This window comes from Clostridium estertheticum (assembly GCF_011065935.2).
Classification (GTDB): domain Bacteria; phylum Bacillota; class Clostridia; order Clostridiales; family Clostridiaceae; genus Clostridium_AD; species Clostridium_AD estertheticum_A.
Window position 1 is genome coordinate 3,316,924 of record NZ_JAAMNH020000001.1, and the last position, 57,671, is coordinate 3,374,594.

Genomic DNA, 57,671 nt, shown 5'->3' on the forward strand with positions numbered 1-57,671 from the left:
CTTACCATCTTCACTTTTAAAATACTGAAAAAGATCCTTTAGACTATCTTTTTTTTCTTTCGAATAATACATTTGTATTGGAAATCTTAGATAATATAATTTGTTTTTTATGTTTGAGTTGGTAATTTCAACACCACTTAATTTTAAAAACACATTTTCTTTATTATACCACTGTCCTGGCATAATGCCTATAGCATCTTTATTCTGAGCAACAAAATTTTTCATTTCTTCTACACTGCCTACATACTGCATAGTACTGCTCAGTTGTTCTTTTATAGGATTATCCATTATTTTTATATTAAATTCATATTGAACTGAATTCATAATGCTTTTAAAAGCTACAGGTACTATTGTTTTTGATTCGCCCTTTAGCTTTTCCCAGTTGACTATATTTCCAGTGTATATTTTTTTTAAGTCGGAAATCCCCAAACTATTCACCTTATTACTAGTGTTAACAATAATGCCGATACCATCATAAGCTAACATTTCGCCTTCAATTTTCTTATTATCTGTCTGAACATATCCAATTAATATATCCACTTCAGAATTGATTAGTTTATTAAAAGCACCTTCTCTGTCAATGGATTCTATAGTAACTACAGGGTCATTATTTAAATTATAATCCCGTACTAAGTCATTTACCATGGGAAAGACTGTATCCTCACAAATTATTTTAATGCTTTTAGGTTGCTGGTCTTTGATTTTTGTATCTTTTTTACATCCTGTACTTAGCATTAAAATTGTAATGCTGAAGATTATCAAAAGTGGCTTTAAATTTTTTTTTTTCATAATCACTACTCCACTACAATATTTTAAATAAATATCTAACCATATTCATAACTAACCATAGTATTTGGTTAGCCAAATTTTAATATTTATTGTACTTGTAGTTTCTGTATTTCATGTGAAAACTATTCGTTTAAATTAACTTTTTCTCCAGTAACTAAATAAATTGTCCATTCACATATGTTTGTCGTATGATCAGCAATTCTTTCTAGCCACTTACAAATAAATAAAAATTGGGTAGCTTGATTTACTGTCTCTTGATTTTTAAACATTAATTGTAGAAGTTCTGTAAATATCTCCTTATATATATCGTCTACTTGGTCGTCTCGTTTGCATACTTCATATGCCTTTTCAACATCTCCTGCCACGTAAGCGTCCAAAGAATCCTTTATCATAAGTATTACTATCTCAGCCATTCTAGGTATATCTATTAGTTGCTTTATATATTTTTCATCTTTTAACCTTACTGTAATTTTAGCAACATCCACAGCATAATCTGCCATTCTCTCAAGGTCTGTTACTATTTTTGTTGTGGTAAAAATATTTCTTAAATCTATTGCTAAAGGCTGCTGCATGGCGATTAATCTTATTGCTTTATCTTCTATTTCTCGTTCCAGTGCATCAACTATGTCATCATTTTCCATTATTTTTTCAGCCTTTTCTGCGTTCTGTGAAACTAAGGCCTCAATGCAGTCATGAATTTGTTTTTCCACCATACTTCCCATTCTAATTAAATCATTATGAAGTTCTTCAAGACTCGCTTCAAATACTTTTCTAGCCATATTATCACCTTCCTATTTATATTTTAACCAAATCTTCCTGTAATATAATCCTCTGTTCTTTTATCTTGAGGTTTATAAAATATATTTTCCGTTTTTCCATTCTCAACAATTTCTCCATTGAGGAAAAATGCTGTATAATCAGAAATTCTACCTGCTTGTTGCATATTATGCGTAACAATTATAACTGTGTACTTTTTTTTAAGCACATCCATTAACTCTTCAATCTTTAATGTGGAAATAGGGTCTAAGGCAGAAGTTGGCTCATCCATTAGTAAAACCTCAGGTTGCACTGCTAAAGTTCTAGCTATGCATAGACGCTGTTGCTGTCCACCAGATAATCCTAGTGCACTCTTTTTAAGCCTGTCTTTTACTTCATCCCAAAGTGCAGCTCCTTTTAAACTATCCTCTACAATTTCATCAAGTTCTTTTTTATTAGTTAGGCCGTGAATTTTAGGGCCATAAGCTATATTGTCATATATTGACATAGGAAAAGGATTAGGTTTTTGAAATACCATTCCTACTTTTTTCCTTAAATCTATAACATCATAATCTGGACTGTATATGTTTTTATTTTCGTATAACACTTCTCCATCTATTTTAACAGAATCTATTAAATCATTCATTCTGTTGATAGTACGTAAAAATGTTGATTTACCACAACCTGATGGTCCTATAAGTGCAGTAACTGAATTTTTCTCTATATTAATACTTACATTTTTTAGTGCTTGAACATTTCCATAATATAGATTCAAATTCTTTGCTATAACTATTCCCATGTTGCTTACCTCCCTATTTACTTCCTGTATGTGATTCATATAATTTTTTGCCGATTATTCTTGCAGATACATTAAATATAAGCACTGCTATTATTAAAACTGCTGAAGCACCGTTTGCTATCTTAGCAGCATCAGGCACCATTCCTTCAGAATTAAGCTTCCATATGTATACAGACAAAGTTTCAGCGGGCCTTAATAAACTATAAGCTGAAGCTTTACTGGTTAAGCTTAAATTAGTAAAATTCAAAGTTGGTGCACTCATACCTGCAGTATAAAGTAATGCTGCTGCTTCTCCAAATATTCTCCCTGCTGCTAGTATAATACCTGTTAAAATTTGAGGCATTGCAGAGGGTAATACAACATTTTTAATAGTTTGCCACCTAGTTGCACCTAGGCCCAAACTGGCTTCTTTAACACCAAACGAGGCTGCTTTAATTGCATTTTCACAAACTCTAGTCATACCTGGTAAATTTATTATAGTTATTGCTAGTGCTCCAGCAATAAGAGAATATCCCCATTTTGTCATGTTAACAAAAACTAATAGTCCAAATAAGCCGACTACTATTGAAGGTAATGATGCCATAGTTTCTATACTTAATCTAATAATGTTTAATAGCTTGCCCTCTTTTGCGTATTCAGCTAAATATATTCCAGCACCTACCCCAAGTGGTACTGTAATCATAAGAGTTACTACGAGCAGATGAATTGAGTTATATAATTGACGCCCAATACCTCCACCAGCTTCGCCAATTTTTGGTTCACCAAATAAAAACTTTAAATTCAAGGATTGTCTTCCATTGTATATTATATATCCTATAAGGCTTATTAGCAAAAGAATTACTAAAGCAGAAATTATATATAACACTATAGTTGCAATTTTATCTTTAACCTTAGAATTCATTATATCTCACCTCGTTTTCCAAGTTTTCTAATTATAAGTATAAATACAAATGATATTATTAGTAATAATAGTGCCATTGACCATAATGCATCATTCCATGCTGTACCATAGATTGTATTTGCCATATCCATAGTTAGTATGCTTGTTAGTGTAGCTGTTGTTCCAAGTAACCCCTTAGGGAAAGTAATTGAGTTTCCAATAACCATTTGAACTGCTAGTGCTTCTCCAAATGCTCTTGAAACTCCAAGCACTATCCCTGTTAATATCCCACTTTTAGCTGCAGGAATAATTACTCTAATTATAGTCTGCCATCTAGTTGCCCCAAGACCATAGGATGCTTCTATATAATCTTTAGGTATGGTTTTTATTGCATCTGAAGAAATACTTGTTATTGTTGGTAAAATCATTACGCTAATAACTAATACTCCTGCAAGTAAACTAAACCCAATTCCTCCAAAGAAAATCTTAATAATAGGTACTAATACACTTACTCCTATCCAGCCATAAACAACAGAAGGTATTCCCACAAATAGCTCAACGGCAGGCTGAATAACTTTTGTGCCGAGTTTTGGTGAAATTACATTCATAAATATGGCTAGCGCTACCCCTATTGGTGCACTTACAAGCACTGCAAGGAAAGATACCACTGTTGAACCAATAATAAATATCAAAGTTCCAAATTGAGGAGTTAAAGATTCTCCACTCCCCTCTGGATTCCATTTTCCTGAGAATATAAAATTAAATATTGAATATCCATGCTTTATAAAGGTATTTAAGCCTTTAGTAGTTAGGAATAATATGATTGAAAAAGTAAGAATGACTATAATCGCACCACAAAATATTGCAAAACCACGTCCTAAATATTCATTTTTAAGATTTATAAACATTTTTTTCATATCAGCTTTAAGGTTTAAAAACATTGGTTTCCTATCATTTTTTTTCATATATATTTTACCTCGAAAAATTATTTTAACCATATTTCAGAAGGAAAGTCCGCCATCTTCCATAAATGAGAACTTACTACCCTATTAAAAAAACTTCGGTGTGGGGTATAAATCTCCTTCTAAGATCGTTAATAGGACAAGCACCGTAGGTTATGATTTAATGCAAATAAAGACTGGTTTTAACCAGCCTTTTGAGAACATTAATCTCTTTTAGCCTTCATATCTGCCATCGGAATATATCCTAATTTTTTTATTCCAGCTTTCATTTCATCACTTAGCATATAATCTAAATATGCTTTTGTTAATCCTGTAGGTTCACCTTTAGTGTACATATGCTCATATGCCCAAATTTTATATTTATCTGTGCTTATGTTTTCTGCATTTGCTTCAATACCATCAATTTTCAATACGTTTAAGCCTTGTTTATTAGCTGCATCAGAGAAGTATGATAATGCTAAGTAGCTTATTGCTCCATCTGTTTTTGTAATCATTCCTTTAACAGCTCCACTTGAATCTGAAGTTAAGCCTGCCACTTCTTCCTTACCATCCAATCCAAATTGTTTAAATGTCGCTCTAGTTCCTGAAGATGCTGGTCTATTTATAACTGTAACTGCTATGTCAGCTCCGCCAACTTCTTTCCAGTTTTTTATCTTTCCTGTAAATATATCTACTAACTGTTGCTTTGTTAGTGATTCTACTTTAACTTTTGGATTTGTTACCGCTGCAATTCCTATAACACATACCTTATGATCTTTTAATGCAGTTGCGTCAATTCCTGCTTTGTCTTTTGCATAAATATCTGAATTACCTATTTCTACACTACTTTCTAACACTAATTTAAGTCCTGTTCCACTTCCGCCACCTTGAACATTTACATTTGCTCCTGGGTTTTTATCTAGGAAACTTTTAGCTCCGAGTTCAGCTAAAGGCTGAAGTGCAGTTGATCCTGCTGCAGTTATTGAACCTTTTAATTCAGCTGTTTTAGTTTCAGGTGTAGTTGCCGTTTTGCCTGAACAACCCGTGAAAATTCCCGCTGTCATTGCAACTACTATTGCAGCCACCATAAATTTAAAGTTTTTTCTTTTCATTTATAATTCCCCCGTTCATTAATTTTAATTTCTTAATTAACTGTTCCTTACACTTACAATATTATACCCTGAAAGTTAACTTTGTATTATGTAAAAGTTAATTTAAGTTTAACTAATGTTAATTAAACTTTACAATGGAGGATTTTCTTATTGATATTATTCAGAATAGGGTATTTCAACTATGAATTTACTACCTTTGCCCAGTTCACTTTCTACATATATTTTTCCATTTAATTGAAGTACAATATGTTTAACAATAGCAAGACCCAGTCCTGTGCCTCCGTTTGATCTGGAACGAGCCTTATCTACTCTGTAGAATCTCTCAAAAATACGTGGAATTTGTTTTTTAGCTATTCCGACCCCAGTATCTACTACATATAGAATAAATCCATCCTCTTTGTTCTCAGTTCCAATGCAAACACTATCACCTGTTTCTGAGTAGTTTATTGCATTGCCCACTAAGTTAATTAACATTTGTTTGAATCTATCAGCATCGCCTTTCAAAATTTTAATGTCTTGTTCTTGTATTGTTAACTTTATTCCTTTTACATCTGCCATGTTTTTCATCAAATTGTAGACGTCTTTTACAATTTTATTAACATTAATTTTTTCCTTTTTAATTCCCTTTTGTTGTTCTATGTGTGAAAGTGTCAAAATATCTGTAATTAATCTAGTCAATCTTTCAGCTTCTTCATTTATTATATTTAAAAATTTCTCCTTAGTTTCAGCATCATCTACATATTTTAATGTTTCTGCAAATCCTTTAATAGATGTTAGTGGAGTTTTAAGCTCATGTGAAACATTAGCAACAAATTGTGTTCTCATTTTCTCTAATTTTTTCACTTCAGTAATGTCTTGAACTACAGCCACTGTACCAATATGTTCATTTCTGTTAATTATATCTGCAGTTTTTATTCTGAGTTCTCTTTCTTGTGGCCAGACTATCTTTATTTCTTTATAATCATAATCACTTTGATGGAAAATATCCTCAAGCTCAAAATCTCTAATATTATCTAGAAGGTTTTGCCCTATAATATCTTTAGTGATTCCAAATATTTTTTTAGCATAGGGATTAATCATTATCACTTTGTTTTTCCTATCAACAGCAATGACCCCACTGTCCATACTCTGCAAAATAGCCTCTAGTCTGTTTTGCTTGTCTGTAACTTCATTTAAAGTAAACTCTAGTTTATCTGCCATCTCATTAAAATTCTTAGCTAGTTGCCCTATTTCACCATCTGCTAATATCCTAGCCCGTCTACTAAATTCACCCTTACTAATTCTTGAAGTAATAAAAATCAAGTCTGTAATTGGTTTTACTATAATATAGGATAGCTTTAGAGAAAACCAAATTGACATTAGAGCTGAAAAAAATATGGCTAGAAGATAAAACTTAAAATATTTACTACCAAGCCCATTTACAATTTTAAGTGGCATAGAACTTCTAATAATAAGACCATCATCAAAAACGGTGGCAAAATACATCATATTTTTTTCCGTAGACGTACTATATCTAACTGAAAATCCACTGCCACTTTTTCTTGCTTCTATTATTTCTTGCCTATCATTGTGATTAGGCATAGTTTCTCCATTTACAGCTGAATCATAAATAACTTTCCCCTTCTTATCCACATAGGTTATTCTCAGCTCGGAACCCGCTAAGTTTTTCACGAAAAATTTTTCAGGGTCTTTTAAATTTTTACTTTGTAACAAGCTAATTATCATATTATTATTTATTTGAAGTTTATCTTTTAGACTTTGTTGATATTCATAATTAAAAATAGATACAAATAAAACAGTTACTACTGCAAATATAAAAATTACTGTACTGAGCAAATATATAAGTAATTTTTTTTTCATAATCAATCACCAAAATTAAATCTATATCCTATGCCTCTAATAGTTTGGATATAAGCTGGATTTTTATCATCTACTTCAATTTTTTGTCTTAAATGTCTTATATGAACGTCGACAGTTCTTGTTTCTCCTAAGTATTCATAACCCCATATTTTGTCTAATAGAAAGTCTCTAGTCATAACTCTACCTTTATTTTTTATTAGAATTTCCAATAACTCAAATTCTTTTAAGGTTAAATCAACTTTATTTTCACTTTTAATTACCTCATGTTTACCAAAGTCAATAGCCAAATTGCCGATATTGAAAGTCTTTTCAACTAGCTGCATATTGGTTCTTCTAAGTATAGCTTTAATTCTTGCAACTAGCTCCCTTACTGAAAATGGCTTGGTAATATAGTCATCTGCACCTAGCTCAAGTCCTATTATTTTGTCTATTTCTTCACCTTTGGCTGTTATCATAATTATTGGCATATTTGCCATAGATGAGTCTTTCCTAATTTCCTTGCACACATCCAAGCCATCCATTCCAGGCAACATCAAATCTAGTAACATCAATTGTGGCAATTGTTCTTTAACAAGTTTTATAGCCTCTATACCATCGCCAGCGCATATAACCTTATACCCACTTTTCTCAAGATTAAATTTAATTAACTCCTGTATATGTTCTTCATCGTCTACCACTAATATTTTTTCTCCAGCCATGTTAATCCCTCCAAATTTTTCTTAATTAATCTATAGTGTTAAATATACAAAAGAAAACATTCTCCCTTGCTTATTTTCACTATTTCTATAGGAATATAATTCAAATTGCTTATTACAGACAGTACAAGTATTTGTAGTAGTAATATTTTCTTCTTTAATACCTTTTTCAACAAGCTGTGACAAAATACACTTTTCTAAATCCAATTTATTGTTATTGCTAATTTTAATATTACTATATATATTCTCACTAGTAAACTCTTCTATAAGCTCCTTGCTAACTTCATAGCAGCAACCACCAATATGTGGGCCAATGTAAACCCTAATATCCACAACATTTGAGCCATAATTTTCTTCTAGTCTTTCGATAGTTTTACTTACGATTAATGCTTTTGTACCTTTCCAACCGCTATGTATAGCGGCAATTGCACCTTTTTTAGTGTCTACTAAAATTACTGGAACACAATCTGCTGTAAAGACACCTATAGCTGTTTCGATTCTATCTGTTATTATTGCATCACCATCATTAATTGTTCCATCAAAATTGAAAATTATGTCACTGTGAATTTGATTTAAAAAGCCTATATCTTGTAAATTGTAATGTTCCTTAATTATTTCTAGATTTAGTAAGCCTTCCTTGGTATTTTTATTAAAGTCTAGTCTATCTTTTGCTGTAGAAAACAAAATCACTGCATTCTCATACTGAAATTTTATAAATTCATAATTATTAATAGTTTCAATTTTCATTATCTCACCTCATTATATGATGGCCATATTAAAATTTTGTAATTTGTCAAAGTACAAAAAAATGCCTAAGGTGCTTATTATTCCTTAGACATTAACTTTCTTATTTCTTCCATAAATGTATTTATATCTTTGAATTGCCTATAAACTGAAGCAAATCTCACATAAGAAACCTCATCTATATTTTTTAGTATACTCATAATGATTTCTCCTATATAGTCAGATTTCACTTCTGTAAGCATTTCATTATTCAACTGTTTCTCTACCTCATCACAAATGACTTCAATTTGCATTCTTGATACTGGTCTCTTTTGACAAGCCTTCATAAGGCCATTTATTATTTTTGATCTATCAAAATACTCTCTATTAAAATCCTTTTTTATAACTAAAATAGGTATATCCTCTACTTTTTCATAAGTAGTATATCGCTTAAAACAACTAAGACATTCTCTTCTTCTTCTAGTTGCAATATTATCCTCAGTTGATCTAGAATCTACTACCTTACTTTCTTCACAGCTGCAATATGGACACTTCAATGTTTTCACGCCCTTTTCCTTTATAGTTAGCAAATATACTAACATTATACACTTTTTCTTATAAATTAAAATACTTTAAGCACATAAAAATAAATAACAAGTATAATGACTTGTTATTTGTTTTTATGTGCCACACTATTCATTTTCTATATTTAAGTCACTACCATCTACAAGAATAACATCCACACCAATTTTTTTCACTTTTTCCCAAGGTATCTCAATACTATTATTTTTATTGAACCAAGACGATTTTTGAGTCGGAAGCAAGATTGAAATAATTCTATATTCTTCACAATCAACTTTTAAATCTTTGATGTATCCCAGTTTTGAGCCTGAATTTATATCTATAATTTCCATCTGTCTTAAGTTATTTATTGCAAACATTAAGCTATCCACTTTATTACCCCCCATAAGTTTTTGTAAAACCGCCTTTTAAAGATAGATAGTACTTATACTATACTATTTTTAAAATACATAACACTATATATTATTTATATTCATCAGTTACTAAAAATATTATTTATAATTGGAACAATTTTAATTTTTTACAATAACGCATCTAGCAATAAAAAATTTCAAGCATAATTTAGAATGGATTGCAAAAAGGTCCCACAAGGGGACCTTATACATACTTTCTCATGTGTTTTAATGCAGTTTTTTCTAGTCTAGAAACCTGCAGCTTAGGTATACCTATTTCATTAGCTACTTCCATTTGAGTTCTTCCATGGGCAAATCTTAAGTTTAAGATTAATTTTTCTCTACCATTTAAGTTTTTCATTGCCTCTTTAATTCTTATATCTTCAAGCCAATTATCATCTAAGCTTTTACTGTCACCTATTTTATCCATTACATAAATAGCATCTTCACCATTATGATAAAGTGGTTCAAATAAAAATACAGGATCTTGTAATGTATCGAGTGCAAATACAACGTCTTCCTTTGGTAGTTCTAATTCCGTTGCTATTTGGGATATGGTGGGTTCTTTATTATCCTCTTTCACCAATCTATCTCTAGCTTGCAATGCGCTATACGCAATATCCTGGAGTGCCATACTAAACCTAACAGGACTATTATCACTTAGGTACCTTCTTATTTCCTCAATAATTATAGGAACTGCATATGTTGAAAACTTAACATTCAAACTTAAATCAAAATTATCTATAGAATTCATTAAACTATTACTGGCTATTTGAAATAAATCATTCGAGTTTACTCCACTATTATTGAAGTGTTCTATTATACTTAAAATAAGTCTATTATTTCCTTTAATAAATGTTTCTCTACACTCAACATCACCATGTTGCACCCTAAATAGCAGCTCTTTCATTTCTTTTTCTTTTAATACTTGTAATTTCGAAGAATTTACTCCACATATTTCTACTTTATTGTTCATCATAAGGACATCATTCCCTTCAGAGTAATTGTCTTAAATTATGTCCTTATGATTTAATTTTTATACCTAAAGACAACCCTACACCATTTTATTTATTTCTTTTTTTAATCTTTTTATAATTCTTTTTTCAAGTCTTGATATATATGATTGTGATATTCCAAGGATATCAGCCACTTCCTTTTGTGTTTTTTCTGTAGCTCCATTTAATCCAAATCTTAGTTGTACAATTTCTTTTTCCCTTGAATTTAAACGTTGCATAGCAAGCCAAAGCAATTGTTTATCTACATCATCTTCAATAATATTGTAAACTACATCATTATCTGTACCAAGTATGTCAGAAAGTAATAATTCATTACCGTCCCAATCAACATTTAGGGGCTCATAAAAAGATATTTCCGTTTTAATTTTACTATTCCGCCTAAGATACATTAAAATTTCATTTTCAATACATCTTGATGCATATGTAGCTAGCTTGATTTTTTTTTCAGGATCAAAAGTATTAACTGCTTTGATAAGCCCTATGGTTCCTACGGAAATTAAGTCCTCAACATTTACACCTGTATTTTCAAACTTCCTAGCTATATATACTACTAGTCTTAAATTTCTTTCAATTAAGGTGGCTCTCACCTTTTTATCTCCTGTATCTAATCTGACTACTAATTCATCCTCTTCATCCTTAGTTAAAGGAGGCGGTAGTGCGTCATTCCCCCCTATATAAAACAAATTTTTTGAAAATACTTTGAATTTAACAATCAACTTGTTTAACACTACTTTAAAATTAAACATAATATCCTCCTTGTCTCTATTTTTTATACATAATATTTATTGTTTTTTAAACCTATTAACTTAGGATTCCTCTAGACATGAGTCCGTTATAGTCATTATCTTTACTTAATTTATACTCACAAAAGGCTATAATTACATCTCTTGTTTCAACGTTTTTTTTATCAATATGAATATTAATATATTCTGGTTTAAACCCTACAAGTCGCCCATTGGTTCCATTTAGCACAGTATAGGGAATGTAATAAGTATTGTTTTTTTCAAGCATTACCTCACTTAAAATATCCCGTTCAACAATTAATACTGGCAAATTAGTAGCAGGCTCACGAAGCTCATTTCCGGTATCTAAAAATGCCGTAATCGTTTTTTTATAACTTTTATTTATTATATCAATAGTGTATATAAGGGTTAATATCTTTTTTCTATCTCCTATAAAAATTATAATCCTATATATCAATATATAAATTACCATTACTGAAAGAAGTAGTTTTTCATAAGGAAAATTTATTATAATTACATCAAATGACATATTTTTACTATTGCTTATTTGAATAAATAAACACATCCCAGCTAAAAGAATTGAATATAGTATAAAGATTAGACAAGCTTTAATAATGAATATAATATTCTTTTCTCTAAAAACAATTAAAATCATTACAATGACTATTAATATTTTAAAAGGGATATATGATAAGTATTTAAGCCCTGGGTACACTACTGTTAAAACGTATAAGCTACCCACAAAACTTGATAAGCAAATCCACATAAGCTTTACTCTTTTTCTTAATGTTTGAACAGTAACATGCAATATGAATAGATTAACTATAAAATTTACTAATATAAGAACATCTACATATACTATCACTCGTCCTTCCTCCTTTAAAAACATTATATAACTTATACAATCAAAATTTTGTCATTTTTTACCACAATATTAATTTTTATTCTTTTATAAATCGTCACTAATTCCCATATTTTGTTTTAAACGCAAATAAAGTGCCTTTCGGCACTTTATTATTTGTTAGTTAGATTCGGATAAATTACAAGTCAGTATCCTAGTCTATTTTATTCTATTCTAACCTTACCTATTTAATTGAATGTATCTTATTTACTCTGTCTCCTTAAAAAAGCTGGAATTTCTAAATCAGAAGTCTCATAATCTTTAGTATAAGCAGCTTCTTCAATAGGTTTAACAAACTCTTTTTCTTTAGACTTTGGCACAGTTTTAACTTTTAACATTTTTTCATTTTCAAAACCAGTTGCAATAACTGTTATTCTTATTTCATCTTTTAGATTCTCATCTATAACTGCACCAAATATAATATTAGCATCTGGATCTGCAGCGCCTTGAACAATTTCCGCAGCTTCATTTATTTCAAGCAAGCCTAAGTCCGTTCCACCAGTAATATTTAAAAGTACACCAGTAGCACCAACTATAGAAGTTTCGAGTAATGGGCTTGAAATTGCTTGCTTTGCTGCTTCTTGAGATCTGTTATCACCTGAAGCTCTACCAACGCCCATATGTGCAAGACCTTTTGCAAGCATAATTGTTCTCACATCTGCAAAATCTAGATTTACAAGACCAGGTATAGTAATTAAATCAGATATACCTTGTATACCTTGTCTTAAAACATCATCTGCCATTTTGAAAGAGTCCATCAATGTAGTTTTTTTATCTACCATAGTTAATAATCTTTCATTTGGAATTGTTACCAACGTATCTACAGTTTCTTTAAGAGTTTTTATTCCTATTTCAGCATTAATCATTCTTTTTCTTCCCTCAAAAGGAAATGGTTTTGTTACAACTCCTACAGTTAGTATACCCATAGATTTAGCAATTTCTGCAACCACAGGTGCAGCACCAGTACCTGTACCACCACCCATACCAGCAGTAATAAATACCATATCTGCTCCTTTTATAGCTTGGGATATTTCATCTCTGCTTTCTTCTGCCGCTTTCATTCCAATCTCTGGATTGGCTCCTGCTCCTAGCCCCTTAGTTAATTTATCACCAATTTGAATTTTTTGTACCGCATGAGAAAGAATTAAAGCTTGCTTATCTGTGTTTATAGCTATAAACTCTACGTTTTTAAGTCCTTCCATAATCATTCTGTTTATAGCGTTATTTCCTCCGCCACCACACCCAATTACTTTAATTTGAGCAAATTCTTGAACATCAACATCGAAATCTAGCACAACACTACCTCCTTATTAGAAAAAGTCTGCAAAAAACCCTTTGATTTTTGCTGCAAATTCGTTTTTTCCATTTTTATTTTGTTTTTTTGACCATTTACCTTCATCTATCTCTTCAGAAAAGCTATTATTAGATTTAAGATTATTACTAGCTTGTACAACTATTCCAACTGCAGTAACGTATATGGGGCTAGCTGCGCCCACATAATCTGGAGAACCTATTCTTACTGATTTATTGAATATCTGTTTACTGAGCTCTGTGGTGCCTCTAAATAATGAGATACCTCCACCAACAATAACTATACCAGAAATATCCTTATAAAATTCACTATTTAGTAAGTTTCTTTTAATTAAGTTTAATAATTCTTCTACTCTAGCCTCTATTATATCAACTAACAAATTATTATCAATATCCGTGTAATTATCATAAGAATCTTTAACTCTAATTTTTTCTACATCAATTTCTTTACCCTTAACTAAACTTCCATATTTAAGCTTTAATCTTTCGCCTTCGCTAAAGGGAACCTTAAGACAAACTGATATATCATTAGTTATATTATTTCCACCTAATTGAAGAATAGAAGTATATTTTAATTTTGAACCCTTGTATATTGAGATATCTATGGTCTGTGCTCCAACATCTACAATTGCTATGCCCATATCTTTCTCTTCTCTTCGTAGAACAGCCTCTGAAATAGCCGATGGTTGAAGTACTATACCACTAACTTTAATTCCAGCACGTTTCACGCTTTTTAATAAATTATTAACTACGGTGGATTGTGCCATGACTACTTGTGCTTCAACTTCTAGCCTAGCTCCACTCATGCCTCTCGGGTCTTTGATATTGTCATAGCCATCTACAATATATTGTTCAGGTTCAACACCTACTATTTCTTTATCGGCTGGAACTGAGATAAGTTTAGCTGCTTCAATTACTCTGTCCACATCAGATTGTTTAATTTCTCTGTCTTCAGAAGATATTGCAATCATTCCAGTATTTCTTACTAGTTCACAAATTCCTCCAGGTAGTGATATATATGCCTCGCTTATCTGTATATCTGTCATACGCTCTAATTGTGTGATACATTGCTTTATAGCTTCAGCTGTACTATCAATATCTTTTACAACTGATTTATTTAAACCACTACATACCACTGATGTAATGCCTATAATCTGAAGTTTTCCACTGCTACCAACCTTACCAACTGCTCCACATATTTTCGATGAGCCTAAATCAATTCCTACTATATGTTCATTCATTAAGTTTATCCCCCCTCGTAAGAGAAACCTCAAGTGTATATATTCAACAAAAAAAGAAATTTTCCTCTTATTTAATTGGTTTTTTTATAATATTTATTATAAATTTAAATACAATTAAAGTTGCTTACATTTTATTCTATATTTGTAGCTGTATATAAACTTAATTAAAAATTTTCAAACTACATAATAATAATGACAACAATGTTTAAAAAGTTAACTTTTCTTCTAGTTTAGTATAATAGCAATATATAAAAAAAGCAATATTATATCACTTAGTTAACTTTATGTTAACCTTATCCAACAAATGTAAGATTAAAAACTTGCTTTAAAGTAAAAATAAAGCTAAAAGCTAATATTCATTATGCTTTTAGCTTAATTATTCACTAAAGTGCTAGCATTCTTAACATCATTTCATTGTCAACTGAGTATGTCATTGCCTCATCCTTTGATATAATTCCTTTTTTAAATAAATCTGCTATGGACATATCCATAGTTTTCATGCCATATTTCCCACCAGTTTGAACACAAGACTGTAATTGATGCGTTTTGCCTTCCCTTATAAGGTTTTGTATCGCAGGCGTTGATATCATTATCTCAAGGGCCGCAACTCGTCCTCTTTCATTAACTTTAGGTATTAATTGTTGAGAAACTATTCCTTGCATTACTGCGGCTAATTGGACTTTAATTTGTTGCTGCTGATGTGGAGGAAATACATCCACTATTCTATCTACAGTTTTTGCCGCACCTATAGTATGTAGCGTAGAGAAAACCAAATGTCCAGTTTCAGCCGCGGTAATAGCAATAGAAATTGTTTCAAGATCTCTCATTTCACCTACTAATATAACATCTGGATCTTCTCTAAGGATAGCTCTTAAAGCATTTTTATAATTTTTACTGTCTTTCCCAATTTCTCTTTGATTAATGATGGATTTATTATGTTTATGCAAATATTCAATAGGATCCTCTAGGGTTATAATATTACATGCTCTAGTAGAATTAATTTCATTAACCATAGCAGCTAGTGTAGTACTTTTACCACTGCCTGTAGGCCCAGTTACTAAAACTAATCCTCTTTGCTTCGTGGTAAGTGCGCGAACAACTTCTGGAAAATCAAGTTGTTTAAGCGTAGGTATTTTTAGGGCAACTACTCTAATAGCTATAGTGTCGCTTCCCCTTTGTTTATATACATTAACTCTAAACCTCCCAAGGCCGCCAATAGAGTAGGAAGTATCAATTTCTCCATTTTCATAGTATTCTTCATAAGAATCTTGTAAAATTTCTCTTGAATATTTTTCAGTATCTGATGGAGTTAATTTATCTTTCCCTACTTGTATTAGATGTCCATTAACTCTAATAACTGGTACGGAACCAACTGTTAAGTGCAAATCTGATGCATTTTGTTCTGTGGTTTTCTCTAGTAATTCACTAAGTGATATCATTATTTGTCCTCCTGTTCTTTTAATGAAGCTCTCCAAATATCTATGGCGAAATGGGCTTGAAATTTTAGCATATTCTTGCCATTTATAATCTTAGCTCCATTTTCCTCACCTTGCCCTAAAAATAATGTTTTCTCAGGTATATAGTTTAAATCGTATAATATATTTTTTTCTGAAGTGTTTTCTAGTTTTAATGTCAATTCCTTTAGATGATTTATTCCACCTAAGGGTGTACAATTCACAATTATACTGTAGTTGTTACAATCTATAATTGAATTAAATTCTATGAAATTATCTATTTTAGAAAATTCTTGAATAACCTTACATTTATCTCTTCCAGCAATGTCGATATATTCTATTCCCAAATCTTTAAGTGCAAAAAAAACGCTCTTTGCCGCACCTCCATTTCCAATAATCAGTGCCCTACCATTTAGAGAGTTAATCCCCTCTACTTTTAAACTTTTAATGAAACCTAGATAATCTGTATTGTAACCAATAAGCTTATTATTTTTTAAAACAACCGTATTGACTGCTCCTATATCCTTTGCAGGACACACAACCTTGTCTAGAAAATTTATAATATGCTCTTTATAGGGTATTGTTACATTAAAGCCAATTATATTATTATCATCTAAATTTTCAATAAAATAAGCTATTTCATTGTATTGTAAATCAAATAGTTTGTAATGAAAATCAAGTCCATTTAGTCTGTAGTAATCATTGTGAACTTTCGGTGACTGAGAATATTGTATATTATTACCAAGCAATCCAGTATACTTCACTTTATCATCTCCAAGTTATAATATGGACGATTTATAATATTCGACGAAATTATATAATTCTCCTTTTTTTATTTTTTTCTATTCTCTATATCTATTTATTAGTACAATTAAGTCTAGGTTTATTAGTATTATTCAATTCTCTATACAGCTTTTTTAAAGCTCTCTTTTCAATTCTAGACACATAAGACCTAGAAATCCCTAGAATTAATGCAATTTCTCTTTGGGTTCGAGGGTTACCATCAAGTAATCCATAACGCATTTGAATTATTATCTTTTCTCTATCCATCAAAGCTAAGTTTATCTTGCTATATAGCTTTTTAATTTGTATTTTATTTTCTACTATTTCAATAATAGAATCTTCATCACTACTTAATACATCCATAAGTGATATTTCATTTCCCTCTTTATCAATTCCAATAGGGTCCTGTAAATACACCTCACCTTTTGTTTTTTTATTATTGCGAATAAGCATTAGTATCTCGTTTTCTATGCACCTTGCAGCATAGGTAGCAAGCCTTGTTCCCTTGCTTGTATCAAAGGAGTCAATGGCTTTAATTAGTCCTACAGTTCCAATGGATATTAGGTCATCTACATCCTTTCCTGGATAGGAATATTTTTTCACTATATGTGCTACTAGTCTTAGATTTCGTTCAACTAATATACTTTTAGCTAGTAAATCGCCTTGTTTTAACATTGTTAAATAGGATTTTTCTTCTTCTTCACTTAACGGTTGTGGAAAGGAACTACTACCAGTAATATAAGCTGTTAAAAATGTAACATTTCCAATCATATCTAATAAACAATTCATGAAAAACACGGAGGTTCCTCCTAATAGTGCTTATTAATATAATATGATTTATTTTATTAATATTGCCTGTACATTAAAAATTTATTTTATAAAAATTTTAGTCAATAGCTTTAAGTGCATTAACTATTTCTTTAAATATTGGAGCAGCCGTACTCCCACCTTCTTCATCCGCTACGCCTTTTATGTTCATTTCAATATTATTCACAAATACAACCATGGAATATTTTTTTTCATTCAAGGTAAAGAAGCCAACAAACCATCCATCTGATTTGGTTATATTATTTTCAGTATACGTAGTAGTTCCTGTTTTTCCACCTATATTCATACCTTTAATGTATGCCTGTTTTCCTGTACCTTTGTTTACTACATCCATCATATGAAGTTTAACTGTTTCTGCAGTTTCATTTTTTAATACACGAGAAGATTTAGAAGTAATTTTCTCTAAAGTTACCTTATTGTCATTTATGTATTCGTCAATTATTGTTGGCTCTACATATATTCCATTATTTATTATAGTATTAGGAATACTAATGGCTTGTAGTGGTGTTATTCTAGCAGTCATACCAATAGCTGAATTAGTGGTATCCTCAGGCCTAGGCTTTGATAAATCCACCTCTAATTTACCATTTTGCTCCTGCTGAAAATCTAAAACTTTACTGAATAACCCTTGCTTTCTTGCATAATCATATATATTTGGAAGACCTATTATCCTACCTAATTGACCGAATGCATCATTAGAAGAATCAGACAGTGCCTCTCCAAGAGTGTATTCATATCCAATTTCATGCTTATCATGATTTTTAAATATATTGCCTTTTACTTTAATTGTTGTATCCTTGTCTATTAAATTTAAATCTAGTCCAGCCGCCTCCACAATAACTTTAAAAATCGATCCTGCAAAATAGGCATTACCTAAATTTGCATTAGACATATTATCATCCTTTTGTGCCATTGCTCTTATTTTTCCAGTACTACTCTCCATTAGCACAACACCAATTTGTTTATATTTTTCCTCATGAAGAATCTCTTCAACACTATCCTGAAATTCTTTATCTAAGGTAAGTTTTACATTAACATTGTTTTCAGGTTCAATAATTTTGCCTTCAGATATTTCACCATCAACGCCTTTGATAAATCTAATTTTTGTAAATTCATTATTTTTAATTTTATTATATATTTGCATTTCTAAAGATTCATCACTTTTTACAGCAAGCGTACTAATCTCTTTTTTAGTTACAGGGTCTACTTGAGTTTTATTATATGATGTATTTATTAATACATTTTCTATTTTCCAGTACCTGTCATTTATTACTTCATTAGCGGCAAAAGTATAAAAACCCTTTACACCTTTGATACCCTTAAGCTTATCAAAAGTGTCTGAGTCAATTTTATATCTTATTTTCTGACCATTACCACTACCTTTTATTTTATCTAAATCATAATTGCTATTATAATTTCTTAAAGTAAAAGTTAAGGATTCCAAATCATATTTGCTAGTGTATTCGTTAAATCTTAAATAATCTACTGGATCAATAATTGCGTAATAGTTCACAACATACCCTAAAAGAGGTTTATTATTACAATCTGTTAAATTATATTTAAGACCATATTTTTCCTCTATTGTATATTGTGCATCAGCCATAGTTTTAAGGGATTCAGCTTTAAAATACATGTAATTTGTAATTTTCCAAATCAAAAAACAAAATAATAAGATAAATATACTCATTAACATCCAAGTTCTTTTTTGAAGTTCTCTCCTTTGATTCGAATCTCCGAATATACTATTTCGTCTATACATAAAAACACCTCACTTAGCCTAATTCTAGCCTTAAATGAGATGTTCTATACTTAATAATAGCTATTCTTGTGTTACCTGCTTCTGAAGTGTCTGCCTTATATTTGAAGTAATGATATCTATAGCTACTTTATTATGTCCGCCTTCAGGTATAATAATATCCGCATGCCTTTTAGTAGGTTCAGTGAATTGTTCATGCATTGGTTTAACAACATTTAAATATTGCTTTATAACAGAATCTGTTGTTCTACCTCTCTCATTAATATCCCTCACCAGTCTTCTTATAAACCTGACGTCAGCATCCGTATCTACGTATATTTTAATATCAAGCATGTCTCTAAGAACTTTTTCCGAAAGTACAAGAATTCCTTCAACTATAATAATTTCCTTTGGCTGAACAGAAACTGTTTCATGCATTCTGTTATGTATTTCAAAATTATATATAGGCTTTTCAATAGCCTGTCCTTCTAAAAGAAGATTAAGATGCTCAACTAAAAGTGAAGTATCAAAAGCATCTGGATGATCATAGTTTGTTTTTATCCTTTCTTCAAAAGAAAGATTACTTTGATCCTTATAATAAGAATCTTGTTCAAGCATTGCAATACATGTATCATCAAACTGTTTATAAATCTCTCTTGCAATGGTGCTTTTCCCGGATCCCGTTCCTCCAGTTATTCCTATTGAAATCGGACGATGCATTATTTTTCCTCCTTGCATTTTATAAGTATATCATTTTCGCGGAGTTTTTCCACAACATTTACAGTAAATAACATCTGAGCAATTGGAGCAGATGATATGTTCTCTCCTTTAGAATTTCTCATTTCATTAAGCACAATTAGTACATTATCCCCTATAGGTCTTAGTACTTCAACAGAGTCACCTTGGAATACTTTATTTCGTTGCTCTATTACTGCAATATTAGTCTCTTCATTATATTCCCGTACAATTCCTACAATATCATAATCTCTAATATAAGAAGAGGATTCATATATCTGTTTGTTTGGATCTCCAAAATAAAATCCAGTATAATATTGTCTGTGGCTCGGCTTTAGGAGATTATCCATCCATTTTTGCTGAAACTCATAATTTACTGAATCCTCTATATAAGCATCCACAGCCTCTCTATATGATTTACATACAGAAGCGACATAATATGAGCTTTTCATTCTTCCTTCTATTTTAAAGGACATTATACCTGATTCCATAAGTTCTGGTATATGTTCTATCATGCATAAGTCCTTTGAATTCATTATATAAGTACCTTTATCATCTTCAATTACAGGAAAATATTCTCCATCTCTTTTTTCTTCCATTAAGAAATATTTATATCTACATGGTTGGGCGCATTGTCCCCTATTAGCATCTCTACCCGTCATATAATTAGACATTAGACATCTTCCAGAATAGGACATACACATAGATCCATGAACGAATGCTTCAAGTTCACAAGTATCCGGTAATTTTTCTCTAATTTCTTTAATTTCTTCTAGGGATAATTCTCTTGCAAGAACAATTCTTTTTACCCCTTGTTTATGCCAAAAAATAGCTGATTTATAGTTTACATTGTTAGATTGAGTGCTTAGGTGAATTTCTAAATTTGGCACAACTTCTCTAGCCGTCATAATAATTCCTGGGTCAGATACAATTATAGCATCTGCACCTAGTTCATATACCTCTTTTAGGTACTCCTCAAGGCCATCTAAATCCTCATTGTGAGGTATTACATTTAATGTAACATATACCTTTTTTCCTCTTAAATGCGCATACTCTATACCTTCTTTTAATTGATCATTACTAAAATTATCTGCAAAAGCTCTTAAATTTAATTTACTTCCACCTAAATAAACTGCATCTGCACCAAAATTTATAGCTGCTTTTAATTTTTCTAAATTTCCTGCAGGTGCTAGTATTTCTGGTTTCATTGGCTTCATTCCTCCTTGCTACTTTCTGCACATTTTCTTACCGTAACGGAGATGCCATCTCCCATTGGTATTACAGAAGTTATAAGTTCATCATTATTAGATACTAATTCTAAATAGCTTTTCATACGTTTTATTATAGTGACTTTTCTACGTGTTGCAAGATCTTTTGATGCAACCATTCCTCTGAAAAGAACATTATCAGCAATAAGAACTCCATGCTTTTTCAGAAGCCTAAGGCAATGCGGAAGAAAATGATTATAGTGTGCTTTACCTGCATCCATAAAAATCATATCATATTCATCCACAAGATTTTCTAAAATTTCTAGACAGTCTCCTTGTAGAATAGTGATTTCATTTTGTAATCCGTATTTTTTTATATTAGCCTTTGCAAGCTCTATCATTTTTTCATCTCTTTCAATAGTGGTTATTTCACACAAACCACCAAGAGTTAAATTCATTAAAATAGCAGAATATCCTATGGCCGTACCTAGTTCCAATATCTTTTTAGGTCTATTCATAGTTACCATTAGCTCTAAAAATTTAGCAGTTTCTTTTTGAACTATAGGAACTCTATGCTCTAGAGCGAAATTTTCTAAATCTTCTAAAGTGCCAGTATTACCTGGAATCAACTCTCTTAAATATTGTTCCATATAATCATGTGTTATCCCACTCATTTAATTCCCTCCAAAAATTAATTAAGGCACATGAAAATAAATAACAAGTCAAAGCTGTTAGTCTATTTATTTTCATGTGCCTAACACAGTTAATTAAAATCCTTGTGTTACAGCTTTAACTTTTAAAAATTCATTATAGTCATTTGAAAAAAAATGTTTTCCATTATTATCTAAAACAAAGTATAAATAATTTGTTTTAGCAGGAGATAGTACTGCTTTAATAGAGGCTTTTCCAGGGCTACATATTGGTCCCACAGGAAGGCCTTCTACCTTGTATGTATTATAAGGCGATTTAACTTCTAAATCCCTATTATACAGTTTTTCTTTATGTTTACCTATTGAATATAAAACAGTTGCACAAGATTGCAGTTTCATATTTTTATCTAATCTATTATAAAAAACAGATGCTACTTTATTTCGTTCACGTGAATCACTAGTTTCTCGTTCAACAATAGATGACATTATTATTATATCATCTAATTTTTTCATATCTATAGGTTTTTCTTTATTTAGTTCATTTATAGTGCTATAAAATTTATCCACCATCAGTTTTATTATTACCTGCCCACTCATACCAGCTTTAAGCTCATATGTAGCTGGAAAAAGAAAACCTTCCAAGTTAAAATCTCGGTTTTTATTTTCATGTATATAAGTTGGTAGCTTATAATTTTTACAACTCTCCATAAATATTTCACTATCTATTATGCCTTTTTCTTGTAATGCCTTTGCAATTTCCTTTATATCAAAGCCCTCAGGTATAGTTACTTTAATAATATCTTCCTCATTTCCTAGAGTTGATAAAATGGTTATAAGCTCATCAACTGTAGCATCTTTTGGAATAAAGAACTTTCCTGAGTGTATATTGGATTTGACTCCATTTTTCTTGATATAAAACTTTATAATACTTGAGTTTTTTATAGCCCCATTTTGGTTTAAATCATCTAGTATACTATATAGAGTGTCACCATCTTTAACATTAACATGGATCTCTTCGCTAGTTACAATAGGATGTTGTATTATTTTCTTATACTGAAAAATACCAGCTAATACACAAACTATTAAAACCCCAATTAATAGCCCTATCTTTTTCATTAAACCTCCCCGTAATTCTAACTATTTATTTGATTTACTACTTGCTCTTTTTCTTTCTCCTGAGTCTAATATTCTTTTTCTCATTCTAATGTTTAGAGGAGTAATTTCAACTAACTCATCATTAGCTACAAATTCTAAGCACTGCTCTAGTGTCATAGGTCTTAGCGGAGTTAGTTTTAGTGCATCATCTGCTCCTGAAGATCTAGTGTTTGTTAACTGTTTCTTTCTACATACATTTACTTCTATATCTCCAGCTCTTGCACATTCCCCTGCAACCATTCCTGCATATACAGGAATTCCTGCTGGTATGAATAGAGTTCCTCTTTCTTGAGCATTGTATAATCCGTAAGTTACTGATTCTCCGCCTTCAAATACAATTAGTGAACCTCTACTTCTATCTGGAATTTCTCCTCTATACTTATCGTAACCATCTAGAACGTGATTCATAATACCATTACCTTTAGTATCAGTCATAAGTTCACTTCTAAAGCCAATTAATCCTCTTGATGGTACTTTAAATTCTAATCTAGTGTATCCATTTATAGCAGAAGTCATATTAACCATCTCTGCTTTTCTAGGTCCCATTTTTTCCATTACTACGCCCATAAATTCTTCTGGCACGTCAATTGTAAGGTGCTCAATTGGCTCTGTTTTATGGCCATTTTCCTCTTTATATATAACATTTGCCTTTGACACTTGGAATTCATATCCTTCACGTCTCATAGTTTCAATTAGAACTGAAAGATGAAGTTCTCCTCTTCCACTTACTTCAAAACCATCTGCGTCTTCAGTTTCTTCTACTCTTAAACTAACATTAGTTTCAAGTTCTTTCATAAGTCTATCTCTTATGTGTCTTGATGTAACATAAGTTCCTTCTTGGCCTGCAAAAGGAGAATTATTAACCATGAAATTCATAGTTAGTGTAGGCTCATCAATTTCAACGAATGGAAGTGCTTCTGGTTCATTAATATCAGCTATTGTTTCTCCAATGTTAATGTCTGGAATACCAGAAACTGCTACGATATCACCAAGCATTGCTTCTTCAGTTTCTTCTCTTTTAAGACCATTGTAAACGAACAGCGCTGAAACTTTAACATTGTTTATTGTGCCATCTTTTCTTATAAGTGCTATTTGTTGATTTCTTTTTATTGATCCTCTTTCAACTTTTCCTATTCCAATTTTTCCAACATACTCATTATAATCAATAGTTGAAATAAGCATTTGAAGTGGCATATCTAAATATCCTTCTGGTGCTTTTACATTCTTTACTATAGAATCAAATAATGGTTCCATGTTGTCACTTACATCATCAACTTCCAATTTAGCAAACCCTTCTCTAGCAGAAGCATATACCACTGCAAAGTCTAATTGTTCATCATCTGCTCCAAGTTCAACAAATAGGTCAAAGACTTCATCAAGTACATCTGTAGGACGAGCATCTTTTCTATCTATTTTGTTTATAACAACGATAGGTTTAAGATTTAATTCTAATGCTTTTTTCAAAACAAATTTAGTTTGTGGCATTGGACCTTCATATGCATCAACTACAAGAAGTACACTATCAACCATCTTAAGTACTCGTTCAACTTCTCCGCCAAAGTCAGCGTGGCCTGGAGTATCAACTATATTTATTTTAATTCCATTATGCATTACTGCTGTATTCTTAGAAAGAATTGTTATTCCTCTTTCTTTTTCTAAATCATTAGAGTCCATTACTCTCTCTTGTACTCTTTCATTTTCTCTAAAAACATGGCTTTGTTTAAGTAGACAATCCACCAGGGTAGTCTTGCCGTGATCTACGTGCGCAATTATTGCTATATTTCTAACATCATTTCTTGTAAATAAATTCATATTAATCCTCCAATTTTTTTTTCGTAAGTTTACACATTTTCTACAAACAAAAATTGGATACGTCATGAAGTATCCAATTTCCGCATTACTATACTTATTCTAATATTATCTTGCAAAAAAGTCAACTAGGTCTATTATACATTATTACCAAAAGATAAGTCTACCCCAATTGCATTATTTATTAGTAATATCATTGTATTTCTCTTATCTTTTAATGAAAGAATTTTCTGAAAAAACTAAATACTTTATATTATTTATCTAAGCATTTATCACAAACACCATAGAATTTTAAACTATGATCTTCAACTTTAAAATTGTATTTTTTTTCAACAATTGTTTCTAATTCATCAAGCAAATCTCCCTGTACCTCTAATACTTTGCCACAGCGATTGCATATTAAGTGATGGTGTTGATGGTTCTCATCTTCATGGATAAGTTCGTATCTACTGCATCCATCATCTAAATCTAGCTTTCGAATTACATTCATTTCTTCTAAAAGTTGAATTGTTCTATAAACAGTGGCAAGCCCTATTTCTGGGCAGTCAGATTTAACCAAGTCGTATAGTTCTTCCGCAGTGAGATGGCTACCTTCACTCTTAATTATTCCGTTTAAAATAGCTCTTCTCTGCGGAGTAAGCTTATATCCCTCTTGTTTTAAGGTTTCTTTTAAACTCTCAATTGTTTCTGGAGATAAATTTGACATATATGTACCCCTCTTCCACGAATATCATTTGACAAAGCACAATAAAATATATTTACTATAGTACTATTTTAATACTTTATTATAATATTGTCAATTGATAATCATTTAGTTTCAAGAAAACAGGCAAACTGACATAAAATCAATCAAAAGTGTTTAATCTTCCTCAGAAAAAATTGTTTCGTAAGCTTCAGAAATCATTTCAAACTCTTCATCATCTTCTATTGTTACTAAAATATCGTCACCCTCTGCATCCTTATCAATTCTTAATGCTATTGCATCAATATCCTCTTCGCCAGTTGGTGCAACTATAAGATATTCCCTATCTTCAATGTCTAATTTAGTTAGTACATCAAATTCTATTTCATTACCCTCTTCGTCATTTAATAATATAGTTTCAACATTGTTATCCATTTTATTTTCTCCCTTCAATTATATAATTATTATTTTAATTTCAATTACATATTATGTGATTGAAATAGATTATAGACGTGTGCCTAAACTATCTAAATATCCTTGCAAAATGAATGTAGCTGCAATTTTATCTACAATTTTTTTCCTTTTAGACCTAGTTAAATCACCCTCTAGCATTACTCTATTTGCGGCTACTGTACTTAATCTCTCATCCCACATTTTTATTGGTAAATCCAAGGTTTCGCAAAGTGCATCACAAAAGCGTTGAACTTTTTCTCCTTGTGGTCCTATAGTTCCATTCATGTTTTTAGGAAGCCCTGAAACAATAGTTTCTACATTGTATTCCTTGCATATTTTAGCAATTTCTACAATATCTAAAACTATACTTTTCCTTTTGATGGTTGTGATTCCTTGTGCTGTTAATCCTAATGGATCACATACAGCTACTCCTATTGTTCTATCTCCAATATCTAACCCTAATACTCTCATTCACATACTCCTTTAATAATAGCTTAATTAATCTATGGCATTACCATTAAAAAATAAAATGCCCCTAGGGGCATTTTATTTTTTAATGTCTAGATAAGATTTTAATACTTCTTCTAAGATTTCATCCCTCTCTAGCTTTCTTACTAACGCTCTTGCTCCATTGTAATTCGTTATATATGTGGGATCTCCTGAAATCAAATAACCTACCATTTGATTTACAGGGTTATATCCTTTTTTTATAAGTGAATTATATACGTCAGTCAAAATAGTTTTTGTTAAATCTTTTTTATCTTTTACAAAATCAAATTGGACTGTATTTTGATTAGTATCCATTGTATACACCCCTTTCCTAATTATAAACTAAACACTGCTAAATATATAATTTAAATATATTAACTCTCAATTTTCTAATATATTACAGTTTTTAGTTACAATAGTTCCATAATTACATATAACGATAATTAATTTACTAATTATATTATAAAACAACTGTTGCAAAAAGTATACTATTTTACAAAGTTTTCAATTATAGAAGGTACATTATTTATTGCTTCGTCTAATTTTTCTGGAAGCTTTCCACCTGCTTGGGCCATGTCCGGTCTACCACCACCACCACCACCAGCAATTTTAGCAACTTCTTTAATTATTTTCCCACAGTGAACTCCACTATCTATAGCAGACTTAGATGCCATTGCTACAAATTCTACTTTATCATCTACGCGACTTCCAAGCACCACCACACCATCACCAAGTTTATCTCGAAGTTTGTCAGCTAAATCTCTTAAGGCATCACCATCTATTCCTTTAACAGCGCCACAAATAACTTTAACACCCTTTACTACTTTAACATCATCTAAGATTTCTTCAATTGAAGAGGTTGCTAACTTGCCTTTTAAGGATAGTATTTCTTTTTCTTTGTCTTTTAATTCTGCCAATTGAATTTGTAATTTATTTGTTATATCTTTTTCTGAACATTTTAATGTACTAGCAATTTCTTTTATTAAATTGTTTTTTTCTTCTAAATATTTTATAGAATTACTACCAGTTATGGCTTCAATTCTTCTAACGCCTGCAGCTACCCCTACTTCAGATAAAATTTTAAATAGTCCAATTTCTCCTGAGTTTCTTACATGGGTACCACCACAGAGTTCCTTACTATATGCACCCACAGATACAACTCTAACATCTTCTTGATACTTTTCATCAAATAAGGCTATAGCTCCACTTTCCTTTGCTTTCTTTATAGTCATAACGTTAGTTTCTACCTTATATGATTGCATAATATTGTTATTTACAAGTTGTTCAACTTTAATAACCTCATCTTCTGTTAGTGCAGAAAAATGGGTAAAGTCAAATCTTAACTTATCTTCATCTACGTAAGAGCCTGATTGATGAACATGATCACCTAAAACTCTCTTTAATGCTTCTTGTAACATGTGAGTTGCAGTATGATTCCTACAAATTTCAGTTCGTCTTTCCTTGTCAACCTTGAGAGTTACGAATTCATCTGTTTGCAATTTTCCTTCTATCACCACAACAAAGTGTACGACTTTACCAGACGCATTCTTTTGACAATCGTAAACTTCAGCCTTGAAATTATCATTGAAGATTATTCCTCTGTCCCCAATTTGTCCTCCCATTTCGGCATAAAAAGGAGTTACATCTGTGACAATAATGCCTTTTGAACCCTTTGTTAGCTCTTTAACAAGTTCTTCACCGTTAATTAAAACTTTGGCCACAGCTTGCAATTGGGTTTTATCATATCCGCTAAATTTTGTTTCTATATTTTTAGGAATTAGATTTAGTTCATTTTCTCCATTACCCATATAATTTGAATGTCCTCTAGCAGATCTTGCTCTTTGCTTTTGACTTTGCATTTCACTATTAAAACCCTCTAAATCAATACCTATTCCAGCATCTTCTAGTATTTCTTCTGTAAGCTCGTATGGAAAACCAAAGGTATCGTATAATTTAAAAGCTTTGTCACCACTTAAAACTTTGTTTTTACTGCTTTCGAGCTCTTCTATATAAGCTTTTAAAATATCCATACCAGAATCTAAAGTTTCTGAAAATCTTTCCTCTTCAAGTTTTATAACCTTTTTAATATAACCTGCCTTTTCTTTTAATTCAGGATATGCTTTAAAGGAATTTTCAATAACAGTACTACAAAGTTTATTTAAAAAAGCATTTTTAATCCCAAGTAATTTACCATGTCTTGCTGCGCGCCTAAGTAATCGCCTAAGAACATAGCCTCTTCCCTCATTAGATGGAAGTACCCCATCACTTATCATGAAAGTTGTGCTTCTAACATGGTCTGTTATAATTCGGAGCGATATATCCTCTTTACTGCTTACTCCATATTTTACTTTTGACACCCTTGAAACTTCTTCTAAAATATTTTTTATAGTATCTACTTCAAAAATGCTATTAGTACCTTGCATTATGGCAGCTATTCTTTCAAGACCCATACCTGTATCTATGTTGGGATTCTTTAATTTGTTATAGTTACCCTGTTCATCCTTGTCAAATTGGGTGAATACTAAATTCCAAAATTCTATTACTCTATCGTCGTTTCCTGCCTTAACAAACTCTTCTGCAGTTTTTATTTGACCGCGTTTTACATTCCTATCAAAGTGTATTTCAGAACTTGGTCCACAAGGTCCTTGACCTATTTCCCAAAAGTTATCTTCTTTTCCTAATCTAAAAATGCGTTCAGCATCAATATCTGTATTTTTACTCCATATATCAAAAGCTTCATCATCCTCTAAATATATAGTTACATATAAATTTTCTTTTGGTATTTTTAAAACCTCTGTTGTATACTCCCAAGCCCATGGAATAATTTCACTCTTAAAATAATCCCCAAAAGAAAAATTTCCAAGCATTTCAAAAAAAGTACCATGTCTTGAGGTCTTTCCAACATTCTCAATATCACCTGTTCGAATACATTTTTGACAAGTAGTTATTCTAATACTCGGTGGTGCTTGTATTCCTGTAAAATATGGTTTAAGTGGTTGCATACCTGCATTTACAAGTAATAAACTAGCATCATTCTTAGGTACTAGAGGAAAACTCTCCAGTCTAAGATGATCTTTACCTTCAAAAAATTTGAGAAAGGATTCTCTAATTTCATTCAATCCTAATTTTTCCATAATATCTCCTCCGTTTATTTATCATATTTTTGTTGTAGAATTTAAAAGCTTATAATTTTCTATAATAAAAAAAAACTTCACTCCCCTAAAACAAGGGACGAAAGTTTTCCGCGTTACCACCCTAATTATACTGCTATATAATTAATAAAAATTAATTACGCTGCAATATCTCTCAAAAAACATGGTTCAAAGATAGCTTCAATATATCTAGCAAGAAGTTTTCACCACCCACTTCCTCTCTAAATGCACAAATATATTTACTAATTCTTATCATTACCGAGTATTAAATTATATTACTATATTATAGCATATTTTACCTTAATACATCAACATATACAATATATAAAAAAAATATATTTGTGATGCTTAAAACAAATAATAGTTTAAGTCCTCGTATATAACTTTAATCACGACTCCAAGTGGCACAGCTAGTATCATACCTATAATCCCTCCTATCTCTCCCCCTATCACTAATAATAATATCACTGTCAAGGGATGCATGCTTATACTATCTCCAATTATTTTTGGCGACAATATACTTCCTTCGATTTGTTGAAGTGCAAGTAGCCACAACGCTGTATATAAAGCTGTTTTGGGGGAAGATAGTAACCCTATTAAAATGGCAGGTATAACACCAAATATAGGTCCAAAATACGGTATTATGTTAAAAACCCCATTTATTAAAGAAAGTATCAAAGGAAAATCAACCTTCATAAACATCAAAATTAAAAAGGTAGCAATGGCTATAATCACACACAATATAAGTTGGCTCATAATATATCTGCTTAATACTTTATCAATATCCGCTATGATTTTCTTTATTACATTCCTGCTCTCTGGCGGAAAAGCTATTAATGCCTTATTTGTCATATTTTCACTGTCGCACAGAAAATAATAAATTATTAAGGGCGAAACCATGTAAGTTATTATATTCTCACCAAGGCCCATGATAGAATCAAACAAATTATCGAATATTATAAGTATTTGAGCATTTGATTTGTGGTATATATTATTCATAATACTGCTCATGACCTTATTAGTATTTAATACTTTTATTTTCATGTTTGCATTGGTCAAATAAATTCCCAACTCATTTATTGCCTTATCTATGTTTAAACCTTCTCTAAATATTGATGGTATTACTACTATAAAGGTTAATAATATTAAACCTAATAACCCCACTATTATTAAAGCAGCAGCTGCTTTTTTATTTACACCTCTTCTAATTAAAAGCATATATAGTGGCTTTAGTATATATGACAAAATGAAAGAAATAAACACTAAGTTTATTAATTGTTTAATAATAGGTATTCTTATCGCAACAAAGAATATCACTACAAAAGTAATAATACTTATAATAGTTCTAGCTAACATTTTTTTACTAATTTTTTTCATTGGCTTTTCCCTCTACAAAGAAGTTATGCGGCATACTTTTTAAAGAATGATTATAGCAATTTGGAAGGTAAAGAAGGTTTTCTTCTCCGAGTATTAATTCATTTATTAGCATTATTCTCTTCCCTCTAAGTAAATTTGTAATAAAACCTGAAGACACTGTAATTCCTTTAATTTCAAAGGTATCATATGTAAAAGTAATGTCCTCCACCATACCAAATACATTTCTACATTTGTCTATTACATCCATATTAACGAAGCTATGCAAAGGTATATAATTGTTTTTCTCAACTTTTTTCACTACCATATGTTTATTAAAATATATAATGTCTTCCTTTAATACACTTACATTTTTATGAAAAAATTTATAAGGAGATACTTCAAATCCAATTACCTTACCTTTGTTAAAGTCGATTAAAAGATCTTTGATAAATCCGATTCTTTTACCCTCCACACTTACAACATCCATAAATATAAAATCTTTGCTTTTAAACATAATATCTCCTACATTAAAACTACACAATTATTTTATAGTTATGTTTTCCAATTAGTCTAAAAATTATTACATATTAGAGACTATTTTATTTTTTTAATCATTATATATTTTTCATTCACTTTACGTAGTAATCCTTACATTTAACTTCTAATAAATTCTGAAAATTTATTACAAAACAACTGGATTAATTTCAAGAGGGATGCTAATTAACATAACTTTATTTATTTGATTTAGTATAGTTATCGTACCATTCTCTACCTGTTGTCCATTTTTCAGTTTCAGTATTTTCTTTTATTATTTCTGAACACGCAATTGCCATAACATATTCTGTCAATCCATTTTCTTTACTATTCTCAAACTTTGTTAGCATATACTTTAAAGCATTGTCACCTAAATACAATATCTCTATTTCATGTTATCCCTCCCTATATATTAGATGAATTAAAATACAAAGTTGTATACATCGTATTTCTCGGATTTACACAACCTATAAGGAAAGTCAGAAATAACTCATAAAACATTATTTATATTTAAAAACACTAATCCTGTAATCTTCTTCTGGAAACTCTCCACAAAAATCAAATCCTACTTTAAAATAAAAGTCTTTTAATTTTTCATTTCCAGCCCAACAATCCAAATATAATGTTTTTTTTGAATCTATTGAAATTTTACAAGCATAATTAATAATTTGTAGTCCTATATTTTTCCCTTGGTATTCTGGCAATATTGCTATTCGGTAAAGATACAAATTATTTGATTTAATGCTAGGGTTCCATGTGTTTACACCTACATCTTTTATAGAGAAGGTGCCAACTATTAGGTTATCTATTGTTATCATATATGTACTTCTATTTTTTATATCTATCTCTATTTCTTTAAAATCCCACGGGTATATCCATTGGTTTATATTTTTTCGATGTAGGTTTAAAGTGACTGTATTCAATAAGTCAACTATTGCAATTGTGTTACATCTCTCTGCTAATTTAATTTCATTCACCATTCTAATTATTCTCCATTTCTTTTATGGTTGATACTAAACATTTAGTAAAAAACTTAAGATATTCTATAGCCTGTTCATTTTCTTCTCTTTCTGAAAGTACACAATCCTTTAGTATAGTAACTAAAATATCTCTATTATAAGCATCAACAGCTGTAAATCTAATACAAACATCTGTTGCATACCCTGCTATATAAATGTGTTCAATTTTATTTTCATATAAATAGTTTTCAAGATTCGTATTGTAAAAACTACTAAATCTACTTTTGTCAACAACAAGCTCATCCATTAGTGGCGTTAATTCATCAATAAAATCACTTTCTAAGCAGTCCTCCTGACACCACATTTTTTCGTAATGAATTCTAACTCTTGGCCAATTACTCTTATCTTTTTTATATACTGTTCTAACGTGTATAACGGTCATATTTTTATTTCTAGCGATATCTAATGCCTTTCCTATATTAGGTATAAGTATATTCTCAAACTCTGCATTTTTTAAACTTTTAAACAGTTTTTGCATATCAATTATTAGTAATGCCGATTTCATATAATAACCTCCAAATTCACCTGTAATATTAGTATGAATGAATTTCTAAGACCTAAAATTCTAACTAACGTTTAGGTGTTTCCAACATACCTGAGCCTGAGACAGTTTTTATCTTAGTCCGGGCATTTTGGAAGCACAGTGTTATATGACGTTTTCTTTTTTTTATTGCACATTAACTATTGTTTTTTTCCTATACTCATCATTCTGGGACTCAACACTGGCTGATTTTCCATAAGTTTTGCAATTTCCATTAGTCTTTCTTTCTTTATTGGATTATCTAGACATTTACCCAAGTCTCTAATATTCCAAGCAGTTCCTAGTATTCCAACTGTTTTTTCCAGTTTAAAACCACTTTCTACTAACTCTTGTTCTATTTCTTCTGGCAAGTGAAAATACGCTTTTAAAAATGATTTTATTTTAGGGGGATTATTATCTCTTACTCCTGTTAGAATTTCATTTTTAATAACGGAAAAATAGATGTTATCAAAAATCAAACTTTCAGAAAGTCCATAATTTATGCCTGCGTATCTTGTTATTGTAAATGCAAGAAGTTTCCCTCCTTTTTTTAAGACTCTATATGCTTCTTTTAGAACATTTATTCTATCATTTTTGTCCGCTAGATGATATAAAGGTCCATGAAGCATTATTAAGTCTGCTGTATTATCTTCAAAAGGTAATTTTCTTGCATCTGCAACAATGCAACTTCTTAGTGGTTTATGATTGATAGCTTTTTTATTAGCGATTTCAATATGTTTTGGTGTAATATCAATTAAATGTACATTATAGCCCAAATCCGACAACCAAAATGAATATGGACCAGTCGCTCCTCCAACATCATAAATTTCAATATCTTTATTTTTACAGTTTTCTAAAATTAATTTTTGTGTGTATTCTTTTTCAAACCGTCCAAAATCATCTTTTAGCCTATTTTCTTCTTCAAAATCTACATAATTGTCAATGATTTCCTTCGAGATGTTATCCATTTACATACACTCCTTTTTTTCATTTATTTGATAGTAACACTAGATTCCTTACAATTACATTTTGCATCTACGAAAATGGCATATAACTTTGATATTTACGATAATAATGCAGGGAATAGTTTTATATTAATTGTTAATATATGGAATCAAATAAAAAAAACCCTCACCCCCAAGATTTTATAATCTTAGGGACGAGAGCAATATTCGTGATGCCACCCTAGTTCGTTAATATGTTACCATATTGACCTTTTCAAGTACGGTATTATTTATACTTATACTCTAGTTCTATAACGTGAACATACGTCACTACCTCCACTTTAGAAAGATTCGGCGTGAAGCTCAAAGGCTTGTTTCACTAAATAATTCTTTGCTCCATTTCAGCTACAGGAGCTCTCTTTAAAAGAATTTATTTACTTACTCTTCTTATCATCGCAATTACTTATATTGTTTTTTTAGTATTATTTTACATTATAGTACAACATAAATTTAAAATCAATACAAAAATTTAAAAACATGTAAATACATTACAGGGTTCAATTATTATAATCTCTATTTGTTTTCTAATTTTTCTTTTTTCTTAGAGGATGCTAACAAAAGTATATATCGCGTAGAATGCGTTTGAACAAGCCATAGTAATTCATAATTTATATTATTTTCAGGTGCGTGAAGAAAAACGCATGTTTGAGCAAAGCGAGTTTGCGATTTTTAGCACCTGAAAATAATATAAATTTTAGAATTACTTAGCGACGTGAACGCATTCCTAGCGATATATACTTTTCGTTATAACATCCTCTAAGAAAAAATTTTTAGTTTGTTAAAAATATTTATTTTAAATTATCTTTCCAAAGCTCAAGCTTTTGTGACTCTCTATAATTATTTATTGCATTATGTATAGTTTGTTCTGCAAGCACTGAGCAATGCACTTTTGATGTAGGTAATCCTTCCAAGGCTTCAATAACTGATTTGTTGGTTAGTTTCCATGCCTCATCTGTGGTTTTGCCCTTAATAAGCTCTGTAGCTATGCTAGAAGACGCTATGGCGGACCCACAACCAAAAGCTTTAAACTTAACACTCTTTATTATATTATTTTCAACTTTTATATAGATTTTCATTATATCCCCGCAATTAGGGTCTCCTGCCTCTCCGATTCCGTTAGCATCACCTAGTATTCCAACGTTTCTTGGGCTATAAAAATGCTCCATAACCTTATCACTATACATCATAATTATTCTCCTTTTCTCCATATAAATACAGAGGGATACCTAGTTTTTAACATAGATATCCCTCTGCTTAAATTATCCACCAAAGAAATTTTTTTTATAAAAAGCACATTCAAATAAATAACAAGTCAGTATGCTAGTATATTTGCTTGTTGTTTATTTGAATGTGCTATGCATTTATAAAACTTCCTCTATTATACCTCCACCGACTACTAGGTTTTCCAAATAGAAAACTACTGATTGGCCTTTGGTTATAGCTCTTTGCTTGTCATCAAAAACAAGCTTTATCCTATCGTTTTCTAAGGGAATTAAAGTAGCGAGTTCTGGTTTTGCAGAATATCTAATTTTAGCTGAAACTCTTAAACTTGACTTCAGTTTATCAAATAGAATGAAATTTATATCTTTTGCTATAAGCTCAGTTTTTAAAATATCCTCTTCGTCACCTAAAACCACTTGGTTAGTTAGCGGATTAATATCAGTAACAAAAACAGGTTTACCTAGCGCTATACCTAGCCCTTTTCGTTGACCTATAGTATAGTACACTATTCCTTTGTGTGTACCTAAAATTTTTCCCTTCTTATCAACAAAGTTACCTGATTTTATTTCCCTACCGCTATACTTCTTAATATAAGCTCCATGGTCATTATCAGGTATAAAACAAATTTCTTGGCTATCTTTTTTCCTGAAAACTTCTAGCCCAATTCTCTCTGCTATATTACGTATTTCTGGCTTAGTATAGTCTCCACAAGGCATCAAAGTGTGACTTAATTGATCTTGAGTTAAACTATACAGAGCATAAGTTTGGTCTTTATGATTATCATCTGCTTTTTTAAGAACATATCTATCTTCTTGCTTTTCAATTTTAGCATAGTGACCCGTAGCTATATAATCGGCGCCAAGGGCTTCTGCTTTTCTTAAAAATTCTTTAAACTTAATATCCTTATTACATACGATACAAGGATTAGGGGTTCTACCTTCCATATATTCATCAATAAAGTTATCAATAACATTAATTTTAAAAGCATCTTTGAAATTCATAACGTAAAAGGGAATATCTAGTACATCTGCAACACGTCTTGCATCATTTGCAGCAGAAATAGAACAACACCCGCCTTCATTTTCTTCATAATCAGGATTATCCTCAGAGAGTTTCATCATAATTCCTATAACTTCGTAGCCTTGTTCTTTCAAAAGATAGGCAGCTACCGAGCTATCAACTCCTCCACTCATACCAATAACTACTTTTTTTTTCATCTAATATCCCCTATTCTCCGTGCACCTCGGCGTGTATATCATCGTGTTCTGTGTAATCCCATACTTCAAGTCCAGCTTTGCTTCTATAATCGTTAATTGCTTTGTGAATAGCTTCTTCAGCTAGTACCGAGCAATGCATTTTTATTGGGGGAAGTCCATCTAAGGCTTCAGCAACAGCTTGGTTTGTTAATGTCCATGCATCATCTACTGATTTACCTTTAATTAGTTCAGTAGCCATACTTGAAGACGCTATCGCAGATCCACAACCAAAAGTTTTAAACTTTGCATCTATTACTATATTATCCTCGACTTTTAAATAGACCTTCATAATATCTCCACATTTAGCGTTACCAACTTCACCAATTCCGCTAGCATTTTCAATTTCTCCTACATTTCTTGGGTTTGTAAAATGGTCCATAACTTTTTCACTGTATATCATATTATTTTTCCCCTTTCTTTAAGAAGTCATCATATAATGGTGACATATATCTTAGTCTTTCAATAATTTTTGGCACTACTTCTAATACAAAATCTACTTCTTCTTCAGTGGTTTCATCACCTAAAGATAATCTTAGGGATCCGTGAGCTATTTCATGTTCAAGACCTATTGCTAGTAACACATGAGATGGATCTAAAGAACCAGATGTACATGCACTTCCACTAGAAGCTGCTATACCACTCGCATCTAACATAAGTAGTATAGATTCGCCTTCTATAAATCTAAAGCAAATATTTGAATTACCAGGAAGTCTGTTTTCTCCTCTTGGTCCATTTAATCTTGTATATGGTATTTCTAATAATCCATTCATAAGTTTATCTCTTAAATAAATCAGCTTTTTATTGTTTTCTTCCATGTTTTGAGTTGCTATTTCAAGAGCTTTACCAAATCCTACTATGCCAGCCACATTTTCAGTACCAGCTCTTCTATTTCTTTCTTGTCCACCACCATGTATTAAATTATCTATTTTAATACCTTTTTTTACATATAATGCTCCAACGCCTTTAGGACCATAAAATTTGTGAGCAGCGATTGATAATAAATCTATATTCATTTCTTTTACGTCTACTGGAATATGTCCTACAGCTTGAACTGCATCTGTATGGAAAAATATTTTCTTACTTCTGCATAATGCTCCTATTTCTTTTATTGGTTCTATTGTTCCAATTTCATTATTAGCAAACATTATTGATACTAAAATAGTTTTATCTGTAATAGCGTTTTCTAAATCTTTCATATTAATGAGACCAAATTCATCAACTGGTAAATATGTGATTTCATATCCATTTTTAGCTAAATATTCACAAGTATGTAATACAGCATGATGTTCAATGGTAGTTGTTATTATATGATTTCCCTTTTGCTTATAAGCAGAAGCTATTCCTTTTATTGCCCAGTTATCTGCTTCTGATCCTCCACCAGTAAAGAAAATTTCATTTTCACTAGCATTTATAGCTTTTGCAATCTTGTCTCTTGCAATGTCAATGGCTTTTTTAGTTTCTCTTGCTAGAGTATAAATTGAAGATGGATTTCCAAAGTATGTTGTGAAATAAGGAATCATCTCTTCCAAAACTTCTGGTTTAGTATAAGTGGTTGCAGCATGGTCCATGTAAATTGATTTATTCATCATGTTTCACTCCTTTATTTAATGTTATTTCATTATAATCATCAACAATATCTTTTAAAGTTATTGAGGATGTTACACTATCTATACTGTTTTTTATTTTTTTCCATAATAATCTGGTAGCACAGCAATCAACTTTATTGCAGGAGCCATCTTCAAGGCAATCCGAGATTTCAATTGGACCTTCAAGCACGTTAATAACGTCATATATAGTTATTTCCTCTGGTGCTCTATTTAGTATATAACCACCTTGAGCTCCCCTAATACTTTTAATAAGTTTGGCGCGTCTAAGAGAAGAAAATAATTGTTCTAAATAATATTCTGAAATACTCTGTCTTTCGGAAATACTTTTTATAGATATAGGTTGTTCGCCATAATTTATAGCTAAATCTACCATAGCTTTAACACCATATCTTCCCTTAGTAGATAATTTCATATAATCACTCCTTTAAAGTAGAGTGTTTTACTATACTTTCTAAACCCATAATATCAAATCCTAGTAATCGTGTCAACTATAAATATCTTGATTTTTTATTATAATTTCCATTTATAAGCTAAATTATTGAATTGTTCATTACTAATCTGCCTATACATCCATAATGCTCAAAATTATATATTATAGTTATATTTATTTCATCTTTTATATTTAAACAAATGTTTACATTAAAGAAATTTGTAGTAATTGTTGAAGGAATTAATTATGTATAGTATAATTTAAAAAACGATTTGAAGGAATATCCCTCACGTATTTACATCACATACGCTAGGGCTTTTTATATTTTTATAGGAGGTAATAAAAATGAAAGTTGATATTATAAAACCATCTATTTTGCCGGGCTTTATGGAGTTACTGCCAGGAGATCAAATTCAGTTTAACAGACTAGCAGATACAATAAGGAAGACTTATGAACGCTTTGGATTTATGCCCATAGATACACCAGTAATAGAGAAATCAGAAATTCTACTGGCAAAAGGAGGAGGAGAAACTGAAAAGCAAATTTACAGATTTTTAAAGGGTAGTACTGATTTATCTCTTAGATTTGATTTAACTGTACCCTTAGCCAGGTATGTGGCTCAAAATTATAGTTCTTTAACTTTCCCTTTTAGAAGATATCAAATTGGTAAAGTTTATAGAGGAGAGAGAAATCAAAAGGGTCGCTTCCGTGAATTTTACCAATGCGATATTGATATTGTTGGAAACAACAAATTAAATATTTTGAATGATGCAGAAATTCCTAGTATTATTTATTCAGTATTCAATAACCTTGGCTTTCAGGATTTCACCATAAAAATAAACAATAGAAAACTATTAAATGGATTTTTTGAAGCACTTGAAATTCAAGATATCGCAGAGGTCTTAAGGGTTATTGATAAGCTTGATAAAATCGGGGCATCAAATGCCAGGTTGGAGCTATTAAGTTGTGGCTTAAGTGATGAAATTGTAGAAAAAATCTTTGAATTTATTAATATAAGTGGAAGCAATCAGGATATTTTAACATTATTAAAGAATTTTAATATTTCTAATGCAAACTTTAAAGATGGTGTTGATGAGATTTCACTAGTTACTAAATATGTAAAATTGTTTGGAGTCCCTGATGATAATTTTAAAATAGATTTGAAAATAACCAGAGGTCTTGATTATTACACAGGAACAGTTTATGAGACATTTTTAAATGAATACCCTTCTATTGGATCTGTGTGTTCGGGTGGACGCTATGATAATTTAGCAGAATATTATACAAAACAAAAACTACCTGGAGTAGGTATATCAATCGGCCTTACTAGATTATTTTATCAATTAAATGAAGCTGGATTCTTTAAAAATGATACGAATAAATCTATAACAAAAGTGCTAGTAATACCACTTGATAATAATATTGATTATGGAATTTCTCTTGCAAATTTTTTAAGGGATAAGGGAGTAATCACAGAAATATATCTTGAGGACTCGAAGTTAGTAAAGAAACTTGGTTATGCGGATAAATTAGGTATTCCCTTTGTAATCCTAATGGGTGAAAAAGAATCGAAAAGTAAAACAGCCACAATAAAAAATATGCTTACTGGTGATCAAACAACTGTTGATTTTGAAGGGGTTTACGAAATAATTAATGCATAAATCAAGGTCTCACAAAAACTATTAGTATCCCACAAATATATTACTTTTTGTTGGATACTAATAGGTATAAGACTAAACAAAGGGGATTAATATATGGATTCGAATAGGAACACCAGATGGTTAGAGGATATTAATTTCTTATCTTCAGAGCTTCCTCTAAAACATAAAAATTTATTTTTTCAAAAGAGTAAAGAGGATTTTTTCAATGAAATAGCTAGTTTAAAAATGAACATTGACTGTTTCAACGACTATGAAATAAAATTGCAAATCGCGAAAATTGTTGCCTCCATTAAGGATGCCCACACCTCTGTACCCTTAAAAGTTAATCTCCTGCTTCCCTTAGAATTGTATTGGTTTTCTGATGGAATCTACGTAATAGTAGCCCATAAGCAGTACAAGGAAATACTATATTGTAAAATAACAAAATTAAATAAAATTGATATAGAAGAAGTTATTAATAGTTTAAGCTTCATTATTTCCTATGAAAATGAAACCTACCTTAAATCGCAACTGCCTAAGTACCTCCCTGCAATTGAATTATTATATGATTTGGGAATTGTTAATGATATTGATAGTTTAGAATTAACCTTTGAAGATAAAAATAAGAAAGCAAGAATTTTAGAAATAAAATCGCTACCTCTTAGAGAATGTAGAGAAAATAGCAGTTTAATTAATAATGATTTAGAGTATATCAATAATTTACCTCTTTATAGAAGAAATAGCCACAAGAATTACTGGTTCGAATATATAGATATTTCTAACATTGTGTACTTTAAATATAACGCTTGCAAGGACATGTTGCCTACTGATGTGTTTACCTTTTGCAAGAAACTCATCCAGTTTATTGAAGAACACGCAGTAGAAAAACTCATAATTGATGTGAGAAACAACTTTGGTGGCAATTCCTCATTATTAGATCCCTTTATTGAGGATATAAAAAATTGCGTTAAAATCAATAAAACTGGTAAGCTTTTTGTAATAATAGGACGAGAGACCTTTTCTTCTGCCCTAATAAATGCTTTTTTATTAAAAGAAAATACATCAGCAATATTTTTAGGTGAGCCCACCGGTGGAAAGCCCAATTGCTATGGCGAGTTGCAAAAATTTACTTTGAAAAATTCCGGGCTTACAGTTTATTATTCTACTAAATATTACAAAATTATTGAAGATGATAAAATGCCATCACTTTTACCGGATGTCAATATAGCTCTCACTATAGAAAATTACGTTAATAACCAAGATCCATGTTTTAGGTATATTATTAATAATTACTCCTAAAGTCTTTACTCTCCATTTCATGACTTTAGGATTTCTTTCTAGTCACCGTTTCCACGTAAAACTAATACTATATACTGTGAATAATTTTACGAGGAGGAGTATTATGTCTTTTAAAGATATTAGTCCAAGCTACAGAGATTTGGTCCTTGGGGTAAACAAAAAGGTACCTCTTATATCTGGAAAAAGCGTTACCGCAATTAATTTTGATAATGCAGCGACTACACCACCCTTTAAATCTGTTATGAAAGCTATTGCTGATTTTGCTCCGTGGTATTCCTCCATTCATCGGGGGGAAGGATATAAGTCTCAACTTACTACTAGATTATATGAGGATTCTAGAAATATTGTCAGCGAATTTGTTAATGCTGATTCTAATAATACAGTTATTTATGTTAAAAATTCCACTGAAGCATTTAACAAGCTTTCAAACTTATTATATGATCCTTATGAAAAAAAAGTAATTCTGACAACCGATATGGAGCATCACTCCAATGACTTACCTTGGAGAGATAAATTTATTGTAGACTATATATCTATAGATGAAGCTGGCAGGCTATCTTTAGAGGATTTAGAAGCTAAGTTAAATAAATATAATAATAATGTAAAACTAGTTACAATTACAGGTGCTTCAAATATAACTGGCTATAAAAACCCCATTTATAATGTAGCTAAATTAGTTCATAAATTCGGTTCAAAACTACTTGTAGATGGCGCACAATTAGTACCTCACGCACCTTTTATTATGAATAATGAGAATACGGAATATAATATAGATTTTTTAATCTTCTCTGCCCATAAAATGTATGCCCCTTTTGGCACAGGAGTATTAATTGGACCAAAAGTTATTTTAGATACTTGTGACCCTGATTTGGTAGGCGGTGGAACAGTAGATATTGTAACTCATGATTTTATAAAGTGGAATGCTTCTCCAGAGAGGCATGAGGCTGGCTCTCCGAATGTTATAGGGAGTATAGCCCTGGCATCAGCTATTAAGACCTTAAGTAAAATTGGCATGGAAAATGTAGAGCATATTGAAAAGAAATTGACTGCTTATGCCATTGCTCAAATAAAAAATATTCCAAATTTAAAAATCTATTGTGATACTTCTAAAGAGGCTGACAGAGTTAGTATAATACCCTTTAATATTGATGGAATTCACCATGCTACAGTTGCAAAAATCCTTTCCTATGAATGGGGCATATCAGTGAGGAGCGGGTGCTTTTGTGCACAGCCCTACCTAGCTAAGTTATTAAATATTTCTAGTGAATTTGCACATAATCGCATAGCAAATCCTGATTTATACCGTCCAGGCATGGTTAGAATCAGTTTTGGTCTATATAATAGTTACTCGGAAATTGATATATTAGCTTATGCGCTAAATAAAATTTCATTAAAAAGGGATTATTATATTTTGAAATATAATAATATGAAAAAAACTCTTTTCGATAAATAATTCCTATAACTATTCAGCCCCAAATAAAAATGGTACACATTATCTACTGCGTACTATTTTTATTTGAGGCTTATATTAAATTTGCTTTTTTATTAATATTTCTATGAGTATTCTTCTACTTAATATAAGTTTCTACTATTTCTCCATAATATAAAGTATGGTAATCTCCTGTTTTATAAGAGCTGTCTACAATATCTTTTGATAGAAGCTCAGGATTCATCTCTTGTTTATATACAATTTTACATTCATAATGAAGTTCACAATCACCAATTATTGGAGTATCTACATTTTTACTTTTCTCTATGGTTAAATTACACTCCTTAAATTTGTCAATGTCCCTACCTGATTTACTTCCACATACTGCTAATGCATTTTTCAAATTGCGGCTCAATGGTATACTCACAGTAAAATTATCTGAATTCTCTATAAGCTCATAAGTGTATCTTGATTTCCTTACCAAAACCGTAAATATAGGCCTATTCCATTCGTAACCTACATTTCCCCAGCTTATAGTCATGGTATTAACCTTGTCACCAGATTTCACTGTTAAGAATGCTCCTTGAGTATGTAAAAACTCCATACCTTTTTCTAAATGCTCCGTAAAATTAACTTTCATCTATAAAACCTCCATTCAATATTTAGTGAACTTGTTTGTATAGTGCTTAATTCAATTATTCTATAAAAATAATATTACTATAGGTATTGTTATTCCAGAAACTATTGTGCTTATAAATACACACTGTGAAGCGAGTAAACTGTCACCACTGTATTTTTCAGCAATTATTGGAGCCATTACTGCTGCCGGCATACCTTGCAGTATAACACATATATTTAGTAACAGTGTATCTACCTTTAAAAGTTTTAACACTCCATAAACAATCATTGGAACTACTAAAAGTCTAACTACTGTAGCATAGTATATAGAAATGTCAGAAAAAATATTCTTGAATTGCATTTCAGCTAGCATTGAACCAATAATTATCATAGATATTGGTGTTGTGGTAGATCCGACTAATTTTAGAGAATTTGCAATAGGCAGTGGTAATTTTATTGAAAACGCAAATAAAATTATACCTATAAATACTGCTATAAGTGCTGGATTTGCTACTGCTTTCCTCATGGATTTAAAATCTTTTTCTCCTGTGAATAGCATCACCCCTACTGTCCACAATAAAATGTTAAAAGGAATATTGAATATTGCTGCATAAAAAACACCTATCCCACCATAAATACTTTCAAGCACTGGGTAACCCATAAAACCTACATTGCAAAAAATTGTTATAAACCTGAATACCTGCTGTTTGTTCTTAGGAAACTTAAAGAAAAGCATCTTGCTAATGAATATTAAACCTATGTGTATTAATAAAGAATACATTAAAATTTTTTGAGCATTATTAACCATCTCTGCTTCGTATTTGATATTAAATGATGTAACTATCATAAAGGGCAGGGTTATATTTATTAATAATTCTGACAGACCTCTATCAACTGTATTATTTAGAAACTTCTTTTTCTTAGCATAAAAACCTACCATTATAATAATAAATAATACCATAACTTGATTAACTAACTGGCTATTTCCCATTTTGTTCTCCTTAATTCAAAAGTATACTAGTAACTTAATATTAACATTAACTGGGGGCAGTTAACAACTATTAAAAATTAATTATAAGTAATACAATAAGTGATTATTAACTGTCCCCTACAATCATATACTTTACAATCATATACTTTATTAAAAAGTAATTTAAAGAAAAAATTAGACTAAAGTTATTGTAAATGAAAAGGGGGAATTTAAAATGTATATTAATATGGACCAATATATGTATGAAATTTATAAAGAGGCCGAATATTGTAAATACAATATGATGTATACAAATACATTTGATGATGAAATTTTTTATAAAAATTCGCTTAATAAAAAGCTCCGTGAAATATGTGTTTTATTACAAAAGGATTCAGAATTTCCAATTAAGCCTTCCTATGAAAATAGAAATATTAGACAACAGGAATTCACATTAGCTGAGTTAGCAAAATATAATGGTATTAGTGGTAATCCACCCTATGTAGCGATAAATGGAATAGTCTATGACCTAAGAGAATTAATATCTTGGGAGGGTGGTGTTCATTTTGGTGTATCTGCTGGAGTTGACACCACTGAAAATTTTATGACTTGCCATGGTTCTTCAAAAATACTTGATAAATTACCAAAGGTTGGCATATTAAAAATTTAGTTAAGTAGTTTAATTGAGTATTCATTGGTCAGTTTTATTATTAGGCTATGTTTAAGAAATGTGTTGATAATATGACAATTTTTGAGAAGCCCTTTTGGGCTTCTCTTAAGTAACGTTTTATAAAAATTGTGGATTATGTGTTAGGCTCTTATAATAAATTCTTCCTCATACTTCTCTAAATATTTCTCAAGTAAATCGTCTATTGTGGGTTCACAGTTATAGTACTCTGAATCAAGTTCATCAAATTTTCCTTCAAGTGCTTCATCTATATACTCTTCAAGGCTTTGTATATTGGATATTCCTTTAGTGGTTAAAATAATTATTGCTTTTGACAGTATATTGGTTTGTGATTGTGCTCCAAGTTTTGTAAGTGCCAGTGCTGTTTCATTTACTAACAAAATACCTCTATTCTCAAAATACTGCAAATGCCCTCCATTTTGTACCTCTGAATCATACCAATAACAAAGGTGTGCAACCTTTTGAATATCAGTTAGGTCAGCATAATCTTCCATTGCGAGTAAATCAACAAATTGATTCCATTTTTCATAAGGGTTACTTTGCAACATCTTATTTGAGATTGTACGTCTTAACATAATACTTCACCCATCTTTCAAGTTTATATAGAATTTAATCATTGTATGATTTGTAAATATTTAACATGATTATATTTTATTTGAAGGTGCCTTAGATAGATTTTAAAATAAGGACATAAGCTCCATTTTTCTATTCTTAAAATACACAGGTTTCAAGTTGCATATCTCACATATTCTATTAGCTAACATAAAGTTGTTACCAATATCCTCCGCATGATGGGCATCGGAACCTATAGTTACATATTTTCCACCTAGTTGTTTATATGCACTATAAACATCAATTAAATTATTATATGCATCCACATTGTTAAGTCTTCTAGTATTAATCTCCATTACTTTTTCATTATATACTATGACCTTGATCACCTCATCTATATATTCCTTAAATTCATGGTAATGTATTTCATTATCATTATATGTAGCATATCTGGATATATAGTCAATATGCCCTAAACTATCAATAAAGTCATACTGTTTTACGCAATCCACCATACTTGAAAAATATTGTTCAAAAACTTCTTTTTTAGTTTTACCTTGATAAGTTTTGGGATTAAAAATATCTGCACCATTAGATGCATGTATTGATCCTATTATATAGTCAAAAGGATATTTATTTATTATCGTTCTATTTTCCTCTAAACAAATCTCTTGCATACCAATTTCAATTCCAAGCATGAAATTACTACTTTTATATTTCCCATATTCATTAAAATATTTATCAATATCAAAAGCAAAATCTGTACCTGTTGGAAATTTTAAATCTAAATGTTCTGTAATGGTCATTCCTAAACCGATCTTTCTGGAATGTTCCAACCCGTTATAAAGCTTCATTTCAGAGTCTGCAGAAAACTCTGTGTGTATGTGCGAATCAATCATAAATCAATCTCCTCCTATTTTTTCCATTTTAGATAACACTTTATTTTTAAAACCTAATCTATATAGTATTTTATAACATATGTGGATGTGGAAGCCTGTAGTAAACAAGCATAGTTCATATTAAAATCTACAACTTCACCCACATTGTAGTCTTTTCACTTTCAGAAACATCCAATATTAAATGCTCTAACTATCATTGTAACATACTCCCCATAAATAGCAAAAACCACAATCATATGCAATTATTTTTGCAGATAAATGTGGCTTTTATAAATTAATATTCAAGAACTGTGTGCTTTGTATTAAGTATATCTCCACCACCAGATATTGTGGCAGAATACGTTCCAGCAATAGTATCATTGCCAACAATCCAATTAAATGTAGCTACTCCTGTTCCATCCGTAGTACGCCATTGAATGACTGAAACTGTTTTATTTTCTATCTTATATGAAGTCCTTATATTGTATAGTGTATTGGGCGTTCCCTGTATTGTTATAATACCAGTTCCTCCATGCTTAACAGCGGATACAGCATTTATAATTTTCAAATGGCTTTGTTGAGCTCTTATAGATTGTTTTTGTGGCATATTCATGGCGTTTACCGTAGATAATCCTTGTGCTATACCATGGAATCCTATGATACACACACCTAAAAATAAAATCAATGCTACCTTGATTTTCATAAAATCACCTCTTATTATATATTGTACCCAGGTTTCTAAATATTATTAGATGCCTGGTGCCATCCACGTGGCAAGTGGCAAAAATAACGAAATATGCCTCACAGGTTTACAGTTTAGCTGTTATCCTATGAGGCATAATTAAATTTAATCTTTACTTTTTTATATTATATAGAAATACGACATATCCCAAGAAAAATTAAATTTCTCCATTGTCATAGCTTAATTGCCATATAGTGCCAAACTTATCTGTCAGACTGCCGTAGCATTTGCTCCAAAACGTTTCTTGAAGATCCATGCCTACAGTTCCACCATCTTTAAGTTTATTAAACAGTGATCTAATTTCATCCATGTCCTTGCTTACCACTGTAAGGCTTATGTTGTTTCCTGCAACATAAGGGCTACCAGGAAAAACATCAGAAAACATAACATTGCTTCCATTAATATTAAGCTGTGTGTGCATTACTAATTCTTTTGCCTTTTCTGGTAGAGGATATTCTGGGTTAGGTGGCGCATCTCCAAACCTCATAATTTGTGGTTCTTTTGTTTCAAAAACCTTTGCGTAAAAATCTACTGCTTCACGACAGTTTCCGTTAAAATTAATATAAATATCAACAGCCATTCAATTCACTCCCTTAAATAATAAATTATTGATAAATGATTTATTCGAATATTGTATCATTTAACCATAAATATTCATATAGGCTTCTTAATTAATGTAGTAACAAATGAGTGATTTTTATTTTACAGCAAGTCTGCTGGAAAAAACAAACCTATTTGTTTTCTTGTTTCATCCATTGTTTCCATTACCCACTTAGAAGTTTGTAATAACTTGGAACTGCCTTCTATGTCACCTTTTTTAATCATGGTAATAAAGGTTTGTATTTCATAGCACATATCATGTTCATTATGAAATTGTGTTAGATCTTCTTCTTTTCCATCTCTAAAAACTATTTTTACCTTTTCAAATTTATTAATGTTTTCAATTATTATATTTCCATCTTCTCCTTGAATCTCAGAATACAAATTTGAATTTGTTATTTTTGAATACATTGCTATAGCATCCATTCCATCATACTTAAATATAATGCTACCTTCTCCATCAACACCAGATTCTAAAATTAGTGCATTTGCTTTTATTTCCTTTGGTTTTCCAAATAAATTAATCATGGGATGAATACAATAAACACCAATGTCCATTAGTCCACCATTAGATAGTTTTTGGTTAAATGCATTTAGTACTATTCCTTCCCTATATTTATCATATCGAGAAGAATACTGACAATAGCTTGCAAAATATTTTCTTACCTTCCCTATTCTATGTAGATTATCTTTAATAATCTTAAAACTAGGCAGTTCTGTTGTTTTCATTGCCTCCATTAAAATAACCTGGTTGTCTTTTGCTGCATTTATCATGTTAATTACTTGTTTTGCATTTGATGCAAAGGCTTTTTCACACAATACATGTTTTTTATGGTTTAGAAATATTATAGCTTGCTCTGCATGAACTGCATTTGGCGATGCAATGTATACTGCATCAATTAAATCACTTTTTGCCATTTCATTTAAGTCAGTAAAAACATGTTGTACATTATATTTTTCTGCAAAGGCCATTCCACTTTTTTCACTTCTTGAATATACCGCAGTTAAAATAAAATCTTTGACCTGCGCTGCACCATTTAAGAACCAATCTGTAATATTATTTGTGCCAATAACTCCAAATCTTATAATTTCCTTATTCATTAAGCTCATCTCCTATACATATATCTTGCATATATATAAAGTAGCATACTTCTACATTATTTAATATATTCTTGACAAAATATACAATAAAGCTTATTCTGATTGAACAATAACCATTATTAAATCAGAATAATTTATATAATTGAATTTTGCGAAAAATATTTTTTTTGGTATTTGTAACAAATAAAAATAATATGGATGGGGTGTTATTTTGAGTAATAAAAAAATTCTAACAGGCAATGAAGCAATAAGTAGAGGTTTTTGGGAAGGTGGTGGAATGATCGCTTCCAGTTATCCGGGATCGCCTACAGTACAAATTTTAGATTCTTTAAAACAATATGCAGAGATTTATAGTGACTGGGGAACTAATGAAAAGGTAGCAATGGAAATCGCTATGGGAGGAAGTATTTCCGGTGCAAGATCAATGGTTTCTATGAAACACGTAGGAGTAAACATTGCAAGTGACCCCTTTATGACTTTTACACAAACAAAAACAAAGGGCGGACTATTATTGGTAGTAGGTGATGACCCAGGACTTTCAAGCTCACAAAATGAACAGGATAGCAGATTTTGGGGTAAATTTGCTAATATACCCATTTTAGATCCTGGAAATCCTCAGGAAGCAAAAGATTTTGTAATGGAAGGCTTAAAACTTAGTGAAAGATTCCATACACCAGTACTAATAAGAATGATGAGTAGGTTATGTCATTGTAGATCAGCGGTAGAATTAGGTGGACGAGAAGAATTTGTTCCAGGCGGGTTTGTACCAGAACAGGGAAGATACAGCATGCTTCCACCCTATTCTAATGCTCAGCAGTATTTCATGAAAGAAAGAATGGAAGAGCTTCAAAAATTCAATGAAGATTATGAACATAATTATTTTGAGGAAGGAAATGGTAAGGAATTTTTAATCATTACTTCTGGACTTATATACGAATCTCTAAAGGAATTAGAATTAGAGAACATAAGTATACTAAAATTAGGTATGATTTGGCCCCTTCCTTTAGAAAAAATTAAAAAATTGAGTGAAGAATATAAAACTGTAATCGTTCTCGAAGAAATGTTGCCATTTATGGAAGAACAACTTAAAATCAATGGAATTACAGCAAAAGGCAAAGACTACTTTTCCTTTACAGGAGAGCTCACTATTGAAGATATAAAAATAGGGTTAGAAAAAGCAGGGGTTTTGATAAAACCTGCAGAACTTGAAGTACCACAAAACGAAGAAATCATTACAAGAACTCCTATGCTATGCGCAGGTTGCCCACACAGACCTATTTTCCATATTTTAAAAGCTAACAATGCAACGGTTATAGGTGATATAGGTTGTTACTCTCTAGGAATACAGGAGCCCTTCGAAGTACATAAAACTAATATAAGTATGGGAGCCTCTCTTGGGATGGCTCTTGGGGTTGCTACTGTCCATTCAAAGATAAATAAACAAAAACCAATAGTGGCTACTATTGGAGATGGGACATTTTTTCATTCTGGAATGACTGGATTTATACAACTTGCAAAAACCACAGAAAATATAACAGTTATTATAATGGATAACAGGACTACTGCAATGACTGGTGGTCAAAACACTCCAACTACAGGAGATTATTTTAAAGAGGAGCTTGGATATCATGTGAGTATACCTGATATTTTAAAATCTTTTGGAATATTGGATATAACGGTGGCAGATCAATTCAAATATAAGGAAACAAAAGAAATTATTAATAATGCAATGAAAAGACCAGGTCTTTCCGTGGTTGTAACAACTCGTCCCTGTGCATTGAATTTTAAGATTAAAAGTCCTCATTTTTACGTAGATGAAGATGTATGTATAAGCTGTAGAAGTTGTATACGAACTAACTGCCCACCGATTTCTATGAAAATGTATCCTGGGAAGGAAAAGAAAAATTCTTATATAAATCCAGACATGTGTGTTGGTTGTTCCGTATGCTCTCAAGTTTGCCCTGTGGGTGCAATAAAATGCAGTAGTGAAAGCCATACTGAAACACAACAAGAAGGAGTGAAATAAGATGGGAGTTACAAATATTTATTTGGCTGGTGTTGGTGGACAAGGGTTAGTACTTACCACAGAAATAGTAGTAGAAGTTGCTTTCTTAGAAGGTTATGATGTAAAAAGCAATGATGTAATTGGACTATCACAAAGAGGCGGAAAAGTTTGGGGAAGTATAAGGTTTGGGGAAAAAGTACATTCCGCTTTAATTCCTGACGGAGAAGGCGATCTGCTCCTTGCAATGGAAGAGCTAGAAGGTTTAAGATTGTCTACAGCTTTAAAAAAAGGTGCAAAAATTATATTCAATGAGGAAATCATTTTCCCCAATAGAGTACTTATTGAAAAAGATGAATATCCAGAAAATATAAGAGAGAAGTTAGTAGAAAGTGGATATGAGGTTATTTCTTTAAATGCGAAAGAAATAGCTAGAGACCTTGGAAATATTAAAACAGGGAATATTGTTCTTTTAGGCAAGCTGTCTAAATATTTGCCTTTCAAAGAAGAAACATGGCTAAAAGTTATAGAAAATAAAGTTCCATCAAAAACTGTTGAAGTAAATTTTTCGGCCTTTAAAGCTGGCAGGCAAGCATAAAAATACAGGGAATTCTAAATCAGAATTCCCTATTTTGAATTAGTATATTAGTTTTGATAAATATATTTATTTTCTTTATTCTGTAAATTTAGACACACCTATGCATCCGTTCCAAAAATAGCTACATTCTGATTTTCTAAAACAAACATATTATCCTTCCATTTTAGAGTGTTTAAAACATAGCCTATAGAGTCTGCATTGTATCTCCCAGCTATTTTTTGATATGCCAATAACTCATAAACTCCATTTGAATCAAAATCCACAGGATATAAGCCACTTATCGGATTTACAAATCCGGTTATCGGATTCTTTAACTTTCCGTTCTTGTCGTATATTTCATTTAAATAATCTGCTTCCTTATAAGATATATCAATAATGTATTTTTTGTTATTCTCCTTGCTGATAACGTAAACCTTATAGTTGTCTTTATAAGTAACCTCGTAGTTGTATTGCTCATTATACAAATTAAAGTCAAACAGCAATTGTACTGTATTCTTAAGGAACGAATAAATATAATAGTACATTATTCCACCACTACCTCCAGTCGCAATACCTATTAAAATGTCATTCACACCATCTCCAGTAAAATCGCCTAAAAATAATGTTGGATTATATCCTGCATTTTCACTGAGTGGTACACTAGTAAACCCACCTGTCATTCCGTCTTGTATTACAAGGGTAATATTTTGAGTAAATGGACTGTCTGGTGTCTTTCTACCTGTTAAATACACATTATCAGGTATTCTATCCCCGTTTACATCTCCCCTTGCATAGGAGACAATTCCGGGATATATCATATTATCTCTAAAATAACAATTATACATAGCAGCTCCTTTTCAATATAAGCATTGTATAATAGCTTACGATGGATTCAGATAATATGTTACAGGTATAAAAAAACTTCTTATCATACGATAAGAAGAAAGATATCCTTTAGGAGGTAATAATACCACCTTTTATTTCAATTACTCTATCTGTTTTTATTGCTATTCTTTCATCATGAGTTATTATTATAAAAGTAGTACCAAAAGTTTTATTTATATCTCTAAATATATTATATATAGCTTCTGAAGCATGAGAGTCTAAATTCCAGTGCTCTATCAATTGCAACTCTTTGCTGTTCTCCTCCAGACAAATTATAAACTTTGTTTTTATTGATCGTTTTAAGTCCCACGAGTTCAAGAAGTTCTTTGGCTTTTTCACGAGATTTTCTACCACAAAATAAGTTTCTTATAGCCCCAGGCTATTTTTAAACTGTGAACATCTGTGAGCCTCCAATAGCACTTTATTGAAGTTTTCATAAATAATTAGTTTTAGTTTTTGCATTAAAACTATTATACCAACTTCTAAGGATTATCCTATCATACAATATCATATCATTTTATAAACAAACCATTAATTCACTAAATTTCGACACCTAAACCTTAAATTTGACTAAAGTCGCTAATTAAATTCTTCAGCAACATCTGCCACTTGCCACGTGGGTGCCACCATGTATATAATGGATAAGTACCTAGAAGGAGAGGATTTAATTGATTACTGATAATGAAAAAACTTTTACTAATAAAAAAATAGTGGCGTTAATCGCAGCTCTATGTTGCTTTTTATGGGGAAGTGCATACCCTGCGGTAAAGAACGGATATCTACTGTTTCATATTGCACCAGCAGATGTTTCTTCAAAACTTGTATTTGCTGGGTATAGATTTATTCTTGCAGGCATTATTCTACTTATTGTTGCTCAAGTCTCTGGCAGAAAAATATTTGCCATTACAAAGGATAATATTTTCAAAATATTTATTTTGGGTATTACTCAAACACTGCTGCAATATATATTTTTTTATATAGGGCTCTCAAATACTACTGGGGTAAAAGGTGCAATTATGAACTCCATGGGCACGTTTTTCAGTGTTATTTTAGCTCATTACTTATATAAAAATGATAAATTAAGCATAAAAAAAATAATGGGTTGCATTATTGGTTTCCTTGGTGTCATGGTGGCAAATTTTAGCATGGACCTATTCAGTTTTTCTTTTAATATTATTGGTGAAGGCTTTATAATAATTGCTGCTTTTATCTTTTCAGCTTCTGCTATTTATGGGAAGCAGCTTACCCAAAATATAGATGTAATGCTAGTAACCGGATATAATCTTTTTATGGGTGGAATTATGTTAGTATTAATAGGACTAGCTTCTGGTGGTAGAGTGAGTCACTTTACGATTGGTTCATCAGTGTTACTGATTTATATGGCAATTTTGTCGGCAACAGCCTTTTCGTTATGGTCCTTGCTTTTAAAATATAATAAGGTAGGAGTTGTATCTATTTATAACTTTTTAATTCCTATCTTTGGAGTAATGCTTTCATCTATATTTTTAGGAGAAAACATTTTGGAAGTTAAAAATATGGTTGCACTTATATTAGTATGCTCAGGAATTTGGTTGGTAAATAAATCAACTAAAACCTATAATCTCTAAAAACCCCTATGGATCATAATTGCAAGCTGGATAAATAAATGACTGTTACTGAAATAATTTCAGTAACAGTCATTTATTCTTGGTCGTACTTTTTCATTCATTTTTTAATACTTTTAGCACCTCTTCACCATGATCATCTGGCTTAACTTTCTGATAGACCTTAATTATAGTTCCATTTTCATCAATAATAAATGTAGAACGTGCAATACCCATATATGTTTTACCAAACATCTTTTTCTCTTGCCATGCTCCATAAGATTCTATAACACTATGGTCAGCATCCGTTAACAAGTAAAAAGGTAATGTATGTTTATTCTTGAATTTCTGATGCGAACTAGAATTATCTGCACTAATCCCAATGACAACAGCTCCAACATCTAGTATGTCATCATATACATCTCTAAAACTACAGGCTTCCTTAGTACAACCCGGAGTATCATCCTTTGGATAAAAATAAATAACCACCTTTTTACCTTTAAAATCACTTAGCCTTATATCTTGATTTTCCTCATTGTTTAATGTAAAACCAGGTGCTTTATCTCCCTCTTTTAACATAGTTATTACTCCTTTCGTGAATTCAATTTTTCTATTGCGAAATTTACTAAGTAAATTAGTTTTATACCATTAAATATTATCATCATATAACATTATTGTTTTATTTTACAACGGAATACTCTTAAATGCAATAATAACTTTTAGTATCTAATAATGATTTTTAGTATTTAATAATAAAGTATTTAAATATTGATTTAAATCACATGTTTATAAAAATATAAAAGATATAATAACCCTATAGTAAAGAAACTTGTGTAAGCTAACAATGATTAATTGATATATAACTAGACAAATTCCCCAGAGGAAAATAAGGAGGACATTTATGAATAATAAATTTAAAACAGAAGATGCCATAGGACAAATTGTTGCAGCATTTCCAGGTGCAAGTGAGATATTTTATAAATACAATATAGACTTTTGTTGTGGAGGAGATAGGCCATTAAGCCTAGCAATAAGCACACAATGTCTTGATGGAAAAATGATAATAGAGGAGCTAAATACTAAATACCAAGGTTTTGAAGAAAACAATGAAAAATTTACGGATTGGGCAAAGGAAAGTCCCAGTAAATTAATAGAATACGTGGTAAATAATCACCATGCTTATTTAAATGTAGAGATGCCGAAAATATCAAAGTTACTTTTGAAAATATTAGGTGTACATGGTAAAAACCATGAAGAATTATTTGTGGTACACAGACTATTTAATAATTTGAGAACAGAATTAGAGGAACATCTAGTGAAAGAGGAAGAATTTTTATTTCCACTTATAGTGCAGTATGAAAATGGGAAAGATGAAAATGTCAGAAGTGCTGCATTAAAACTTATAGATGAATTAGAACAAGAGCATACAGGAGCAGGCGATATTATAAAAGAGCTGAGAGAAATTACTGATCATTATAATACACCTAAAGATGGATGTGGAACCTTTGTACTAACCTATAAGAAATTGCTAGAACTTGAGGTAGATCTATTCCAGCATATACACTTGGAAAACAATATACTATTTAATAATTTTTAAATAGGTTGAATAAAATAAATCAGTATAAAGACACTTGTCTTCATGCTGATTTATTTTTTAATAGCTTGTGGTGCACAGACTTAAAGGCCAACGTCAATGCCAATATTGTTAATGATTTATATATTTTATTGACCTAAATAGCATGTTGTTACATATAATATAATATAATATTTTTTAGAGGGGATTTAATGTACAATTTAAAGCCGGAAATTTTTGATTTTAAATCAGTTAAAGGCATCTCTATGAAACAGCTGGATGAACATTACAAATTGTATTCAGGGTACGTAAACAAATTAAATGAAATTTGGAACACTCCTTATGTACCTGATAATTATACTGATAGCAATGCCACTTATTCCAAAATGCGCAGTTTAAAACTAGGCGAAACATATTCATTAAACGGTGTAAAACTTCACAATCTTTATTTCGAAAATATAGTCGGAGGCAATAACGTTCCTTATGGCCCCCTATTTAATGCTATAACAAATCAATTTTCTTCATATGATGCTTTTATCTCTTACCTTACAAATGTAGGTTTATCCATGAGGGGTTGGGTAATTCTTTCCTTTGATCTGCTTGATAAAAGACTACACATAATAGGAAGCGATTCACACGATACTGGAGCCGTATGGCTTTCTTATCCAATACTAATCATGGACGTTTATGAGCATGCATATTTCATGGACTTTGGAACAGATAAAAGAAAATATATTTCTACTTTTATTGAAAATATAAATTGGAAGGTTTTAAATACTAGATTAGAAAATTACGTTTCAACCACACAGTTTATGGAAATGAACCAACATAGGTATTATCCATATAGATATTTTTAATGGGTTATTTTCTAATTCTAAGTTGAAATTAACTGAAGTCATCTTCTATAAGCAAATTAAAAGGAGAATCATTACAGATTCTCCTTTTAATTTGTAAATTTCAATCCACTTGCACCTCTATTCAATGAGCGAGAGGATCATTTCGATTGAACTCTTAAACAGCTCTACTCAATTTACATCAACACAGTAACATTTTTAGTCAAATTTCAACTAATAATTATTCTTAACTGAAACTCCCACACTTAAAGGAATGGGGTTCTTGCGTACTAAATAACTTCTATATTAACTCGAAAGTTAATATCACTGATTATTTTCCCCAAGGATTTCACTATCAAGCATCACAATTGACACATTAACGATAGTATATGGCTCATTTCAAAACCTAAGTATATTATATCGTACTAAAATAACCATGTCTAATGGTATATTTTAGTAGTGCTATCCATCCCACACCTAAAGAGAGTGGGCTTTCCGCACAAATTCTGTAAAAAAAAAGAAGTAATTAAGTTTTTACATTACCTTAAAATAATAGCACTGTTAAATATATGTTAGATAAACTTATGGTTAGGACGTATCATAAAAATTGAATAGACAATATACGTTTATTAATGACCACTGCTACAAAGTAGGCAGTTTATGATATAATGCATTTAATGACACCCAATAAGGTTACTCCATTAATGGTGGCTATTATAAAACCTATTAGTATTAGTTTTTTTAACAAATACTTTTATTGCAAATAATAAAATATTAGGAGATGCTAAAATGTCAGATAACGAAAATAAGGTATATGAAGTTCTTAAAGAATTAAATATTGATTTTGAAAAAAGAGAACATCCAGCTGTATTCACATGT

The 57,671-nt window shown here is 30.9% G+C and carries 62 protein-coding genes and 1 other annotated feature (2 of these 63 only partly in view); of the genes, 10 read left to right on the forward strand and 52 right to left on the reverse strand.

All coding sequences use genetic code 11. The features are described 5' to 3' along the window. From G9F72_RS15745 to G9F72_RS15945, 41 genes are all read right to left on the reverse strand, one after another. On the reverse strand, positions 1 to 789 hold the 5' portion of the coding sequence (locus G9F72_RS15745) for a substrate-binding domain-containing protein (RefSeq protein ID WP_164955599.1). The gene continues 36 nt to the left of window position 1, outside the view; the window shows 789 of its 825 coding nt (coding positions 1–789); its start codon is at positions 787 to 789; its stop codon lies beyond the left edge, outside the window. 122 nt (positions 790 to 911) lie between these two features. Then, complete coding sequence (gene phoU / locus G9F72_RS15750; protein WP_164955600.1) at positions 912 to 1,568, reverse strand: phosphate signaling complex protein PhoU; 657 nt, start codon at positions 1,566 to 1,568, stop codon at positions 912 to 914. Positions 1,569 to 1,591: 23 nt separating this feature from the next. After that, positions 1,592 to 2,344 (reverse strand): phosphate ABC transporter ATP-binding protein PstB, encoded by a 753-nt coding sequence (pstB, locus tag G9F72_RS15755; protein WP_224676142.1) that lies wholly within the window; start codon positions 2,342 to 2,344, stop codon positions 1,592 to 1,594. A 13-nt stretch (positions 2,345 to 2,357) separates the two neighbouring features. Beyond that, the gene (gene pstA / locus G9F72_RS15760; RefSeq protein ID WP_164955602.1) at positions 2,358 to 3,245 is read right to left on the reverse strand and encodes a phosphate ABC transporter permease PstA; all 888 of its coding nucleotides are present in this window, start codon (positions 3,243 to 3,245) and stop codon (positions 2,358 to 2,360) included. After that, positions 3,245 to 4,141: a phosphate ABC transporter permease subunit PstC gene (gene pstC, locus G9F72_RS15765; protein ID WP_164956054.1), complete on the reverse strand. Its 897-nt coding sequence runs from the start codon at positions 4,139 to 4,141 to the stop codon at positions 3,245 to 3,247. The genes pstA and pstC overlap by 1 nt, the downstream gene beginning before the upstream one ends. A gap of 248 nt (positions 4,142 to 4,389) precedes the next feature. Further along, positions 4,390 to 5,277, reverse strand: coding sequence for a phosphate ABC transporter substrate-binding protein (locus tag G9F72_RS15770; protein WP_164955603.1), 888 nt, complete (start codon positions 5,275 to 5,277; stop codon positions 4,390 to 4,392). 156 nt (positions 5,278 to 5,433) lie between these two features. Further along, a complete protein-coding gene (gene pnpS / locus G9F72_RS15775) occupies positions 5,434 to 7,137 on the reverse strand; it encodes a two-component system histidine kinase PnpS (RefSeq protein WP_164955604.1) in 1,704 nt (567 codons plus the stop codon). A gap of 2 nt (positions 7,138 to 7,139) precedes the next feature. After that, entirely contained in the window at positions 7,140 to 7,835 is a 696-nt protein-coding gene (locus tag G9F72_RS15780; protein ID WP_164955605.1) for a response regulator, read from the reverse strand. Positions 7,836 to 7,865: 30 nt separating this feature from the next. Beyond that, on the reverse strand, positions 7,866 to 8,579 hold the full coding sequence (pgeF, locus tag G9F72_RS15785; RefSeq protein ID WP_164955606.1) for a peptidoglycan editing factor PgeF: 714 nt from the start codon (positions 8,577 to 8,579) through the stop codon (positions 7,866 to 7,868). A gap of 77 nt (positions 8,580 to 8,656) precedes the next feature. Beyond that, positions 8,657 to 9,112 carry a transcriptional regulator NrdR gene (gene nrdR / locus G9F72_RS15790; protein WP_164956055.1) on the reverse strand — a complete coding sequence of 152 codons (456 nt, stop codon included), beginning with the start codon at positions 9,110 to 9,112 and terminating at the stop codon, positions 8,657 to 8,659. Positions 9,113 to 9,247: 135 nt separating this feature from the next. Then, on the reverse strand, positions 9,248 to 9,496 hold the full coding sequence (locus tag G9F72_RS15795; RefSeq protein WP_411955961.1) for a YlmC/YmxH family sporulation protein: 249 nt from the start codon (positions 9,494 to 9,496) through the stop codon (positions 9,248 to 9,250). 238 nt (positions 9,497 to 9,734) lie between these two features. After that, a complete protein-coding gene (gene sigG, locus G9F72_RS15800) occupies positions 9,735 to 10,508 on the reverse strand; it encodes an RNA polymerase sporulation sigma factor SigG (RefSeq protein WP_164955608.1) in 774 nt (257 codons plus the stop codon). A gap of 75 nt (positions 10,509 to 10,583) precedes the next feature. Continuing rightward, a complete protein-coding gene (gene sigE, locus G9F72_RS15805; RefSeq protein WP_164955609.1) occupies positions 10,584 to 11,291 on the reverse strand; it encodes an RNA polymerase sporulation sigma factor SigE in 708 nt (235 codons plus the stop codon). Positions 11,292 to 11,346: 55 nt separating this feature from the next. Next, on the reverse strand, positions 11,347 to 12,153 hold the full coding sequence (spoIIGA, locus tag G9F72_RS15810) for a sigma-E processing peptidase SpoIIGA (RefSeq protein WP_164955610.1): 807 nt from the start codon (positions 12,151 to 12,153) through the stop codon (positions 11,347 to 11,349). A 239-nt stretch (positions 12,154 to 12,392) separates the two neighbouring features. Further along, complete coding sequence (gene ftsZ, locus G9F72_RS15815) at positions 12,393 to 13,484, reverse strand: cell division protein FtsZ (RefSeq protein WP_164955611.1); 1,092 nt, start codon at positions 13,482 to 13,484, stop codon at positions 12,393 to 12,395. Positions 13,485 to 13,499: 15 nt separating this feature from the next. Beyond that, positions 13,500 to 14,741 carry a cell division protein FtsA gene (gene ftsA, locus G9F72_RS15820; protein ID WP_164955612.1) on the reverse strand — a complete coding sequence of 414 codons (1,242 nt, stop codon included), beginning with the start codon at positions 14,739 to 14,741 and terminating at the stop codon, positions 13,500 to 13,502. Between the two features lie 383 nt (positions 14,742 to 15,124). Continuing rightward, a complete protein-coding gene (locus G9F72_RS15825; protein WP_164955613.1) occupies positions 15,125 to 16,180 on the reverse strand; it encodes a type IV pilus twitching motility protein PilT in 1,056 nt (351 codons plus the stop codon). After that, the gene (aroE, locus tag G9F72_RS15830) at positions 16,180 to 16,959 is read right to left on the reverse strand and encodes a shikimate dehydrogenase (RefSeq protein WP_164955614.1); all 780 of its coding nucleotides are present in this window, start codon (positions 16,957 to 16,959) and stop codon (positions 16,180 to 16,182) included. The genes G9F72_RS15825 and aroE overlap by 1 nt, the downstream gene beginning before the upstream one ends. 91 nt (positions 16,960 to 17,050) lie before the next feature. Continuing rightward, entirely contained in the window at positions 17,051 to 17,767 is a 717-nt protein-coding gene (gene sigK, locus G9F72_RS15835; RefSeq protein WP_263487165.1) for an RNA polymerase sporulation sigma factor SigK, read from the reverse strand. A 97-nt stretch (positions 17,768 to 17,864) separates the two neighbouring features. After that, the gene (locus G9F72_RS15840; protein ID WP_164955616.1) at positions 17,865 to 19,565 is read right to left on the reverse strand and encodes a penicillin-binding transpeptidase domain-containing protein; all 1,701 of its coding nucleotides are present in this window, start codon (positions 19,563 to 19,565) and stop codon (positions 17,865 to 17,867) included. 60 nt (positions 19,566 to 19,625) lie between these two features. Then, positions 19,626 to 20,261 (reverse strand): uridine kinase, encoded by a 636-nt coding sequence (gene udk, locus G9F72_RS15845; RefSeq protein WP_164955617.1) that lies wholly within the window; start codon positions 20,259 to 20,261, stop codon positions 19,626 to 19,628. Beyond that, positions 20,261 to 21,484: a peptidase U32 family protein gene (locus G9F72_RS15850; RefSeq protein ID WP_411955936.1), complete on the reverse strand. Its 1,224-nt coding sequence runs from the start codon at positions 21,482 to 21,484 to the stop codon at positions 20,261 to 20,263. The genes udk and G9F72_RS15850 overlap by 1 nt, the downstream gene beginning before the upstream one ends. Before the next feature lie 5 nt (positions 21,485 to 21,489). Then, positions 21,490 to 22,158 carry an O-methyltransferase gene (locus tag G9F72_RS15855; RefSeq protein ID WP_164955619.1) on the reverse strand — a complete coding sequence of 223 codons (669 nt, stop codon included), beginning with the start codon at positions 22,156 to 22,158 and terminating at the stop codon, positions 21,490 to 21,492. A 93-nt stretch (positions 22,159 to 22,251) separates the two neighbouring features. Then, positions 22,252 to 23,250 (reverse strand): endolytic transglycosylase MltG, encoded by a 999-nt coding sequence (gene mltG, locus G9F72_RS15860; RefSeq protein WP_164955620.1) that lies wholly within the window; start codon positions 23,248 to 23,250, stop codon positions 22,252 to 22,254. 21 nt (positions 23,251 to 23,271) lie between these two features. Continuing rightward, the gene (gene typA / locus G9F72_RS15865; RefSeq protein WP_164955621.1) at positions 23,272 to 25,101 is read right to left on the reverse strand and encodes a translational GTPase TypA; all 1,830 of its coding nucleotides are present in this window, start codon (positions 25,099 to 25,101) and stop codon (positions 23,272 to 23,274) included. A 250-nt stretch (positions 25,102 to 25,351) separates the two neighbouring features. Beyond that, positions 25,352 to 25,804, reverse strand: a complete 453-nt coding sequence (locus G9F72_RS15870; RefSeq protein WP_164955622.1) for a Fur family transcriptional regulator — start codon at positions 25,802 to 25,804, stop codon at positions 25,352 to 25,354. 153 nt (positions 25,805 to 25,957) lie between these two features. Next, a complete protein-coding gene (locus G9F72_RS15875; protein ID WP_164955623.1) occupies positions 25,958 to 26,215 on the reverse strand; it encodes a DUF1292 domain-containing protein in 258 nt (85 codons plus the stop codon). Positions 26,216 to 26,284: 69 nt separating this feature from the next. Next, a complete protein-coding gene (gene ruvX, locus G9F72_RS15880; protein ID WP_164955624.1) occupies positions 26,285 to 26,704 on the reverse strand; it encodes a Holliday junction resolvase RuvX in 420 nt (139 codons plus the stop codon). A 75-nt stretch (positions 26,705 to 26,779) separates the two neighbouring features. Further along, positions 26,780 to 27,037 carry an IreB family regulatory phosphoprotein gene (locus G9F72_RS15885; RefSeq protein ID WP_125004709.1) on the reverse strand — a complete coding sequence of 86 codons (258 nt, stop codon included), beginning with the start codon at positions 27,035 to 27,037 and terminating at the stop codon, positions 26,780 to 26,782. A 173-nt stretch (positions 27,038 to 27,210) separates the two neighbouring features. Further along, entirely contained in the window at positions 27,211 to 29,856 is a 2,646-nt protein-coding gene (alaS, locus tag G9F72_RS15890) for an alanine--tRNA ligase (protein WP_164955625.1), read from the reverse strand. Positions 29,857 to 30,222: 366 nt separating this feature from the next. Then, a complete protein-coding gene (locus G9F72_RS15895) occupies positions 30,223 to 31,251 on the reverse strand; it encodes an AI-2E family transporter (RefSeq protein ID WP_164955626.1) in 1,029 nt (342 codons plus the stop codon). Then, positions 31,238 to 31,744, reverse strand: coding sequence for a PRC-barrel domain-containing protein (locus G9F72_RS15900; RefSeq protein WP_164955627.1), 507 nt, complete (start codon positions 31,742 to 31,744; stop codon positions 31,238 to 31,240). Before G9F72_RS15900 ends, G9F72_RS15895 begins: the two co-directional genes overlap by 14 nt. 217 nt (positions 31,745 to 31,961) lie before the next feature. Further along, positions 31,962 to 32,114, reverse strand: a complete 153-nt coding sequence (locus G9F72_RS15905; protein WP_224676143.1) for a hypothetical protein — start codon at positions 32,112 to 32,114, stop codon at positions 31,962 to 31,964. 150 nt (positions 32,115 to 32,264) lie between these two features. Next, positions 32,265 to 32,744 (reverse strand): GNAT family N-acetyltransferase, encoded by a 480-nt coding sequence (locus G9F72_RS15910; protein ID WP_164955629.1) that lies wholly within the window; start codon positions 32,742 to 32,744, stop codon positions 32,265 to 32,267. 1 nt (position 32,745) lies between these two features. Further along, complete coding sequence (locus tag G9F72_RS15915) at positions 32,746 to 33,288, reverse strand: cysteine hydrolase (protein WP_164955630.1); 543 nt, start codon at positions 33,286 to 33,288, stop codon at positions 32,746 to 32,748. A 176-nt stretch (positions 33,289 to 33,464) separates the two neighbouring features. Next, positions 33,465 to 34,271, reverse strand: a complete 807-nt coding sequence (locus G9F72_RS15920) for a class I SAM-dependent methyltransferase (RefSeq protein WP_164955631.1) — start codon at positions 34,269 to 34,271, stop codon at positions 33,465 to 33,467. Between the two features lie 184 nt (positions 34,272 to 34,455). Then, positions 34,456 to 34,710: a binding site (T-box leader), on the reverse strand. Between the two features lie 385 nt (positions 34,711 to 35,095). Then, entirely contained in the window at positions 35,096 to 35,494 is a 399-nt protein-coding gene (gene nifU, locus G9F72_RS15925; protein ID WP_164955632.1) for a Fe-S cluster assembly scaffold protein NifU, read from the reverse strand. Positions 35,495 to 35,668: 174 nt separating this feature from the next. Next, a complete protein-coding gene (gene mnmA, locus G9F72_RS15930; RefSeq protein WP_164955633.1) occupies positions 35,669 to 36,745 on the reverse strand; it encodes a tRNA 2-thiouridine(34) synthase MnmA in 1,077 nt (358 codons plus the stop codon). A gap of 10 nt (positions 36,746 to 36,755) precedes the next feature. Further along, a complete protein-coding gene (gene nifU / locus G9F72_RS15935; RefSeq protein WP_164955634.1) occupies positions 36,756 to 37,184 on the reverse strand; it encodes a Fe-S cluster assembly scaffold protein NifU in 429 nt (142 codons plus the stop codon). Position 37,185: 1 nt separating this feature from the next. Further along, positions 37,186 to 38,370, reverse strand: coding sequence for a cysteine desulfurase NifS (nifS, locus tag G9F72_RS15940; RefSeq protein WP_164955635.1), 1,185 nt, complete (start codon positions 38,368 to 38,370; stop codon positions 37,186 to 37,188). Further along, positions 38,363 to 38,803, reverse strand: a complete 441-nt coding sequence (locus tag G9F72_RS15945) for an RrF2 family transcriptional regulator (RefSeq protein ID WP_164955636.1) — start codon at positions 38,801 to 38,803, stop codon at positions 38,363 to 38,365. The genes nifS and G9F72_RS15945 overlap by 8 nt, the downstream gene beginning before the upstream one ends. A 363-nt stretch (positions 38,804 to 39,166) precedes the next feature. Here G9F72_RS15945 and hisS point away from each other — a divergent pair, with 363 nt between their 5' ends. The 3 genes from hisS (at position 39,167) to G9F72_RS15960 (ending at position 43,214) form a co-directional block, all read left to right on the forward strand. Continuing rightward, the gene (gene hisS, locus G9F72_RS15950) at positions 39,167 to 40,483 is read left to right on the forward strand and encodes a histidine--tRNA ligase (protein ID WP_164955637.1); all 1,317 of its coding nucleotides are present in this window, start codon (positions 39,167 to 39,169) and stop codon (positions 40,481 to 40,483) included. A gap of 93 nt (positions 40,484 to 40,576) precedes the next feature. Next, the gene (locus tag G9F72_RS15955) at positions 40,577 to 41,761 is read left to right on the forward strand and encodes a S41 family peptidase (protein ID WP_164955638.1); all 1,185 of its coding nucleotides are present in this window, start codon (positions 40,577 to 40,579) and stop codon (positions 41,759 to 41,761) included. A gap of 103 nt (positions 41,762 to 41,864) precedes the next feature. Beyond that, positions 41,865 to 43,214, forward strand: a complete 1,350-nt coding sequence (locus G9F72_RS15960; RefSeq protein ID WP_164955639.1) for an aminotransferase class V-fold PLP-dependent enzyme — start codon at positions 41,865 to 41,867, stop codon at positions 43,212 to 43,214. A 115-nt stretch (positions 43,215 to 43,329) separates the two neighbouring features. On the opposite strand, the gene G9F72_RS15965 is transcribed toward G9F72_RS15960, so the two are convergent. Further along, positions 43,330 to 43,830: a flavin reductase family protein gene (locus G9F72_RS15965; RefSeq protein WP_164955640.1), complete on the reverse strand. Its 501-nt coding sequence runs from the start codon at positions 43,828 to 43,830 to the stop codon at positions 43,330 to 43,332. A 60-nt stretch (positions 43,831 to 43,890) separates the two neighbouring features. Next, on the reverse strand, positions 43,891 to 44,799 hold the full coding sequence (locus G9F72_RS15970) for an AEC family transporter (protein ID WP_164955641.1): 909 nt from the start codon (positions 44,797 to 44,799) through the stop codon (positions 43,891 to 43,893). A 214-nt stretch (positions 44,800 to 45,013) separates the two neighbouring features. Here G9F72_RS15970 and G9F72_RS15975 point away from each other — a divergent pair, with 214 nt between their 5' ends. Then, entirely contained in the window at positions 45,014 to 45,448 is a 435-nt protein-coding gene (locus G9F72_RS15975) for a cytochrome b5 domain-containing protein (RefSeq protein WP_224676144.1), read from the forward strand. Positions 45,449 to 45,588: 140 nt separating this feature from the next. Here the strand turns inward: G9F72_RS15975 and G9F72_RS15980 are convergent, their stop codons facing one another. The 5 genes from G9F72_RS15980 to G9F72_RS16000 all read right to left on the reverse strand — a co-directional run bounded on the left by G9F72_RS15980 (position 45,589) and on the right by G9F72_RS16000 (position 49,339). After that, positions 45,589 to 46,041, reverse strand: coding sequence for a DUF4375 domain-containing protein (locus G9F72_RS15980; protein WP_164955642.1), 453 nt, complete (start codon positions 46,039 to 46,041; stop codon positions 45,589 to 45,591). A 102-nt stretch (positions 46,042 to 46,143) separates the two neighbouring features. Next, on the reverse strand, positions 46,144 to 46,917 hold the full coding sequence (locus tag G9F72_RS15985; protein ID WP_164955643.1) for a histidinol phosphate phosphatase: 774 nt from the start codon (positions 46,915 to 46,917) through the stop codon (positions 46,144 to 46,146). 274 nt (positions 46,918 to 47,191) lie between these two features. Continuing rightward, positions 47,192 to 47,599 (reverse strand): hypothetical protein, encoded by a 408-nt coding sequence (locus tag G9F72_RS15990; protein ID WP_164955644.1) that lies wholly within the window; start codon positions 47,597 to 47,599, stop codon positions 47,192 to 47,194. Between the two features lie 196 nt (positions 47,600 to 47,795). After that, a complete protein-coding gene (locus G9F72_RS15995; protein ID WP_164955645.1) occupies positions 47,796 to 48,218 on the reverse strand; it encodes a VOC family protein in 423 nt (140 codons plus the stop codon). Between the two features lie 122 nt (positions 48,219 to 48,340). Beyond that, on the reverse strand, positions 48,341 to 49,339 hold the full coding sequence (locus G9F72_RS16000) for a Gfo/Idh/MocA family protein (protein ID WP_164955646.1): 999 nt from the start codon (positions 49,337 to 49,339) through the stop codon (positions 48,341 to 48,343). A 211-nt stretch (positions 49,340 to 49,550) separates the two neighbouring features. Between G9F72_RS16000 and G9F72_RS16005 the strand changes: the two genes are divergently transcribed. Continuing rightward, complete coding sequence (locus G9F72_RS16005; RefSeq protein WP_164955647.1) at positions 49,551 to 51,365, forward strand: indolepyruvate ferredoxin oxidoreductase subunit alpha; 1,815 nt, start codon at positions 49,551 to 49,553, stop codon at positions 51,363 to 51,365. Position 51,366: 1 nt separating this feature from the next. After that, entirely contained in the window at positions 51,367 to 51,939 is a 573-nt protein-coding gene (locus G9F72_RS16010) for an indolepyruvate oxidoreductase subunit beta (protein WP_164955648.1), read from the forward strand. A 98-nt stretch (positions 51,940 to 52,037) separates the two neighbouring features. Here G9F72_RS16010 and G9F72_RS16015 read toward each other — a convergent pair whose 3' ends face one another. The 3 genes from G9F72_RS16015 to G9F72_RS27445 all read right to left on the reverse strand — a co-directional run bounded on the left by G9F72_RS16015 (position 52,038) and on the right by G9F72_RS27445 (position 53,113). After that, positions 52,038 to 52,763, reverse strand: a complete 726-nt coding sequence (locus G9F72_RS16015; protein WP_164955649.1) for a VCBS repeat-containing protein — start codon at positions 52,761 to 52,763, stop codon at positions 52,038 to 52,040. Between the two features lie 109 nt (positions 52,764 to 52,872). Then, positions 52,873 to 53,049, reverse strand: coding sequence for a hypothetical protein (locus G9F72_RS16020; RefSeq protein ID WP_224676145.1), 177 nt, complete (start codon positions 53,047 to 53,049; stop codon positions 52,873 to 52,875). Then, positions 52,994 to 53,113: a hypothetical protein gene (locus G9F72_RS27445; RefSeq protein ID WP_318010954.1), complete on the reverse strand. Its 120-nt coding sequence runs from the start codon at positions 53,111 to 53,113 to the stop codon at positions 52,994 to 52,996. The genes G9F72_RS16020 and G9F72_RS27445 overlap by 56 nt, the downstream gene beginning before the upstream one ends. A 361-nt stretch (positions 53,114 to 53,474) precedes the next feature. Here G9F72_RS27445 and G9F72_RS16030 point away from each other — a divergent pair, with 361 nt between their 5' ends. Beyond that, complete coding sequence (locus G9F72_RS16030; protein WP_164956057.1) at positions 53,475 to 54,410, forward strand: DMT family transporter; 936 nt, start codon at positions 53,475 to 53,477, stop codon at positions 54,408 to 54,410. 93 nt (positions 54,411 to 54,503) lie between these two features. Here the strand turns inward: G9F72_RS16030 and bcp are convergent, their stop codons facing one another. Further along, on the reverse strand, positions 54,504 to 54,965 hold the full coding sequence (gene bcp / locus G9F72_RS16035; RefSeq protein WP_164955650.1) for a thioredoxin-dependent thiol peroxidase: 462 nt from the start codon (positions 54,963 to 54,965) through the stop codon (positions 54,504 to 54,506). 322 nt (positions 54,966 to 55,287) lie between these two features. Here bcp and ric point away from each other — a divergent pair, with 322 nt between their 5' ends. The 3 genes from ric to G9F72_RS16050 all read left to right on the forward strand — a co-directional run. Continuing rightward, positions 55,288 to 55,983: an iron-sulfur cluster repair di-iron protein gene (ric, locus tag G9F72_RS16040; RefSeq protein WP_164955651.1), complete on the forward strand. Its 696-nt coding sequence runs from the start codon at positions 55,288 to 55,290 to the stop codon at positions 55,981 to 55,983. Between the two features lie 188 nt (positions 55,984 to 56,171). After that, entirely contained in the window at positions 56,172 to 56,816 is a 645-nt protein-coding gene (locus tag G9F72_RS16045; RefSeq protein WP_164955652.1) for a superoxide dismutase, read from the forward strand. A 765-nt stretch (positions 56,817 to 57,581) separates the two neighbouring features. Continuing rightward, positions 57,582 to 57,671: the 5' portion of a prolyl-tRNA synthetase associated domain-containing protein gene (locus G9F72_RS16050; protein WP_164955653.1), read on the forward strand. Its footprint extends 402 nt past the window's final position; the window shows 90 of its 492 coding nt (coding positions 1–90); it begins with the start codon at positions 57,582 to 57,584; the stop codon falls past the right edge of the window.

Bases quoted from the DNA above. Each gene is read 5' to 3' on its own strand.
- phoU (WP_164955600.1), bottom strand. From the start codon at position 1,568: ATGGCTAGAAAAGTATTTGAAGCGAGTCTTGAAGAACTTCATAATGAT.
- pstB (WP_224676142.1), bottom strand. From the start codon at position 2,344: ATGGGAATAGTTATAGCAAAGAATTTGAATCTATATTATGGAAATGTT.
- pstA (WP_164955602.1), bottom strand. From the start codon at position 3,245: ATGAATTCTAAGGTTAAAGATAAAATTGCAACTATAGTGTTATATATA.
- pstC (WP_164956054.1), bottom strand. From the start codon at position 4,141: ATGAAAAAAATGTTTATAAATCTTAAAAATGAATATTTAGGACGTGGT.
- G9F72_RS15770 (WP_164955603.1), bottom strand. From the start codon at position 5,277: ATGAAAAGAAAAAACTTTAAATTTATGGTGGCTGCAATAGTAGTTGCA.
- pnpS (WP_164955604.1), bottom strand. From the start codon at position 7,137: ATGAAAAAAAAATTACTTATATATTTGCTCAGTACAGTAATTTTTATA.
- G9F72_RS15780 (WP_164955605.1), bottom strand. From the start codon at position 7,835: ATGGCTGGAGAAAAAATATTAGTGGTAGACGATGAAGAACATATACAG.
- pgeF (WP_164955606.1), bottom strand. From the start codon at position 8,579: ATGAAAATTGAAACTATTAATAATTATGAATTTATAAAATTTCAGTAT.
- G9F72_RS15795 (WP_411955961.1), bottom strand. From the start codon at position 9,496: ATGTTTGCAATAAATAACTTAAGACAGATGGAAATTATAGATATAAAT.
- sigG (WP_164955608.1), bottom strand. From the start codon at position 10,508: ATGATGAACAATAAAGTAGAAATATGTGGAGTAAATTCTTCGAAATTA.
- sigE (WP_164955609.1), bottom strand. From the start codon at position 11,291: ATGTTTAATTTTAAAGTAGTGTTAAACAAGTTGATTGTTAAATTCAAA.
- ftsA (WP_164955612.1), bottom strand. From the start codon at position 14,741: ATGAATGAACATATAGTAGGAATTGATTTAGGCTCATCGAAAATATGT.
- G9F72_RS15825 (WP_164955613.1), bottom strand. From the start codon at position 16,180: ATGATATCACTTAGTGAATTACTAGAGAAAACCACAGAACAAAATGCA.
- sigK (WP_263487165.1), bottom strand. From the start codon at position 17,767: ATGAATTGTTTATTAGATATGATTGGAAATGTTACATTTTTAACAGCT.
- G9F72_RS15840 (WP_164955616.1), bottom strand. From the start codon at position 19,565: ATGTATAGACGAAATAGTATATTCGGAGATTCGAATCAAAGGAGAGAA.
- udk (WP_164955617.1), bottom strand. From the start codon at position 20,261: ATGCATCGTCCGATTTCAATAGGAATAACTGGAGGAACGGGATCCGGG.
- G9F72_RS15850 (WP_411955936.1), bottom strand. From the start codon at position 21,484: ATGAAACCAGAAATACTAGCACCTGCAGGAAATTTAGAAAAATTAAAA.
- G9F72_RS15855 (WP_164955619.1), bottom strand. From the start codon at position 22,158: ATGAGTGGGATAACACATGATTATATGGAACAATATTTAAGAGAGTTG.
- mltG (WP_164955620.1), bottom strand. From the start codon at position 23,250: ATGAAAAAGATAGGGCTATTAATTGGGGTTTTAATAGTTTGTGTATTA.
- typA (WP_164955621.1), bottom strand. From the start codon at position 25,101: ATGAATTTATTTACAAGAAATGATGTTAGAAATATAGCAATAATTGCG.
- G9F72_RS15870 (WP_164955622.1), bottom strand. From the start codon at position 25,804: ATGTCAAATTTATCTCCAGAAACAATTGAGAGTTTAAAAGAAACCTTA.
- G9F72_RS15875 (WP_164955623.1), bottom strand. From the start codon at position 26,215: ATGGATAACAATGTTGAAACTATATTATTAAATGACGAAGAGGGTAAT.
- ruvX (WP_164955624.1), bottom strand. From the start codon at position 26,704: ATGAGAGTATTAGGGTTAGATATTGGAGATAGAACAATAGGAGTAGCT.
- G9F72_RS15885 (WP_125004709.1), bottom strand. From the start codon at position 27,037: ATGGATACTAATCAAAATACAGTCCAATTTGATTTTGTAAAAGATAAA.
- alaS (WP_164955625.1), bottom strand. From the start codon at position 29,856: ATGGAAAAATTAGGATTGAATGAAATTAGAGAATCCTTTCTCAAATTT.
- G9F72_RS15895 (WP_164955626.1), bottom strand. From the start codon at position 31,251: ATGAAAAAAATTAGTAAAAAAATGTTAGCTAGAACTATTATAAGTATT.
- G9F72_RS15900 (WP_164955627.1), bottom strand. From the start codon at position 31,744: ATGTTTAAAAGCAAAGATTTTATATTTATGGATGTTGTAAGTGTGGAG.
- G9F72_RS15905 (WP_224676143.1), bottom strand. From the start codon at position 32,114: ATGCTAACAAAGTTTGAGAATAGTAAAGAAAATGGATTGACAGAATAT.
- G9F72_RS15910 (WP_164955629.1), bottom strand. From the start codon at position 32,744: ATGGTGAATGAAATTAAATTAGCAGAGAGATGTAACACAATTGCAATA.
- G9F72_RS15915 (WP_164955630.1), bottom strand. From the start codon at position 33,288: ATGAAATCGGCATTACTAATAATTGATATGCAAAAACTGTTTAAAAGT.
- G9F72_RS15920 (WP_164955631.1), bottom strand. From the start codon at position 34,271: ATGGATAACATCTCGAAGGAAATCATTGACAATTATGTAGATTTTGAA.
- nifU (WP_164955632.1), bottom strand. From the start codon at position 35,494: ATGATGTATAGTGATAAGGTTATGGAGCATTTTTATAGCCCAAGAAAC.
- mnmA (WP_164955633.1), bottom strand. From the start codon at position 36,745: ATGAAAAAAAAAGTAGTTATTGGTATGAGTGGAGGAGTTGATAGCTCG.
- nifU (WP_164955634.1), bottom strand. From the start codon at position 37,184: ATGATATACAGTGAAAAAGTTATGGACCATTTTACAAACCCAAGAAAT.
- nifS (WP_164955635.1), bottom strand. From the start codon at position 38,370: ATGAATAAATCAATTTACATGGACCATGCTGCAACCACTTATACTAAA.
- G9F72_RS15945 (WP_164955636.1), bottom strand. From the start codon at position 38,803: ATGAAATTATCTACTAAGGGAAGATATGGTGTTAAAGCTATGGTAGAT.
- hisS (WP_164955637.1), top strand. From the start codon at position 39,167: ATGAAAGTTGATATTATAAAACCATCTATTTTGCCGGGCTTTATGGAG.
- G9F72_RS15955 (WP_164955638.1), top strand. From the start codon at position 40,577: ATGGATTCGAATAGGAACACCAGATGGTTAGAGGATATTAATTTCTTA.
- G9F72_RS15960 (WP_164955639.1), top strand. From the start codon at position 41,865: ATGTCTTTTAAAGATATTAGTCCAAGCTACAGAGATTTGGTCCTTGGG.
- G9F72_RS15965 (WP_164955640.1), bottom strand. From the start codon at position 43,830: ATGAAAGTTAATTTTACGGAGCATTTAGAAAAAGGTATGGAGTTTTTA.
- G9F72_RS15970 (WP_164955641.1), bottom strand. From the start codon at position 44,799: ATGGGAAATAGCCAGTTAGTTAATCAAGTTATGGTATTATTTATTATT.
- G9F72_RS15975 (WP_224676144.1), top strand. From the start codon at position 45,014: ATGTATATTAATATGGACCAATATATGTATGAAATTTATAAAGAGGCC.
- G9F72_RS15980 (WP_164955642.1), bottom strand. From the start codon at position 46,041: ATGTTAAGACGTACAATCTCAAATAAGATGTTGCAAAGTAACCCTTAT.
- G9F72_RS15985 (WP_164955643.1), bottom strand. From the start codon at position 46,917: ATGATTGATTCGCACATACACACAGAGTTTTCTGCAGACTCTGAAATG.
- G9F72_RS15990 (WP_164955644.1), bottom strand. From the start codon at position 47,599: ATGAAAATCAAGGTAGCATTGATTTTATTTTTAGGTGTGTGTATCATA.
- G9F72_RS15995 (WP_164955645.1), bottom strand. From the start codon at position 48,218: ATGGCTGTTGATATTTATATTAATTTTAACGGAAACTGTCGTGAAGCA.
- G9F72_RS16000 (WP_164955646.1), bottom strand. From the start codon at position 49,339: ATGAATAAGGAAATTATAAGATTTGGAGTTATTGGCACAAATAATATT.
- G9F72_RS16010 (WP_164955648.1), top strand. From the start codon at position 51,367: ATGGGAGTTACAAATATTTATTTGGCTGGTGTTGGTGGACAAGGGTTA.
- G9F72_RS16015 (WP_164955649.1), bottom strand. From the start codon at position 52,763: ATGTATAATTGTTATTTTAGAGATAATATGATATATCCCGGAATTGTC.
- bcp (WP_164955650.1), bottom strand. From the start codon at position 54,965: ATGTTAAAAGAGGGAGATAAAGCACCTGGTTTTACATTAAACAATGAG.
- ric (WP_164955651.1), top strand. From the start codon at position 55,288: ATGAATAATAAATTTAAAACAGAAGATGCCATAGGACAAATTGTTGCA.
- G9F72_RS16045 (WP_164955652.1), top strand. From the start codon at position 56,172: ATGTACAATTTAAAGCCGGAAATTTTTGATTTTAAATCAGTTAAAGGC.